Origin of the sequence: Akkermansia sp. KLE1798 (genome assembly GCF_001580195.1) — a bacterium.
In the GTDB taxonomy this organism is placed as follows: Bacteria; Verrucomicrobiota; Verrucomicrobiia; order Verrucomicrobiales; family Akkermansiaceae; genus Akkermansia; species Akkermansia biwaensis.
Genome location: NZ_KQ971078.1, coordinates 1 through 57,671 on the forward strand (window position 1 = coordinate 1; position 57,671 = coordinate 57,671).

Annotated in this window: 46 protein-coding genes (1 of these 46 running past the window's edge); 31 read left to right on the forward strand and 15 right to left on the reverse strand. The window is 57.1% G+C overall.

The window, feature by feature from the left end:
* Positions 1-460 precede the first annotated feature (460 nt).
* Entirely contained in the window at positions 461-1,273 is an 813-nt protein-coding gene (locus HMPREF3039_RS03650) for a hypothetical protein (RefSeq protein ID WP_067568884.1), read from the forward strand.
* Positions 1,274-2,132: 859 nt separating this feature from the next.
* On the opposite strand, the gene HMPREF3039_RS03655 is transcribed toward HMPREF3039_RS03650, so the two are convergent.
* The gene (locus tag HMPREF3039_RS03655; protein ID WP_231863843.1) at positions 2,133-3,281 is read right to left on the reverse strand and encodes a PDZ domain-containing protein; all 1,149 of its coding nucleotides are present in this window, start codon (positions 3,279-3,281) and stop codon (positions 2,133-2,135) included.
* Between the two features lie 20 nt (positions 3,282-3,301).
* On the reverse strand, positions 3,302-4,222 hold the full coding sequence (locus HMPREF3039_RS03660) for a S1C family serine protease (protein ID WP_161981445.1): 921 nt from the start codon (positions 4,220-4,222) through the stop codon (positions 3,302-3,304).
* 244 nt (positions 4,223-4,466) lie between these two features.
* On the opposite strand from HMPREF3039_RS03660, the gene HMPREF3039_RS03665 reads away from it, so the two are divergent.
* Positions 4,467-7,130 carry a transglycosylase domain-containing protein gene (locus HMPREF3039_RS03665; RefSeq protein ID WP_067568889.1) on the forward strand — a complete coding sequence of 888 codons (2,664 nt, stop codon included), beginning with the start codon at positions 4,467-4,469 and terminating at the stop codon, positions 7,128-7,130.
* Between the two features lie 13 nt (positions 7,131-7,143).
* Positions 7,144-8,394, forward strand: coding sequence for a DNA recombination protein RmuC (locus HMPREF3039_RS03670; protein ID WP_067951940.1), 1,251 nt, complete (start codon positions 7,144-7,146; stop codon positions 8,392-8,394).
* Positions 8,395-8,444: 50 nt separating this feature from the next.
* Here the strand turns inward: HMPREF3039_RS03670 and HMPREF3039_RS03675 are convergent, their stop codons facing one another.
* The 5 genes from HMPREF3039_RS03675 to bla all read right to left on the reverse strand — a co-directional run bounded on the left by HMPREF3039_RS03675 (position 8,445) and on the right by bla (position 13,454).
* Positions 8,445-9,155: an HAD family hydrolase gene (locus HMPREF3039_RS03675; RefSeq protein WP_067568895.1), complete on the reverse strand. Its 711-nt coding sequence runs from the start codon at positions 9,153-9,155 to the stop codon at positions 8,445-8,447.
* 4 nt (positions 9,156-9,159) lie between these two features.
* A complete protein-coding gene (gene lpxA / locus HMPREF3039_RS03680; RefSeq protein WP_067568906.1) occupies positions 9,160-9,939 on the reverse strand; it encodes an acyl-ACP--UDP-N-acetylglucosamine O-acyltransferase in 780 nt (259 codons plus the stop codon).
* A gap of 66 nt (positions 9,940-10,005) precedes the next feature.
* Positions 10,006-10,875, reverse strand: coding sequence for an RDD family protein (locus HMPREF3039_RS03685; protein ID WP_067568907.1), 870 nt, complete (start codon positions 10,873-10,875; stop codon positions 10,006-10,008).
* 13 nt (positions 10,876-10,888) lie between these two features.
* Positions 10,889-12,514 carry an FtsX-like permease family protein gene (locus tag HMPREF3039_RS03690; protein WP_082770242.1) on the reverse strand — a complete coding sequence of 542 codons (1,626 nt, stop codon included), beginning with the start codon at positions 12,512-12,514 and terminating at the stop codon, positions 10,889-10,891.
* Between the two features lie 70 nt (positions 12,515-12,584).
* Positions 12,585-13,454, reverse strand: coding sequence for a class A beta-lactamase (gene bla, locus HMPREF3039_RS03695; RefSeq protein ID WP_067951945.1), 870 nt, complete (start codon positions 13,452-13,454; stop codon positions 12,585-12,587).
* Between the two features lie 187 nt (positions 13,455-13,641).
* Between bla and HMPREF3039_RS14090 the strand changes: the two genes are divergently transcribed.
* From HMPREF3039_RS14090 to HMPREF3039_RS03725, 5 genes are all read left to right on the forward strand, one after another.
* Positions 13,642-14,145 (forward strand): DUF456 domain-containing protein, encoded by a 504-nt coding sequence (locus HMPREF3039_RS14090; protein WP_067568924.1) that lies wholly within the window; start codon positions 13,642-13,644, stop codon positions 14,143-14,145.
* 255 nt (positions 14,146-14,400) lie between these two features.
* A complete protein-coding gene (locus HMPREF3039_RS03705) occupies positions 14,401-14,781 on the forward strand; it encodes a hypothetical protein (protein WP_067568927.1) in 381 nt (126 codons plus the stop codon).
* Between the two features lie 252 nt (positions 14,782-15,033).
* Positions 15,034-15,480, forward strand: a complete 447-nt coding sequence (locus HMPREF3039_RS03710; protein WP_067568934.1) for a hypothetical protein — start codon at positions 15,034-15,036, stop codon at positions 15,478-15,480.
* A 10-nt stretch (positions 15,481-15,490) separates the two neighbouring features.
* Positions 15,491-16,285: a hypothetical protein gene (locus HMPREF3039_RS13565; RefSeq protein WP_156473597.1), complete on the forward strand. Its 795-nt coding sequence runs from the start codon at positions 15,491-15,493 to the stop codon at positions 16,283-16,285.
* 94 nt (positions 16,286-16,379) lie between these two features.
* Positions 16,380-18,014: a tetratricopeptide repeat protein gene (locus HMPREF3039_RS03725; protein WP_082770240.1), complete on the forward strand. Its 1,635-nt coding sequence runs from the start codon at positions 16,380-16,382 to the stop codon at positions 18,012-18,014.
* Between the two features lie 439 nt (positions 18,015-18,453).
* Here the strand turns inward: HMPREF3039_RS03725 and HMPREF3039_RS13570 are convergent, their stop codons facing one another.
* Positions 18,454-18,801 carry a hypothetical protein gene (locus HMPREF3039_RS13570; RefSeq protein ID WP_231863838.1) on the reverse strand — a complete coding sequence of 116 codons (348 nt, stop codon included), beginning with the start codon at positions 18,799-18,801 and terminating at the stop codon, positions 18,454-18,456.
* 1,522 nt (positions 18,802-20,323) lie between these two features.
* Here HMPREF3039_RS13570 and HMPREF3039_RS03735 point away from each other — a divergent pair.
* The 11 genes from HMPREF3039_RS03735 to HMPREF3039_RS03785 all read left to right on the forward strand — a co-directional run bounded on the left by HMPREF3039_RS03735 (position 20,324) and on the right by HMPREF3039_RS03785 (position 33,132).
* On the forward strand, positions 20,324-20,653 hold the full coding sequence (locus HMPREF3039_RS03735; protein WP_067568947.1) for a DUF3784 domain-containing protein: 330 nt from the start codon (positions 20,324-20,326) through the stop codon (positions 20,651-20,653).
* Between the two features lie 83 nt (positions 20,654-20,736).
* Positions 20,737-21,816 carry a M28 family peptidase gene (locus HMPREF3039_RS03740; RefSeq protein WP_067568949.1) on the forward strand — a complete coding sequence of 360 codons (1,080 nt, stop codon included), beginning with the start codon at positions 20,737-20,739 and terminating at the stop codon, positions 21,814-21,816.
* Positions 21,813-22,847 (forward strand): alpha/beta hydrolase, encoded by a 1,035-nt coding sequence (locus HMPREF3039_RS03745; protein ID WP_067568951.1) that lies wholly within the window; start codon positions 21,813-21,815, stop codon positions 22,845-22,847. Before HMPREF3039_RS03740 ends, HMPREF3039_RS03745 begins: the two co-directional genes overlap by 4 nt.
* Positions 22,848-22,918: 71 nt before the next feature.
* A complete protein-coding gene (ileS, locus tag HMPREF3039_RS03750; RefSeq protein ID WP_067568953.1) occupies positions 22,919-25,648 on the forward strand; it encodes an isoleucine--tRNA ligase in 2,730 nt (909 codons plus the stop codon).
* 25 nt (positions 25,649-25,673) lie between these two features.
* Positions 25,674-26,447 (forward strand): signal peptidase II, encoded by a 774-nt coding sequence (locus HMPREF3039_RS03755; protein ID WP_067568955.1) that lies wholly within the window; start codon positions 25,674-25,676, stop codon positions 26,445-26,447.
* A 7-nt stretch (positions 26,448-26,454) separates the two neighbouring features.
* Positions 26,455-27,117 carry a DUF1573 domain-containing protein gene (locus HMPREF3039_RS03760; protein WP_215436928.1) on the forward strand — a complete coding sequence of 221 codons (663 nt, stop codon included), beginning with the start codon at positions 26,455-26,457 and terminating at the stop codon, positions 27,115-27,117.
* Between the two features lie 19 nt (positions 27,118-27,136).
* Positions 27,137-27,619, forward strand: coding sequence for a rhodanese-like domain-containing protein (locus tag HMPREF3039_RS03765; protein ID WP_067568963.1), 483 nt, complete (start codon positions 27,137-27,139; stop codon positions 27,617-27,619).
* Between the two features lie 2 nt (positions 27,620-27,621).
* On the forward strand, positions 27,622-28,848 hold the full coding sequence (locus tag HMPREF3039_RS03770; RefSeq protein ID WP_067568966.1) for an aminotransferase class V-fold PLP-dependent enzyme: 1,227 nt from the start codon (positions 27,622-27,624) through the stop codon (positions 28,846-28,848).
* A gap of 31 nt (positions 28,849-28,879) precedes the next feature.
* Positions 28,880-30,619 (forward strand): esterase/lipase family protein, encoded by a 1,740-nt coding sequence (locus HMPREF3039_RS03775; RefSeq protein WP_067568969.1) that lies wholly within the window; start codon positions 28,880-28,882, stop codon positions 30,617-30,619.
* 81 nt (positions 30,620-30,700) lie between these two features.
* Positions 30,701-32,371 carry a discoidin domain-containing protein gene (locus HMPREF3039_RS03780; RefSeq protein ID WP_067568972.1) on the forward strand — a complete coding sequence of 557 codons (1,671 nt, stop codon included), beginning with the start codon at positions 30,701-30,703 and terminating at the stop codon, positions 32,369-32,371.
* Positions 32,372-32,583: 212 nt separating this feature from the next.
* Positions 32,584-33,132: a DUF4328 domain-containing protein gene (locus HMPREF3039_RS03785; protein ID WP_167506800.1), complete on the forward strand. Its 549-nt coding sequence runs from the start codon at positions 32,584-32,586 to the stop codon at positions 33,130-33,132.
* Positions 33,133-33,355: 223 nt separating this feature from the next.
* Here HMPREF3039_RS03785 and rplS read toward each other — a convergent pair whose 3' ends face one another.
* Both rplS and HMPREF3039_RS03795 read right to left on the reverse strand, forming a co-directional pair.
* Positions 33,356-33,703 (reverse strand): 50S ribosomal protein L19, encoded by a 348-nt coding sequence (gene rplS / locus HMPREF3039_RS03790; RefSeq protein WP_067568978.1) that lies wholly within the window; start codon positions 33,701-33,703, stop codon positions 33,356-33,358.
* 110 nt (positions 33,704-33,813) lie between these two features.
* The gene (locus tag HMPREF3039_RS03795) at positions 33,814-35,355 is read right to left on the reverse strand and encodes a TIGR03790 family protein (RefSeq protein ID WP_067568980.1); all 1,542 of its coding nucleotides are present in this window, start codon (positions 35,353-35,355) and stop codon (positions 33,814-33,816) included.
* Positions 35,356-35,517: 162 nt separating this feature from the next.
* Here HMPREF3039_RS03795 and mce point away from each other — a divergent pair, with 162 nt between their 5' ends.
* The 9 genes from mce to HMPREF3039_RS03840 all read left to right on the forward strand — a co-directional run bounded on the left by mce (position 35,518) and on the right by HMPREF3039_RS03840 (position 46,453).
* Positions 35,518-35,940 (forward strand): methylmalonyl-CoA epimerase, encoded by a 423-nt coding sequence (gene mce, locus HMPREF3039_RS03800; protein ID WP_067568982.1) that lies wholly within the window; start codon positions 35,518-35,520, stop codon positions 35,938-35,940.
* A gap of 36 nt (positions 35,941-35,976) precedes the next feature.
* The gene (locus tag HMPREF3039_RS03805) at positions 35,977-37,542 is read left to right on the forward strand and encodes an acyl-CoA carboxylase subunit beta (protein ID WP_067568984.1); all 1,566 of its coding nucleotides are present in this window, start codon (positions 35,977-35,979) and stop codon (positions 37,540-37,542) included.
* 21 nt (positions 37,543-37,563) lie between these two features.
* Positions 37,564-38,010, forward strand: coding sequence for an OadG family protein (locus HMPREF3039_RS03810; RefSeq protein ID WP_082770239.1), 447 nt, complete (start codon positions 37,564-37,566; stop codon positions 38,008-38,010).
* Between the two features lie 82 nt (positions 38,011-38,092).
* Entirely contained in the window at positions 38,093-38,488 is a 396-nt protein-coding gene (locus tag HMPREF3039_RS03815; protein WP_197457190.1) for an acyl-CoA carboxylase biotin carboxyl carrier protein subunit, read from the forward strand.
* A 154-nt stretch (positions 38,489-38,642) separates the two neighbouring features.
* Positions 38,643-40,232, forward strand: coding sequence for a sodium ion-translocating decarboxylase subunit beta (locus HMPREF3039_RS13275; RefSeq protein ID WP_082770238.1), 1,590 nt, complete (start codon positions 38,643-38,645; stop codon positions 40,230-40,232).
* Positions 40,233-40,268: 36 nt separating this feature from the next.
* Positions 40,269-41,048, forward strand: coding sequence for a biotin--[acetyl-CoA-carboxylase] ligase (locus HMPREF3039_RS03825; protein ID WP_067982627.1), 780 nt, complete (start codon positions 40,269-40,271; stop codon positions 41,046-41,048).
* A gap of 67 nt (positions 41,049-41,115) precedes the next feature.
* Positions 41,116-42,603, forward strand: a complete 1,488-nt coding sequence (locus HMPREF3039_RS03830; RefSeq protein WP_067568994.1) for a butyryl-CoA:acetate CoA transferase — start codon at positions 41,116-41,118, stop codon at positions 42,601-42,603.
* Between the two features lie 88 nt (positions 42,604-42,691).
* A complete protein-coding gene (locus HMPREF3039_RS03835) occupies positions 42,692-43,414 on the forward strand; it encodes a hypothetical protein (RefSeq protein ID WP_067569000.1) in 723 nt (240 codons plus the stop codon).
* Positions 43,415-43,534: 120 nt separating this feature from the next.
* Entirely contained in the window at positions 43,535-46,453 is a 2,919-nt protein-coding gene (locus HMPREF3039_RS03840) for a chondroitinase family polysaccharide lyase (protein ID WP_197483295.1), read from the forward strand.
* 30 nt (positions 46,454-46,483) lie between these two features.
* On the opposite strand, the gene rfbA is transcribed toward HMPREF3039_RS03840, so the two are convergent.
* The 3 genes from rfbA to HMPREF3039_RS03855 form a co-directional block, all read right to left on the reverse strand.
* Positions 46,484-47,347: a glucose-1-phosphate thymidylyltransferase RfbA gene (rfbA, locus tag HMPREF3039_RS03845; protein ID WP_067569004.1), complete on the reverse strand. Its 864-nt coding sequence runs from the start codon at positions 47,345-47,347 to the stop codon at positions 46,484-46,486.
* A gap of 9 nt (positions 47,348-47,356) precedes the next feature.
* Positions 47,357-48,409, reverse strand: coding sequence for a dTDP-glucose 4,6-dehydratase (rfbB, locus tag HMPREF3039_RS03850; RefSeq protein ID WP_067569155.1), 1,053 nt, complete (start codon positions 48,407-48,409; stop codon positions 47,357-47,359).
* Positions 48,410-48,539: 130 nt separating this feature from the next.
* Positions 48,540-49,484, reverse strand: a complete 945-nt coding sequence (locus tag HMPREF3039_RS03855) for a 6-phosphofructokinase (RefSeq protein WP_231863839.1) — start codon at positions 49,482-49,484, stop codon at positions 48,540-48,542.
* Between the two features lie 128 nt (positions 49,485-49,612).
* Here HMPREF3039_RS03855 and HMPREF3039_RS03860 point away from each other — a divergent pair, with 128 nt between their 5' ends.
* Positions 49,613-50,350, forward strand: a complete 738-nt coding sequence (locus HMPREF3039_RS03860; RefSeq protein ID WP_067569008.1) for a uracil-DNA glycosylase family protein — start codon at positions 49,613-49,615, stop codon at positions 50,348-50,350.
* Between the two features lie 517 nt (positions 50,351-50,867).
* Positions 50,868-52,334 carry an Asp-tRNA(Asn)/Glu-tRNA(Gln) amidotransferase subunit GatB gene (gene gatB / locus HMPREF3039_RS03865; protein WP_067569011.1) on the forward strand — a complete coding sequence of 489 codons (1,467 nt, stop codon included), beginning with the start codon at positions 50,868-50,870 and terminating at the stop codon, positions 52,332-52,334.
* A gap of 76 nt (positions 52,335-52,410) precedes the next feature.
* Here gatB and HMPREF3039_RS03870 read toward each other — a convergent pair whose 3' ends face one another.
* Positions 52,411-54,141, reverse strand: a complete 1,731-nt coding sequence (locus HMPREF3039_RS03870) for a thiamine pyrophosphate-dependent enzyme (protein ID WP_067569015.1) — start codon at positions 54,139-54,141, stop codon at positions 52,411-52,413.
* A 191-nt stretch (positions 54,142-54,332) separates the two neighbouring features.
* Between HMPREF3039_RS03870 and HMPREF3039_RS03875 the strand changes: the two genes are divergently transcribed.
* A complete protein-coding gene (locus HMPREF3039_RS03875; protein ID WP_067569017.1) occupies positions 54,333-56,864 on the forward strand; it encodes an alpha-amylase family protein in 2,532 nt (843 codons plus the stop codon).
* A 273-nt stretch (positions 56,865-57,137) separates the two neighbouring features.
* On the opposite strand, the gene HMPREF3039_RS03880 is transcribed toward HMPREF3039_RS03875, so the two are convergent.
* A protein-coding gene (locus tag HMPREF3039_RS03880; protein WP_067569019.1) for a hypothetical protein crosses the window boundary here: on the reverse strand, positions 57,138-57,671 show its 3' portion. Its footprint extends 123 nt past the window's final position; the window shows 534 of its 657 coding nt (coding positions 124-657); its start codon lies off the right edge, out of view; the stop codon is at positions 57,138-57,140.

Genomic DNA, 57,671 nt, shown 5'->3' on the forward strand with positions numbered 1-57,671 from the left:
ACAAGGCATTTGGCCGCCGGTTCAACATTGTTTCCTTCCGCTGGCTCTCTCCCGAAGAAGTATGATTTAAACATGGCTTGAGAGGCTTCCAGCCCGGGAGCTTCCTTTCTTCCCCTTTTATACCGGCCTCTGCCCTTTCAGCATTCGGCAATCATTGACAGCCGCCGCCTTCCCTCCCGCGGAAGTCGGCGGCTTTTCCAGGTCCCCCTCTCCCCGTGCTTCGGATTTTTCTTGTTACATAATGCTCCACATCCCTATTTTAAGCTTGCACGGCCTTTCCCATTCATGTACTTCACAAGGGATATAAGACCCAGTTCAGACTGGCATTTCCAACAATGCTTCATTGGTCTGCCGTCGTTTCCGCAGCATCCGTCTTCCAACCGCTCCCGTGTCGGTTAAATGCTCCGGTCAAACAACTGGTACCGGGTTCTCTTTCCACACTTCATATTTCTCCGAACATATGCGCATCCCATTCATCCTGACCGTTGCCTGCTTCCTTGCAGGCATGTCCCTCGTACATGGACAGTCCCGCCAGCCTGCGGCGCCCAGAACGCCTGAACCGGCTAGAAATTCCCCTGCGGGAGACACGGTGGACAAGTCTCTTTCCCCTGCTTCCGTCAACGGTATTCGCTTCGTGCTGAAAACCCCGATGACTCTCCCGGAAGTCATTTACATGCCCATTGACGGCAAAAGACTGGAAAAAGTGGAACTTCGCGCCGCGCTGCCAGGACGCCGCAGCGTTTATCCCCGGAGCAAGATCATTACCCTTTTCGGAGGGTTGGACCAAAAAGGCATGCCGACGAACAAGCTGGTTTCCAAACCGCTCCCTGATAATCTCGGTCCCAAAACGCTGGCCCTGGTAGGCAAGAACAGCAAGGGAGAGTTCACGCTGGATTTCATCAATGAAGCGGAACTGCCGATGAACTGCATCTACATCCAGAACCTCACCGGACGCACGTTCACCCTGGAGCTGCCCAATCCCCCTATGGGAGAAAAAAGCGCCATTGAGCTCCCCAGCATGGCGACCTACGTCTTTGGGAAGGATGTGGCAGGAGCCAGCGCGGCCCGCTCCACTCCCGCCAATTTGACGTACATGGCACGCCTTAAAGACGGAAAAGTCGTCAAGGTCAAGGAACGCGGCATGATGCTGACCACTTATCCCGGACGCAAGGTCGTCATGATCATTTCTCCGGATGCTTCCGGACGCACCGTCGTTCTTTCAGAGCTGATGATTTTCAAGGAAAAAACGGTTGCCACGTCTCCGGCACGATAACGGATACCGTCCTTCCTGCGGGAAACCTTTCAGCTTCCTTCCAGGAAAGTCCATACAGAGAGTCCTCCGGTCATTTCCGAGAGGAATGGAATTCAAGCGCCTCCATTCCATTCTTTCCCCGGCAGGGGCATGCGAACGTCCCGGAGACCGCCATTCAAGTAGCTCTTGGAATGATAAGAATTCAATATATATAATCACCTTGATAGATACGACTATTCAAGGGATTCTTATGAAGAAAGCTAAATCGGCTGATGCAAACATCTGTAAGGAATTCACCGGCATTCAGGCAGGATCAAGAACAAGCTGAAGAAACTCAGCTGCCTATCTGACAGCGTAGAAAACTTTCTTTGCATGAAATCTCTGGGAGAAAACCGGATGCCGAATGAACGGCAGTGGCACTTGATTCCCTTGCTCCGAACATTTCCGGACCGGAATTGACAGTCTTTCCGCGAATATTAGCCGGCAGTATCCGAAAGAACCGGACCATGCGGAGAAAGTGGAGTTTGAATATACGGACAGGGACGGTCTCATTCAACACAAGGTTCCTTCCCGCATGCAGGTTAACATGAAGAAACTGGAAAATGATGATGCCCCGCATATTTCCAGGAAACGGAGCGCTTCCCGTCCGTTGCTTCCACTTCTCCGGTAGCCGGTAATGTAACCCATTACCTTTATACGCCGCACAGAAAACAGAACTTTTTCAGGAAATGCCTTAAAGAACGGGAAACCACGAAGAGTTCTTTCCGAAGGGACTTTCCGCCGAGGAGATATACGACGTTCCGTTCCGAAGCCATCATGCATGAGCAACCATGGAAGGCTCCCTGGCCCCGCCCACAGGCTTTCCATTCCTCCGCCCACCTTAATACACCTTCGGCACCAGGCCCTGGCGGCTCATCTTGTCTTCCACTTTCCGGCGGTTTTCCTCCAGGCGGCGCGCGTCATAAGCATCGTCCACCGGCTGTGCTTCCGGGATATTTTCATCACGGCTTGCCTGATATTGCTGCACTTTCGGAAGCACGCCCTCCACCAGCTCCCGGCATATCCAGGAAGGGAGAATGTACGTTTCCGTCCGTCCGGCACGGCTCAGGGCCAGTCCCACGAATTTGCCGTTGACGTCAATGACCGGACACCCTGCCCGTTCCGGAAACAAAGTCATGTCCGACTGGATGACCAGCGGGAATTCGTCACGCTTCAGACTCATGCGGTTGCCCATGGAATTCATCATGTCCAGCCGTTTCTGGGGGAATTTCATCACTTTTGGCCTGGCCCCGGTAAGAAGCTGCCCCTCAACCTTCCGGTTCTGGCGCACCACTTCCACAGGAACGGTTTCCCCGGGCCGCACGCCCACCATGGCCGCGCGTATGGAATACATCCCGTCCACAGGCTTTCCATTGAGCTTCATGAGCACATCCCCGGCCTGGAGGCCGCTGCGGTGGGCGCCGCTCCCGGCTTCCACACCGCCAATCATCACGCCCTCGCCATCCCAGCGGGGATCGGAGACGATGCCCAGATAAGGCTGGTCGTCCGCTCTCAGGCTGCGCTGGGCTACGGACACCACGCCGAAGTCGCTGACATGTCCCGTGGGAGACACAGCGGCAATGATATCCCCTTCCTTGGCCTGCACATAGGAGTCCAGGTCAATGGGCGGTGCGGGCAGCCCCGGCACATCCATCATCAGCAGGTCGTGTTCCGGAAGAGCAAACAGGACCTTGGCATCATAAACTTTTCCTGAGGCGTCCACCAGCATGACCGGGCGCCTTTCCTTCTGCAAGTCGCTCAACTTGGTGAGCACTTTTCCCTTGCCTACCACGGTACCCAGCGCCACCTGGCGGTTGCCGGCCACAAGCGCCACCACGGATTTGCCGATGGGAACGGCTACCTTGTCCCATTCCCGGAAGATCTGGCGGGCCTGGGCATCCAGCACCGCCTTGTCCTCCGGAGCAATCATCTGGTCCGCGGGCAGGGGGGAAGCTATTTCCTGTCCACACACGGCACCCGCAGCCAACACTGTCAAGAGGTATCTGATCATCATCCTTGAGGTTGTTCCATTTGTTTCAGTCCGGACATCAGGTCACCACGCCTGCCGAAGGTAAGGTCGGCCTTATAGGCAGTTCCTTTCCGGAGAACGACCAAAGGCACCGTTTCTCCCGGCCTGTGACGCCCCAGCTCCCGGAGCATGTCGCGCACGGAGCGCAGGCCGCGGCTGTCCATGTACGTGATGACGTCTCCGGGCCTGATTCCCGCCTCATCCGCAGGAGAGTCCACGACCACATCTTCCACCACAACTCCGTCCACGCCCATCACATCCATCATGGCAAAGCCGAGAACGGGAGAGTCCGGATCAGCCATGGGGTGCAGTCCCAACTGGCCCCACTGGCGGCCGGAGAGCAGTTTCTCCCAATCATGGCGGAAGACGGAAACGGGAACATGGTTGTTGATTTTCAGCATCGGCCCAATGGAAGAATGGATGCCCACCAGCTTTCCGGACAGATCGAAGAGGGGGCCCCCGGAATCGCCGCCTATCAACGTGCATTCGGAGATCAGGAACCGCTGCTTTCCGTCCGTGCAGAGCCTTCCCATACGGATGGGTGCACGGCGTTCCGGGTCAAATCCCTTGGAATGCCCCAGGGCCACCACGAAGTCCCCTACGTGCAACGCGTCGGACTCTCCCAGTTCCACATGAGGATAAGTGCCTTCGCCAAGAATCTGCACCATGGCGGCGTCACGGGTAAAATTGGCTCCCAGCACGCGGCCTTTCATCACGCGCCCGTCTGAAAACACCACGCGCATCATCTCGTCGCCGCCCACCACGTGGGCCGCCGTCAGAATGAGCCCCTGGGGACTTACGATGACACCGCTGCCCGTTTCTCCTCCATCGGAAACCAGGGCTACCGTAGCGGCGGTGGCGGATTGGGCTACCTGTTGAATTTGTTTTTGCAAGTTTGCCATGGCCGGCACAGTCTCCGCGATGCCGCTCCCCGCGAATAACAGGGACAAAAGCCCCCCAACGACCAAGTAATAAAAACTCGCCATTCTACGTTTTGATATCATGAAATTATCGATAATCGGGTGGTTTGACATATCCTACTACAAGAACGTTCAATACGGACAGGATTTGTCTATGGATTTGCGACATGGCACACTATCTTTTGCTTAGACCATCCGAAATATTTATGATAAAATTTTTCTACGGATGGGTGCAGACGACAAATCACGGAAAGGAAACGCCGGCTCCTGGAGGGAACGCATCCCGGACGCCCAGCCGACTTCCCGCGCCAAGTCCGCCCGCAGAAAAAGGCAGCCGCCCCGCCCTTCCTATCCCGGCCTGCCGGGAAAAGAGCCACGGCCGGCCGTGATTCCGGGCCCCACCCGCAGAACGGCAAGCCCGCGCGATTCCTCCTCTCCGTATGGCGCGCCCTCCCCGCGGCCACGGAAAGCACCCCGTCCCGCACCCCGGGTTGAATATGACGAAGAAGAAGCCACTCCGGAAAGGAGTTCCCGGCCTTCCGGAAAGCGGCGCAAACCGGGTTTCACCATCTTCGGGGCCCTATGGTTCGTGCTGACGATGCCGTTCCGCTTCATCGGCGCCCTGACCCGCAATATCCGCTGGTTCATCAGCTGGCCCCTCCGCATCCTGTTGAGCGTTTCCTTTGTAGGCATCGTCGTCGGTGCCATTCTCGTTTTCCTGTACGGCACCATTTCCAACCGCTACGACATTTCGGAAGTGAAAAGCAACATTCCGGAACGCACGGTTATTCTCGACCGCAAAAACCGGACCATCGGCACCCTGCACGGAGAGAACCGCAGGCGCGTTCCCCTTCAGGAAGTTCCTCCCATTTTTATAGATGCACTGCTGCTCCGTGAAGACAATCGCTTTTACGACCACGGCGGCGTGGACTGGATCGGCGTGGGCCGCGCCGTCGCCCAGGTCATCAAACACAAAAGAGCCACGCAGGGCGCCTCCACCCTGACCATGCAGCTTGCCAAAATCACGTATAACCACCAGGAACGCAACCTGCACAGCAAGCTGACGGAAGTAGCCCTGGCCAAACGCATTGAGGCAACCTACAGCAAGGACGAAATTCTGGAAACCTATATCAACCGCATTTTCTGGGGCCACACCTTCTTGGGAATAGCCGCCGCGTCCCGCGGCTATTACGACAAGGAGCCCCGCGACCTCTCCCTTTCGGAATGCGCCACGCTGGCAGGCATCATCTACGGCCCGAATGATTTTTCCCCCCTCAAGCACCCGGAAGAAGCCAGAAAAGTCCGGGACATCGTGCTCGGGCTGCTGAAAGACGCCGGCAAGATCACGGAAGTGCAATACGCCGCCGCTCTCGCGGAACCCATCGTGACGCATCCGCCGCAGTCCAGGTCCGAGGAAAACTACGCCATGGACCTCGTGCGCCGGGAGCTGGACGCCATTCTGGAAGAGGAAGACATCCGCCTGGGAGGCCTCGTGGTCCATACCACGCTGGACCTGGACCTGCAGAACGCCACGCTGGACATCATCAACAAGCACATGACGGCTCTGGAAAGCCGGAAGGATTTCAAAAAGCACCTGGCCTCCCTCCAGGCCAGAAGAGAGAAGCGCGGCATCGTTAAAAACAAGCTGACCACCAAGGCGGAATATGAGGCGGCCCTGGCCGCCTACAAGGCAATTCCCGCGGAACAGAGGGAAAAGACCCAGCCCCCCATGCCCAATTACATCCAATCTGCGGCCGTGGTGATGGACAATGCCACGGGAGCGCTTCTGGCCGTTGTCGGCGGACGGGACGCGGAGGAATCCAAGCTGAACCGCGCCATCCAGTCCCGGCGGCAGACGGGCTCCCTGTTCAAGCCGTTCGTTTACGCCACTTTCTTTCAGCAGGGCAATTCCGCGGATACCCGCATTTCCGACGACCGCATCGCCTATGGGGAAATACGCGGCGCAGCCAACTGGTCCCCCCGCAACTCGGACGGCACCTACTGCGGCATGAAACCCGCCTCCTTCGGCCTCATTCTTTCCCGCAACACCATGTCCGTACGCATCGGCAACCGGGCCGGGCTGGGCAACGTCATCCAGTCCGCCGAGCTGGCCGGGTTCCATGGAAACGTCTCCAAGACTCCGGCCCTGTTCCTGGGCACCTGGGAAGCTTCCCCCCTGGACGTGGCGAGCGCCTACAGTGTGTTTGCCAACGGCGGCGTGCGCCCCACGCCATACATCATCGACCACATTACGGATTCCAAAGGACAGCCGCGCTTTGCCATTACCAAGAGCAGACGCGCCGTTTATTCCCAGCGCGCGGCCAATATCACCTCCTCCATTCTCCAGCAGGTCTGCAAGCCCGGAGGCACCGCGGGCAGAATCACCGCCCTGGGGTTCAAGGCGCCGTGCGGAGGCAAGACAGGCACTACGAACAATTACACGAACGCCTGGTTTGCAGGCTACACCTCCAACCTGACATGCAGCGTCTGGGTGGGATTTGACACCCCCACCAAAATTCTGGAAAAAGGGTACGGCGGCACGCTGGCTCTTCCCATCTGGACGGATATCATGCTGGCCTCCCAAAAGGAAGGCTATCCCTCCAACGCGATCCGCACCAGGGCAGCCTCGGAAGGCCAAGCCGTTCTCATATGCCGGGAATCCAACCAGCTGGCCCATTCCGGCTGCCAATACGCCAAAACGGCCTATTATGAAACAACGGTAGGCTACCAGGCCCCTGCCAAAATGTGTGAAAAGCATATTCCCCTTGCGGAGCCGGGCACGGAAGAAGACATTCCCTATGCAGAGCCGCTCGACAGTTCCGATGACAACATTCCGCTGGCCGAACCCGTAGATGAAACGGACGGCATTCCCTACGCCACCCCCATCTGATCCACCATCTTCCATGATTCCCCCCTTCATTCCCTGGCTTCTGGCCGCCCTGCTCCTGCTTGCCTGCCTGGCGCTTCTGGTCGCCCTGCTGCGCTACCGGGACCGTTCCGTCCGCCTGGAGGCGGAATCCCTCTCCTGGCGGGAGCGGGCGGAGGACAGGACGCAGATGCTCCGCACCGCGGAAGAAGTGCTCAGGAATTCCTTTGCCGGCATCAGTGCGGAAGTCCTCCGCAACTCGGAAAAACAATTCCTCAACCTGGCAGAAACGCGTCTCCAGAACCAGCACCAGCAGGCCAGGCATGATCTGGAATCCCGAAAGCAGGCCATTGAGTCCCTGCTCAAGCCGGTGAGCGACTCCCTCAAGCTGGTCCAGTCCCGCCTGGGAGAAATAGAAAAGGAGCGCGTGGGCGCTTATGCGGACCTGAAAACCCAGATACGCTACATCCTTTCCGGCAATGAGGCCCTGAAGAACGAAACAGCCAGACTTTCCCAGGCCCTGCACCATAACAACGCCCGCGGCCAGTGGGGAGAACTCCAGCTTCGCCGCGTGGTGGAACTGGCGGGCATGGTGGAATACTGCGATTTCACCACGCAGCAGACCCGTTCCCGGGAGGAGGACAGAATCCGCCCGGACATGGTCATCCATCTTCCGGGAGGACGCTCCATCATCATTGACGCCAAGGCGCCCATGGCGGCCTACCTCCATGCCGGAGAGACGGACAGGCAGGAGGAACGGAGCCAGTGGATGAGCCGCCACGCGGCGGACGTCAAAAAGCATTTGCAGCAATTGAGCGCCAAAAACTACTTCACCCAGTTTTCGCCGTGTCCTGAATTCGTCATCATGTTCCTGCCGGGGGAAGCTTTTTTCCAGGCCGCTCTGGAAGCGGACCCGTCCCTGATCGAATTCGGCGCGGAAAACAGGGTCATCCTGTCCACGCCCTCCACATTGATCGCACTGCTGAAAACCGTCGCCTACGGCTGGAGACAGGAACAACTGGCGGACAACGCCAAAAAGATTTCTGAAGCGGGAACGGACCTGTTCGATACCTGCGCCATCCTCACCGGACATTTTTCCTCCCTGGGCAAAAGCCTGAACCAGGCGGTCAACCAGTACAACAAGACCGTTTCCTCCTTTGAGCACCGGTTCATTCCGCGGGCCCAGAAATTGAAGAATCTGGGCGTCACGTCATCCAAGGACCTGCCTTCCAGCCTGGAAGACATCACCCTCCGGGCCAAGGCCGCAGACGTTCAGGAAGAAGAGTGAAAACGGACAAAAAGAAGCTTTGCGCAAAGCTTCTGCACCAAGCCTCCGGCCTATTCGGAAACCTCGTCCCCCTGTTTCAGAACCGGAAACGGCAGGTTTTCTTCATGTTCCAGGCAAAAGGACAGCTCCTGCACGGAACCGCACACAGGCACATGGAAAGCGTCGAGGGCGGCACGGGTGCTGTACCCCCACCCTACCAGGACCAGCCGGGTGCCGGCATTCACGGCCGTATTGCCGTCGTGGGCGGAATCTCCCACCATGCATGCCTCCTCCGGTTTCCTGTCCCATTCATGGATGATGGACAGCAGGGAATCCGGTTCCGGCTTGCGGGGAAAACGCTCGGAAAAACCCATTACAGTCCGGAAAGGCACATCCGGAAAGACGTGATGCACCAGAGGCACGGTCACCACGTGCAGCTTGTTGGACAGAACGCCGAGGGGATGGCCTTCTTCCGCCAGTTGCAGGAGCATCTCACAAATGCCCGCATAAGGAACCGTTCCGTTTTCCCAGGTATGTCGGTATTCCCGCATAAAACCCGCATGCAAGGCTTCAAAGGCGGATTCCGGAACGGGTCCGTTAAAATATCCACGCAAGGCGGCCACGCACAGCTCCCGGGCGCCCCGCCCAACCATTCCGCGAATCGCTTCTACAGAATGTTCCGGGTATCCCAGGGACTCCAGAGCCAGGTTTAATCCGCGGGCAATGCCGGGAATGGAGTCCACAAGCGTTCCGTCCAGGTCAAAGACAAAACCCGTTTTCATGGCCTCAGTGGCAGAATCCGCGTTCCGACGTCTGCGCGAATTCAATGATGCGCTGCAGGCAGGGATTTTCCCCGTAAGGAGATTGCAACAGTTCCTCGATGGCCTCATGCACCGTCAGTTTTTTGTTGACGAAAAGCTTCTTATAGCACATGCGCACGGCCCGCAGGTCTTCCTCTGAAAAACCGCGCCGCTGCATGCCTATGGAATTGACGGCGCGCGTAACGGCGGGATGGCCTTCCACAATGGTATAGGGCAGCACGTCCTGGGCCACGCGGGCCACGGCGCCCACCATGGCGTGTTCTCCAATCCGGACAAACTGGTGAACGGCGCAGCAACCCGCCAGAATGGCATAGTCCCCCACCGTTACATGCCCGGCAGCCGTGGCAAAGCCGGAGAAGATGACGTGGTTGCCAATCTGGCAATCATGGCCGGCATGGCAGGATACCAGAAACAGGTTGTTGTTCCCGATCTGCGTTCTGCCACCAATATCCGTAGCCCGGTTGATGGTGGCGTTTTCCCGGAAAACGTTGTTGTCCCCCACTTCCAGATAAGTAGGTTCGCCCCGGTACTTCAAATCCTGGCTCTTCAGGCCGATCACGGAGAACGGAAAAAATTCATTGCCGCTGCCGAAGGAGGACGGGCCGTCAATGACCACGTGGCTGTGAAGCACGCATCCGGGCCCCAGCTTCACCTGCTCCCCGACAACGCAAAAAGGGCCTATTTTGACATCATCCGCAATTTCCGCAGTAGGATGCACTACTGCCGTTGGGTGTATTTCTGGCATGGCGCCACAAGTATGAGACAATTTCAGGTGATGAAAAGACTAAATCCCGCAAAAACGGCCTTTTTGTCACATTTGGGAAGACGCCTGCACATAGGCCTCCATGTCCGGAAGCCAGGGGAGAACCAAGAAGTACATGATTTGCAAACACAGGATGATCAGGGCCACGGTCATGGCCACCTTGCGGAAGGAAAGAGGCTCGTTCAACACGTCCGTCGTCCCCAGCCTTCTGTCCCACGGAGTAAAGCCGAAACGGCGTACCCACCACCAGGAAAAGAACAGGGCCAGCATCGTCAAGGTAGGGGCGAAACACCCCAGACCCAGCACCATCACGAACAGGGCGCGTCTGAACGCCGTGGAGAAAGACAGCCGGTTTCCCAAATAGTCGCGCACGGAAACACCCAGCATGGATTTTCCAGGCGTCGTACCCAGCGTGCTCAGGAACAGGCCCTCAACAAGCGTCATCGGCAGGCAGATGTAAAGAAGGGCTTCATACGTGCCCGGCAGCAGTCCGGGCTGGAATTCCACGCCTAACAGCCTCAGCAGAGCCAGATACACCGTCATGTGCATCATCACGTCCGCCATCCTTCCCAGAAAACGGACGTAAGGATAAGGAACGACCAGAACCACCCCGGCCTCCACCTCCGGAGATTCTTCCCCGGCCTCCGCCATGGAACGTTCATCTCCGGGCTCCTCCGGGCCGGGCAGTACCCCATTCTCTTCCGGAGCGCTTTCCCGCATGGTTCGGCGTTTCTCCTCATCTTTCCGGTCAAACATTTCCTTCATCACGGGCAGTTCACGTATCTGCACCCATTCATCACACCCGGCATGCCAAGCGCGGACGGTTTCTGGGATCAGGCCCGCCTCCAGCATGGAAATGACTTCCACCTCCGGCAAAGGCCCCTTTTTTTCATGATCCTGAATCCAGTAAATATCCATGAGTCGCTTCCGGTTACATGCTGCGGAGGGAACGGGCCGGGTCCTGGCGCGCCGTGATAAGGGCGGGAATGATGGAGGCCACGACGACCATCACAAAGGCTTTCACCCCCTGCCAAGCGATCTCCGTCCAGTCAATCACTACCGGAATGTTTGCCGTTCCATGGAAAGCCACGGGGAACGGATCAAAGCCGATGCCCGCCAGGAACATCTGAATCTGCATGCGGTACTCCAGCACCAGCAGCCCCAGGCCGACGCCCAGAAGGGCCCCTATAAAACCGATGATCACACCCTGCCACAGAAACACGCGCACCACCTGGAACGGCGTGGCGCCCAAAGCCTTCATGACGGCAATCTCCCGTTTGCGCTGGATGGAGACGGTGAACATCACCGCCATAATGCAAAACGCGGATATCAGGGAAATAAACGACAGCACGAAACTCATCATCATGCGTTCCTTCTGCATCAGTTCAAACCATGAATTGAACCGGTCATGCCAGGTTTCCAGCACCCAGGAGGAAGCGGGCTTCTCCTTTTCCAGAGCCTGCATCACGGGCGCCAGCATGGTCTCCACATGGTAGGGATCATCCACGCGCAGGGCCACGGCCTGCACCACATCGTCCTCATACCCCAGCAATTCCTGGCCGATGACCAGAGGAATGAACAGATCCGGGCTGGGCGTATGCTGGGAGGCGCGGTAAATGCCGATGACTTCCAAATCCTTGGGCATGACCAGCTCCTTGATTTTGCGGAAGCATTCCATGTCCGCCTCATTGCGCCGCTCGGCGGAGAATCCGGCCAAAACAGCTTCCCATTCCTTGCCCGTACCTTCCGGAAAAGCCACCTTGCCTCCCTCCAGGGCCTCCCCTTCATTGAGCAGGCCGATCATATCCAGCAGGCCGGAGCGTTCCGTATCCCTGCGGGGGACGGCCAGCAGGCTGTTCAGAGTGGCGAACGCCTGGTCCACGGACGCCTGGAACGCCTCTTCACGTCCCTGCTCCGCTTTCAGGGATTTTCCCCACTTCTTCAGATCATCCAGCTCCGCGGCGTTTTTTTCCGCCAGCAGAGGCAGTTCCGTCTGCTGGTAGGCGTGTGAAATTTCCTGGAAATTCCGGGTGGTGTACACGCGCACGGTATCGCCCACATTCAGGCCCATGTTCTCCGCCACGATGGAAGAAATGACCGCCTTTTCCCCCATGTCCAGATCAGCGTTTCCGGAAACGATCAAATGCTTCAAATCCTCAAGCTGTGCCTCATTTTCCGTATCAATGGCGCGGAAAAAGCAGGGCCTCTGCTTCCCCTGCACGTCCACCAGCGCATAATCCTCAATCAGGGCATACGTGGACTGGACACCGGGAACGTGCCTGAGCTTGCCGCTCAGCTCCACCCAGTCCGGAATCACTTCACGGACGCCGAAATCATTCCTGTAACATACCTGCACATGGGGGGAATGCGCGAACAGGTTGCCCTGAATTTCCTTCTGAAGACCGCCCATGACGGACAACACGACAATAAGCACCATCACCCCCAGAGAGACGCCCAGTAGGCAGATCAGGGTGATGATGGAAAAGAACGTGCGCAGCGGATTCAAATACCGCAACGCCAGACTCAGACTGATGTACCGGCTCAATAGGTTCTTCATGAATAACGCGGCACACCTTGCCTGATGCGCGCGGCCTTTCCAAGCTTAAAACATGTCCCGGCCCGGGCGTTCACTTCTTAACGCCTTCGGCGGCTTTCCATTCCGTGCACAGCCAGCGGGCTACGGAAGCGATCGTCCCCTCGCAGACGGCGGGAGAATCCTTGGAATTCATCACGAAAACAGTCACGGCCATTCTCCTGCCGCCAGGCAGTACAATGATCCCGGCGTCATTGATGGCGGAAACGGCGCCGTCCGGCAACGCTCCTCCCGTTCCGGTCTTGTGCGCCACCACGTATTCCTTCGGCAGCAGGCCCTTCAACCGCTCCGCCCCTGTGGCGCAGGAAGCCATCATATCCCACAGGAAAAGCTGTGTATCCTTTTTCAATATCTTCCCCTCGTCAAACCTCCGGAACAGGGAGGTCATGGCGGAGGGACGGGCGGAATTGGAATACTGCCATTCATTATTCCGGTGCGTGTCCGCCTCCGTGTATTTAACATTCATGTTCTCCACCCCCCATTTCTTCAAATCCTTTTGAACGGCTTTGGGGCCGCCTATCAGGGAAAACAGGATGTCACAGGCGTTATTGTCGCTTTCCTGTACGGAAAAACGCAACAATTCCTTCAGCGGAAACTCGCCGCCCTGCGGAAAGCGGTCCCTCAAAGGGCTCCATGTTTTTTCCGGCAACTGGTCCCTGGTCACTTGCACCTTCTGATCCAGGTCCAGAACTCCCTGGTCCACCCGTTTCAGCACGGACAGGGCCAGCGGGAATTTATAAACGCTCTGCATGGGGTAAAAAGCTTCGTCCCCCACAGAGACGGATTCGCCCGTGTCCAGCATGACGGCGGAAACGCCCACATGCGCTTTCAGCGGACGGACAATTTCCCGGATGGAGGCGGAATCCCCTTCCGGGACCTCGGCGGAAAAGGAAACTGTTGCCATAAGCAGGGCACAGGAGCACAAGACTCCGTTCCGTAAAAAAGAACCGGGAAAAGCCATAGGCAGGCATTGCATACTCAGACTACGGAAACTGCAACAGCAATCCATCAGACGGCCGGCGTTTTTCCGTCATGCCGCAAGCCGGGCAGAATCCTTGCCACATCTCCCGCTTCCTGCTAAGAACGAAAACATGCCCCCGGTACTTTCTGAAACCCTCATCTGGTGCGTCACCCTGCTCCTGTTCGGCATGGGACTGATCGGCACGCTCATTCCTATGCTGCCCGGCATCATCATCATTGCGGCCGGTTGCATCTGGCAGGGAGTGATGGGCAGCCAGACCCTGGCGTGGTGGGAGTGGACCGTGCTGGCGCTCCTGGTGGCTGGTGGACTCGTCATTGACAAGCTTTCCGGCGGCATGGGAGCCAAAAAATTCGGCAGCACTTCGGCAGGAATCTGGGGCGCCATCATCGGAGCCATTGTGGGCTCCATTCTGTTCACCCCCATCGTTGGCCTTCTGGTGATGCCGTTCCTGGGAGCCCTCCTGGCCGAACTTATTTTCGCCCGCAAGGACATCGCCGCCGCATTCAAGGCCGGGTCCGGCGCCGCCCTGGGAATGCTTACGGGACTTCTGCTTGAATTCACCTGCGGCCTGCTGATCATCGCCTGGTTCTGTTCCTGCTATTTCCTGTTTTGAACCAGGCGGACAGCTCCCATCCTTGCCACTGCCATTAAAAACGTTAACGAAGTCGAATGGATAAATTGCCATACTATTTATTGTCAATGCAATAAATCAGTGAAAAACAGCAGGCCCTCTCTTCAACCCGAAGATAAAGTTCTCTTATCCGGAATAACGCTTCAGTCGCCTCTTGTTAAAAAATAACATTCCTGGGATAATATACGATTTTTAAAATTAAGTGAAAAATTCGAGATAATATATAAAACAACATCTATGAAATACATATTATTAATTATATCAATTGCATTTTTTTCAAAGACTCATGCTCACGATAAAAACCTAATATTACAAGAAATCACGTCAATCCCTCCGAACTTCATTTATGAAGAAAGCAAGGAATCATTTAATAAAAGACTCAATCAAGGTAAATTCTGGGTAGATAAAAAAAACAAAATATCGTATTTATTCATAAATGGAGACGGCGAATTCGGGAAACGATTATTCATTTTGAATGCCAATCTCGATTTGTATATTCTTCATCTGAGCAACAATGATGAAGAGGGAAAGATTTATACACTATACAAATACAACCGTTCTGAGAAAACCCTTATTTTTGTTGGAGAATTCAATCAATCTTTATTTGAAAACAAATAATTTTTATAGCAGAAATTATCAATGAAATAAAACTTAAATATGCTTATATTTTCACGTAAGCCCTCTCCAATGAAAAATATAATATTTCATAGAGAAGCACATCACTCGGATACAATGATAAAAAATGAAACTCAAATTGATTTCCTGCTGTTGGAAGCTACAAAGAATGGAGAAAAAGAACAGCGGTAGTCTGTAAAGAGAAATATACTCTGGAATTCGAAGATAAATTTTATAACTACTGCCCTGGAGACGATGAAAAAAGGCACAAAAATAATATACAAACTCTTTTCTGTTTTCTATATTGTCTTGATAGCAGCATGTGACTCTGAACAAGATTCATGGAATATCCCTGAAGTCAACAAACATACGGGGATTTCTTTCCCTGCCGCTACGATAATTCTCTCTGCAACTGACGGCGGAGGAAAAGAGCGCGACGTAAAATATGATGCCTATACCTGGACTTTGTTTTCACCTGTTTCAGTCAATATGCCTTCCATGATAAAGCATGATGGAGACCCTCCCCTGGAAGATACGGTGAAATACATTGAAAACAGTATGTACAAAAAGAAAACTAAAATTTCGAATCCACAATACGCATTCTACAGCAACTGGGAAACAAACGGTTATTGTTTTTATGCTACAGTAGTTCGTTCGCAACAGGGAGATTACATGGTTATTAACCGTGTCCGCAAACAATAAAAATATTACCATGAAACGTATCCTTCTCGCAACTGTCTGTTTTTCATGGGGATTAACCTCATGTACTCATCATTCTCTTCCATCCCAAAAAGAAGATAGCGTGGAATTTACTAAAAATCAGAGAAATGATCATCAGGCTGGGATTGCGAATTCTAATTACAAGGAATATCGCAACAGGTTATTGAAACAACTCAAAAATCAGGAAAAACTCACCAACCGTACAGCACGCAATATAATCGTCAATGGAGTCCCGGTTGTCCAATGGGAACCAATAGCGAAAAGTCCGGATGAAATAAATCTTCGGAAAATGATAGAGGAAATGCCGGAATTCTGTAAAAGGCAATTGGCCGCGTCCCTGGTGCATTCTCAAAATTGGAGAGACTTTATTATTTCTGGAAGAATGCTTCGTTCCATGAACAAATACAAAGATGTTTCGGTGTTGCTCGATCAATTAATTTTCTCAGAAATCAGGAAAAAAGACTGCCCCTGTCGTGAATCAAAAAATCTTCTTGAATTCTATGCAAATTCAGAAAATATTTCTCCATTGTGGATCTTTGAATTCACAATGGATTGGCACATTAAAGGACATCCCGATGATGAATCCGGCTGGAATTTTTTAAAAGCATTCATGCTTTATGAAGAAGATGAAACTCCGTTTTTCTCCCGGATATGCAGTTTTGTACTGGAAAAGAATTTAGACAGATATCCGGAAGGGAAAACGCTTGTAGAATATTACCGGTTAGGAATCCTCGAATACCAGAAAAAACTCCCGCTTATCATAAAATCAAAAGAAAACAGATCTTAAAAATAGCAGCGGGGAGCGTCCCTTCCCCCCTATCTCCCCCTATCTCCCCCTATCTCCCCCTATCATGGCAATCATTAATTAATTTTACATAAAAATGATACGTATTATTTTTACTACATGTGGATGTCTGTCATGCCTATTCGGTATGGGCTATGGGGAAGGAAACAAACTACCTTTCCCCGTTCCTCCTTCCCCTGAAATTCAGGAAACCGAAAAGCAACCGGAAATAACCATTCTGGAGCAGGCGGCTGAAAAGGGAGATACGCAGGCTCAATGCCGTCTCGTAGTTATGTATGCACGCGGAGAAGGAATCCCGCAAGATGGAGGAAAAGCCTTTATATGGGCAACCCGTGCAGCCCAATCGGGCAGTCCGGAAGGAATGATGTTGCTTGCCAATTGCTACTACCGGGGAACCGGGGTAGCTCAAGACAACGCTCAAACGAAAAAATGGCTTTTGAAGGCGGCTGAAAAAGGGCATCCGGAAGCACAATTCAATTTGGGAGTCTGGTCAGAACAGGGGATGGAAATGGAAAAGGATTTTCAGGCGGCAGCGGCATGGTACCGGAAAGCGGCTGAACAAGGACTGCCTCAAGCGCAAAACAACTTAGGGATGTGCTATTTGCAGGGCAAGGGAATGGAAAAGGACGAACTTCAGGGAGTCATGTGGATCTTCAAGGCGGCACGGCAGGGTTTTTCCCCGGCACAGGAAACATTGCTCCACATACCCGGAGCAGGAAATTCTGCAACACAAACAGCTCTTGAAGAGATCAAGAAAATTCTCCGGAACGATATCCGGCAAAACAAAAACGTTGCGGAAAATGAAAAACTGCTCCGGCTTATCCGGAAAGCCGAGTCGGAAAACCAGGAACAACTCACTGAATCGGGTGCCTTGGAACAGGCGGCCGAACAAGGAGATGCGGCAGCACAATGTAAGCTTGCCAGCATGTACGCCGGCAAAGATGGCCGGAAAGCCTTTTTGTGGGCCTCCCGGGCAGCCCATCAGGGAAGTCCCCGGGGAATGGCTTTGCTGGGTGAATGCTACTACCGAAGTATTGGAACCGTGCAGGATATACCCAAGGCAAAAGAATGGCTATCCAAAGGAGCAGAACGGAAAGACCCATCCGCTCAATATAACCTGGGTTTTTTATATTCCCGGGGAGATGGAGTGGAGAAAAACGCGGAGCAAGCATTCATGTGGTACCGGAAATCCGCACAACAAGGATTCCCGGCGGCCCAGGACATGTTGGGAATATGCTACTTGGAAGGGCTGGGAGTGGAGAAAAACGAGAAGGAAGCCATAACCTGGCTTCAGAAAGGGGCACAACAAGAACATCCCGGGGCCCAGTACAATCTGGGCGTTTTACATGAATGCGGAAAGGGTACGGCCAGGGACCCGCAACAAGCAGTCGTCTGGTACCGGAAAGCGGCACAACAAGGGTTCCCAAAAGCACAGTTCAATTTAGGGATATGTTACTTGAATGGAACCGGATTGGAAAAGGACGAGCGCCAGGGAATGATATGGATAGTCAAAGCGGCACAACAAGGAATTTCCGAAGCCCGGGAAGTCTTGCGCAGAACCCCAGGAGAAGGAACACAGAAAGAGAAAGACGCTCTGGAAAAGGTGAAGGCAATTCTCCGAAATGACATTCAAGACGGTAAAAATGTTGAGGAAAATAAAGAGCTGCTCCGAATAATTGAAATGAAAAACCGGGAAAAATCCGATTCCTGATCAAGTGACGCCTGTGGCAGGTTGATTCGGGACATTTCCCTGGAGGCAGATGGAAAACTGCTTTCAGGAAAATGACGGCTCCTTCAAACGTCCTTGCAAATACTGCCTGATATCAAACGCGCACGCCATTCAACACCGCTGTCTTGATCTTGAAGATAAACTCGTTTCCTTCATTAAAAAAGGAGGGTAAATCACTGCTGGCTGTGGTCATAGTTATATGAGACACCACTTTGAGAAAAAGACTCCGTCCACAGACAACAGTTCATCATGCCTGCTACCTGTGCCGAGGCCACATGCAGACCGCCAAACTGGACATATTGCATCCCTCCTTTGTGTTGATAAAAACTATCCACGGAATACGGAAGAGTGGACACCTCCGCGCCTCACAATCATGAGCTGTTGTAGGAAGAACGGAATAAAAGCGGAGAACATCTCTGCTTCATGCATGATGGCATGAAGAACGTCTCTTCCATCTTTGAAGGTCAACAAATACGGAGGGCGTTCCATGAGTATAAGAGTTCACGAATGGCGAACGGATCTGATTTACTCCAATTACCGATATATCATCCCCTCGCCCGGCAAATAAGATTAATCCTGTTCCGATTGCTGGACAAGATGGATGGAATTTGTATGCTTCATAGATGAATTCCCCGATTCCTGAAAAAGATGCAGCGGGAAAATAATCTTCTTCATGGAAAGGGACATGAAGAACCTTGTTGTCATAAAAAGCATGTTTCATGGTTAATTTATAAAATATGGACTTAAGAATAGGAAAATTATGTTTCATTTATATGGTTGTTGGCACCATATTAATCTTTTTTCCAGTAATGGAAACACAACCAGAAGCATATGATGAGGAAGACATGAATTTATCCCTTCTCTATATTATTCCTCTCATATTGGGATTTTTCATTATTTGCGTCGAAAATTTCCTATACAAAAATATTGTAAAACGGAAAAGGATTATTAGAAAAACGTCTATTTTCATGATTTTCCTTATATCAATTATTACAGTTTTTAATTTATTCCAATATAATGGCAATATGTATTATTGGCTTCTGGCGCCTGCCGGTCAAATGATGATGTATTGTCATATTTTAATTAGGGTAAAATCACGGCTATCAAGAGAATGAAACCTATGGCAATCAACACACGAATAACATTGAATACAACCACAAAGATTTGGATATTCTCATTCAGGAAATGTATCAATGCATCCGGAACCAATCGGTAATAAACTTAAATATCAAAAAACTATAGAGTGCCTTATCGAAAAATCACACCCATTAACAGAACGCCAGCAATCGATTGTTTGCGTCAACTGGACAGGCTTCCGTCAGTATCTGAAAAGGAAAATATGTTGAGGGGAATCCTTCTTCCAAAAATTAAAAATCGTGATGAACTGCTTGCTGCCCTATCGGAGACCAACCATATTCCATCCTCTGCAGGTCGGTACCTTTATCATTGCATCTGTACAAACAAGGAATCAGTAAGAATTCCATTATAGAATTGATTCAAGACCTACCGCAGGAAACAAAAATAAATATGCTTAATCATCTCCTCTCCAACATCTGAACCAGTGCTCTGGAAAAGGCGAAAGAAATATTTTCCTCTGGAGAAATATCACTGGCATAAACGTCATATGGAACAAAAATACATAAAAACAGCGGAATTAAATATCGGTGCCATCTATTTTTAGTCCCGTTCCTTTTCTTTCCTCCGGGCAAAAAAATTCCGTGCCTTCTGAAAAATCTTCCTTGAAATATATTCGCCATGAATCAAGCGTCATCATTAAAAGGATAATCACTTGAACAGGATTGAAGAGAAAACCATTCTGTCCCCTTTTCCCATTCTTTACTTAAAAGAGACATGGCCCACATCAATAATATCCGTTCTTCCTGGGAACACACAGATGAAAAAACCGGCCATCCTGGAGCATAAGCTATTTCTCAAAAGAAAGGGAAAATGCCATTACTCTCCCTGCTGAATGCCATAGGATATGACTTCCGGAAACTTGCCCAAGTATCTTTGATTCATCCGAATCCTGCTACCGGGATGGAATATGGTAGAATCATCACGATTTAAACTTCTTGTTTTTGAAATTCAAATGTTTCAAAGTCGACTGATGGAGGGACCTGAGGCTGATCATGCCGGAAAAGGGATTACTCAGTTGACGAATTATCACCAAATCAATCATCTATTTTTTACATTTTTTCCGAACATCTTCCCTTCAAAATTGATCTACCGCTTTACTTTCCGCAGTAATATCCCTATCGCCACGGATTCCCATCAGCATTCTTTTCATTTATATGACCGCCCAGCTTTCCCCTCTTCTGGTACCCATTTTGATCATGGGAGTTTTCATCTTCCTCGGAATCATTCTTTCCATGGGAAAATGCTCCTTCCTGATCGCCGGCTACAATACATTGAGCCGGGAGAAAAAAGAACGGTACGATGAACGCGCTCTGTGCCGCTTCACCGGCAGGCTGATGTTTTTCCTGGCCTTCTGCATGCTGCTCAGCATCATCAGCACCATTCTGGAAAGCCCCGTACTTCTTTCCATTGCCGTATTCCTCTTTGTAGCGAGTATCACATTCGCCATCATTTACGCCAACACCGGGAACAGGTTCAGAAAATAACGCCCCAGCCTCCGGGCGGCGGAACATGTTCATTGACAGCGGCTGCGCGCAGGGCTAGCATGGGTTCAACTGCTTCCGCCCCTATGAAACGGCCCATTTTTCTGTCTCTGTGCCTTCTTCCGGTCCTGGTAATCATTGCCCTTCTCTTGTCCATTCCCTGCTGCACCAGGCTCTTCCAGCCCTGCGGTTCCGGCAATATTCCGGACACGGAACAAACGGAAGAGCATTTGAGAATGCATGTGTTCCACCTGGCGGACACCATCGGGGAGCGCAACGCCTACAAGGAAGGAACCATGGAACGCTCCGCCCAATACATTGAACAGGCCCTCTCCGGAATGGGTTATGACGTCACACGACAGGCCGTTCACATTCCCCGGTCCGAGAAATACGGAGCCGTGCGCGACAAGACCGTGTACAACATCATCGCCACGAAAAAAGGCAGCTCCCCCAATGCGAAAACACTCATCATCGGCGCGCATTACGATACCAAGGTGGGCATGGACAACTGGCACGACCACGGCCCCGCAAGACCTTCCCGCACGGGCACGCCCGGAGCCAATGACAATGCTTCCGGAGTAGCTGCCCTGCTGGAAGTGGCCCGGATTCTGGCCGTCTCCGACACTCTTCACGACGTCTGCCTGGCAGCTTATGCCAACGAGGAACCGCCCTTTTACCAAACCCCCGCCATGGGCAGCGTGGTACACGCCAAATCCATCGCCGCCCGGCCGGGAAAAGACAAGGTCATCGGCATGATCGCCCTGGAAACGCTGGGCTGTTATTCTCCGCGGGTGAACAAGAAACGCAAGTCGGCCGTGGTCGCCGGACTGGCCGGACTGCCGGACCGTTGCGACTACGTGGCCTTCCTGTCCACCAATACGGGGAAAAACTTCGCCCGTTCCTGTGCCGACGAATTCTCCACCCTGAGCCGGTTCCCGGTCCGTTCCGCCGCTTTCCCCTATTACACCAGGGGAGTTTCCTGGTCCGACGACTGGGGCTACATGAAGGAGGGCATTCCCTCCTTCGCCGCTACGGACACGGCCTTTCTCCGCTGCGACGACTACCATGAAACCAGCGACACGGCCGAGAAACTGGACTATCCCCAGTTCGCGGAAGTCGTCCAGGGACTCTCCAGACTCATCATTTCCACTGCCAGCAAACCATGAACATCCCATCCCTTTTTTGCGCCGTCACCCTTATCCTCGTTACCGCCTCATCCGGTGCGGAATCCTTTTCCGCCGCAATCAAAAAACTGCCTGCGGAAACCGGTGCGTCCTCCTTTGCCACCGGCTGGATTCCGCTGGGACTCAAGGCGGCGGACATGCAGGAAAAACAGGTTGCTCCGGGTCATATTACGGACGTGGGAGAAGCGCAACTTCAATTCCATTTCCCCGCCGGGTGGCGCCCGCAGGACAAACGCCCGGCCCTGTGCATCTTCCCGGGTGGCGGTTACATCCTCATGGCCATTGACAAGGAAGGCGTGCACATCGCCCGGTGGGCGGCGGCGCACGGCATGGTTGGGGTGGTTGTCAAGTACCGCGTTTCCCAGGGAAACAACGATCTAGACAGGTTTCCCGGCCCTCTTCTGGACGCCCGGCAGGCCCTGCGCCTGACACGCAAACATGCTGGGGAACTCGGCGTAGATCCCGGAAAAATCGGCGTCATGGGCTTTTCCGCAGGCGGCCATCTGGCCTCCATGGCCGCTACACTGTGGAACAAGGCGCTCCCGGAAGAAGCGGACAATCCCCTCAACTCCGTCTCCTCGCGTCCGGACTTCGCCATGCTGATTTATCCCGTCGTCACGATGGACCCCAAAGAGACCCATCAGGGCACGCGCAGGAAAATAATGGGCGCCAAGCCCGATCCGGCCTTGGAGGAGTTGTGCTCCGCCGAACGGCAGGTCACGCCAAACACACCGCCCGTTTTCCTCGTCCACGCCCAGGACGACGGCGTAGCTTCCGCCAACAGCAAATTCATGGAAAAGGCCTGCCGGGACAAAGGCGTTTCCGTGACCCTGCGCCTTTATTCCAGGGGAGGGCACGGCTACGGCATGGAGAAGCGCGGCAATCCGACTGACCAGTGGCCGGAAGACGCCGAAAAATGGCTTTCCGAACGGGAAATCCTGCCTGCCGCCGCCCAGCGCCGCGGAACGGAGAATGCCGCAGCGGCGGATTCATCCGGAAAGCGGGAGGAATGAACGGCATAGGCCCGGACCGTGCCACAGCGCAGGGTTGACCGGAAACGGACCAGGTGATACTTTTTCCGGGCATGAGTGCGCCCGAAAAAAATTACAAAGACACCATCCTGTTGCCGGAAACCGGCTTCCCGATGAGGGGAGACTTGACGAAAAACGAACCCGTACGCCTGAAAAAGTGGGAAGACACCGGGCTGTACGAACGAATTTTGTCCCGCAGGATAGAACAGGGCGCACCTCGGTTCCTCCTTCATGACGGCCCCCCCTTCGCCAATGGCGACGTGCACATGGGAACGGCCCTGAACAAGATTCTCAAGGACCTGGTCCTCAAGTCCAAAACCATGGCCGGCTATGCCGCCCCGTACGTTCCCGGCTGGGACTGCCACGGCCTCCCCATCGAATTCAAGGTGGTTCAGAAGGCCCGCGACCTGGACGCGGCGGAAATCCGCCGCCGTTGCGTGGAATTTGCCAGGGGCTTCATCGACATTCAACGGACTTCCTTCCGCCGCCTGGGCGTTTTCGGCGACTGGGAGCACCCCTACCTGACGATGGACCCGGCCTATGAAGCCAACATTCTGCGCGTCTTCGCCAAACTGGTGGAAGACGGAGCCGTGTACCAGAGCCGCAAACCCGTCCAGTGGTCCTACGGGGCCTACACCGCGCTGGCGGAAGCGGAAATCGACTACAAGGAAAAGGTCAGCTCTTCCGTGTTCGTCCGCTTCCCCCTGCTGGACAATCCCCTGGGGCTGAAAGCCTCCATGGTCATCTGGACCACCACGCCCTGGACGCTGCCCGCCAACGTCGGCATCGCCCTTCATCCGCGCTTCACGTATGTGGCCGGAAAATTCATGAAGGACGGCCAGACGGAAACCCTCGTCATCGTGAAAGAGCTTCTGGACGCGTTCGCGCAGAAGACAGGCTGGGCCCTGGCGGAAACCATCCGTGAATTCCAGGGAGCGGAACTGGAAAACTGTGAAGCGCAACATCCCTTCCTTTCCCGCACATCCAGAATCATTCTGGCGGACTTCGTCACGACGGATACCGGCACCGGTGCCGTCCACATTGCTCCCGGCCACGGTGCGGACGACTACAACGTAGGCCGCCAGTACGGACTGCCCGTCCTTTCCCCGGTGGACGACGACGGCAAATACACGGAAGAAGTGGGTGTTCCCGCCCTGACAGGGAAACATGTATTTGACGCCAACAAGGACATCATCGCCATGCTGGAAAAGGACAACAACCTCTTCGGCGTGGAGGAATACCGCCACCAGTACCCGCACTGCTGGCGTTCCAAGACCCCCATCATCTTCCGCGCGGTGGAACAATTCTTCATCTCCATGGACAAATTGCGCCCGCAGGCGCTGGAACAGATTGACAAGGTGCAGTGGCTGCCCGCCTGGGGCCGCAACCGCATTTACGGTACGGTGGAAGCCCGGCCGGACTGGTGCATCTCCCGCCAGCGCACCTGGGGCGTCCCGCTCCCCGTCTTTTTTGACGAGGACGGCAAGGCCGTTCTGGACGCCGCGCTGGTGCGCAAAATCGCGGACATGGTGGAAGCCCACGGCTCCAACATCTGGTTTGAACTTTCCGACGAAGCCCTGTGCGAGCGCCTGGGCCTTCCCAAAACCTGGAAAAAGGGCAAGGATACGCTGGACGTCTGGATTGACTCCGGCAGCTCCCACATGGCCGTCATGGATTCCCGCCCCGGCCTGGACGCCCCGGCGGACCTGTACCTGGAAGCTACGGACCAGCACCGCGGCTGGTTCCAAAGTTCCCTGATGCTTTCCGTCGCCTGGCGCGGCACAGCCCCGTACAAGGCCGTGATGACCCATGGATTCGTGGTAGACAAGGATACCGGGAAAAAGACTTCCAAATCCGACGCGAAAAGCGGCAAGCCCATCGACGCCGCCTATTATTACGACAAATACGGCGCGGACATCGTGCGCCTGTGGGCCGCTTCCGTGGACTGGCAGAATGAAGTCCCCTTTGGGGAAGACCTCTTCAAGCAGGTCACGGAACCCTACCGCCGCCTGCGCAACACCCTGCGCATCCTGCTGGGCAACATCAACGGGTTCGACTTTGCCACGCAGGCCGTCTCTCCGGAACACATGCCCATCCTGGACCGCTGGATTCTGGAACGCCTCAACGCCGTCATCCGTGAAACGCTCAAGGCGTATGAAGCCTATGACTTCCGCAAAGCCTTCAGCGTCATCAACCAATTCTGCACGAGCGACCTGTCCGCGCTGTATGTGGACACCACGAAGGACCGCCTCTACTGCGACTCCGTCACTTCCGTGCGCCGCCGCGCCACACTGACGGCCATGACCATCATCTTCAAGGCTCTGTGCCGCCTGCTGGCCCCCATCCTGGCCTTTACGACGGACGAAGCCTGGGAATATGCCGGTTATGAAGGCAGCGTGCATGAGCAGGACTTCCCCGCCCCCATGCCGGAATACGATACGCAGGAAGCCTCCTCCGTCGTCTCCCGCCTGCTGGAAATCAAATCCGTCATCCAGGTGGCGATCGAAGAGCAGGTAAAGGCCAAAACCTTCTCCAAAAATAATGAAGCGGACATCCGGCTTACCGTCCCCTCCAACGAAAGCGAGGACGTGGTGGCCCTGCTGGAGGACCGTGCCTTCTGCACGGAATTCTTCATCATTGCGGACCTGAGCGTCCAGACCGGGCCGGAACTGGCCGCTACTGCCCTCAGAACGGAACACGCCATGTGCCCGAGATGCCGCCGGTACGAACCTGAAGAAGAAGGTGCAGACGTCTGCGAACGCTGCTCGGAAGTACTTTCCTGAACCGTAAACAATTCTTCCCTGACTCATGGACAACCAGACGGAAACGGATTCCGCCCCCCGCACAAAGAAAAGCCTCGGCTGGCTCTGGTGGAGCCTGCTGGGCGTGGGGCTGTACATTTTGGACCAGGTCAGCAAGCTGTGGATCATCCACCGCTTTCCGCTGAACTATGTGAACGAGCATGCCCACAAGTATGCTTACGACCCCGATTTTTCGGGATTCCAGCACATTCATGCCGACGGCATCATCGATTTCTTCTCCAAAGGACGCATACCGGTTGAAGACATGGCAAGGTATACCGATCTGAACCAGAATACGGCGGATGCATTGAACCGCCTCCGGGATCTGGAACCCATCACCTTCCTTGACGGGATGGTGAACATCACCAGGGTGCACAATACGGGAGTGGCCTTCGGCCTGGGGAACGGAACGGCCTGGTCCAGCTACGTCTTTCTGGGCATCCCCGTGCTGGCGATCATCGCCCTCATCGTCCTATACCGGAAAAACTTTTTCCATACGGTATGGCTCAAGCTTGCCTACGTACTCCTGCTGGCGGGCGTGGCCGGCAATCTGACGGACCGCCTCGTGCAGGGCTTCCTGCTTCCCTACGAACAGCCGCACGGCTTCTTCACCAAGTTGCTGAACGGCTACGTGGTGGACTTCATCGACGTCACCCTTCCCGTAATCAACTACCGCTGGCCAGCCTTCAACGTGGCGGATTCCTGCATCTTCGTGGCGGCGATCATCTTCTTCATCGCCAGCATCTTCTCTTCCCGCAGCAAAGAGGAAACTCCATCCTGAAATGATCATGACCGTGCGGACTTTCATCCTGTCAGGCCTGCTGTTGTGCGGAAGCGCCGCTTCCGGCAAGGATGAACTGTCCTTCAAGGAAACGGTCGTCCCTGTCAAGGTGGCCCCGGCCCAGGACAGCATCACGGCGGCGTTCCCCTTCACCAACACTTCCGGCGTTCCCGTCACCATCAGCAAAATCAGCGTCTCCTGTGACTGCACCACCGCCGGAGTCAGGGACAACAAGCTGACCTACGCTCCAGGGGAATCCGGAACCGTGACAGCCGTGATGAAAACCGGCAATTTTTCCGGTACGGTGGACAAAGACATGACCGTACACGCCAACGGCTCCGCCTACAAGCTGGTCATCCGAGCACAGATTCCGGACATCATCCGCATGGAGCCCCGCAAGCTGGAATGGACGAAGGGGGCTCCCGCTACCCCCAAAACCATCCACATCACCATCTCCAAGGAACTGCCCGTCAACCTGACAACGGTGGACCTGACGGGGGACGCTTTTGACTACGAGCCTGTCACCGTTCAAAAAGGGAAGGAATACAAAATCATCGTCACCCCAAAATCCACGGACAAGCCGGCTTTCAACACCATCTGGGTCCGGACGGATTCCACCGTTCCACGCTACAAGCGGCAGATGGGGTTTCTGACCATCAAGGAAGACTGACCCCCCTTCATACCCCGCCATGAGAGACGCCCTTTCCACTGCCTTGAAACTCCTGCTGGTCATACTGCTGCTGGCCGTAGGGATAGCCGTGCTGGATCTGCGCGTCATCCAGCCGCTGCGCACGCCTCCCTGCAACCCGGAATTGCTGGAGGAAGGGCATGTCTGTCTTTCCCAGGTCCTGAAGGACTGGCCGGAAAAAATCGTCTGGATAGACGCCAGAAATCAGGACGACTTCGAACGCCACACCATCACGCAGGCCCCCGTCTATCCCGTGCGTCCGGCTGACGACAATTACCAGGAACTGCTTGCCGGTGCCATGGAGGCCCTGATGACGGCGGAGGACAAGGGGTACTGCATCGTCATCTTCTGCAGCAGGGACTGCAATTCCAGCACAGCCGTAGCCAATGAACTGAAAAAGCCGGAATACGGCATCCGGGCGCCCGTCTTCATTCTGGAAGGCGGCTGGGACGAACTGCGCAAAGAACCTTCACTTGTACAATAACCATGCTTGATACAGCAACCATCCGCGCCCAGTTTCCGATTCTGGAAACCCAAGTGCACGGTAAACCGCTCATTTATTTGGACAACGCGGCCACCACTCAAAAGCCGCTGGCCGTCCTGGACGCCTCCCGGCGCTATTATGAAACGCAGAACGCCAACGTCCACCGCGGCTCCCACTACCTGAGCCAGCTGGCCACGGAAGCGCACGAACAGGCGCGGGAAACAGCCGCCAGATTCATCAACGCTCCGGAAACGGCGGAACTCCTGTTCACTTCCGGCTGCACCATGGGCATCAACCTGGCGGCGGACACGATTGCCAAATCCGGGATGATCAGGCCCGGGGATGAAATCATCCTGTCCGCGGCGGAACACCATTCCAACATCGTCCCGTGGCAGATGCTCTGCGAACGCACGGGCGCGGTCCTCCGCGTCATTCCCCTGACGCCGGGCCAGACGCTGGACATGGAAGCCTATCAAAACCTGCTTTCCCCCCGTACCCGCATTGTGGCCATCGGGCATGTCTCCAACACACTGGGAACAGTCAACCCCGTTCGGGAAATCACGGCGCTGGCCAGACAAAACAGGCCGGACACCATCGTCCTGGTGGACGGTGCGCAGGCCGTCTCCCACATGAAAGTTGACGTTCAGGAACTGGGCTGCGACTTTTACGCCTTCTCCGGCCACAAGCTGTACGCCCCCACGGGTATCGGCGCCCTGTGGGGAAAAAGGGAACTGCTGGAACAGCTCCCGCCGTGGATGGGCGGAGGGGAAATGATCAAGGAAGTCACCTTTGAAAAAACCGTTTACAACGACATTCCTTTCAAATACGAGGCAGGTACCCCCAACATTGAAGGGGCCGTCGCCATGGCCGCCGCCATGGACTATGTCTCCGGACTGGGGTTGCACAACATCGCCGCGCATGAACAAAAGCTCACGGACATGGCCGTGGAAGGGCTCAAGGCCATGCCGCGGCTGACCGTGCTGGCCCCGGATGTGCCGCACAGCGCCGTCGTATCCGTACTGGCGGAGGGCATTCACCACTACGACCTGGGAACCCTTCTGGACCAGATGGGAATCGCCGTCCGCACCGGGCACCACTGCTGCCAGCCCCTCATGTGCGCATTGGGAACCACGGGAACCACCCGCGCCTCATTCGCCCTGTACAACACGGAAGAGGAAGTGAAAACCTTCCTCCGCTCCATGAACAGGGCGCTGGAAATGCTTTCCTGATCCCTTCTTCTCCCCTTCTCTCCATCCCGCCATGAATACGGCCCCTCTCGTCATCCTTCTCGGCCTCATGCTGGGACTCTCCGGCTGTTCCGTGCACAGCCAGCTGCAGAAAGCCCCCTACACCCATTATCAGGACGATGCGCTGGCTATTCAGGAGGCCCGGGAGGCATGGCTCGTTCTTTCATCGCCTAGGCGCAGCCGGGAATGGCCGGAAGCCAGAAAAAAATACAACGCCTGCATCCGCAAACTGGCCTCCCATCTCAAGCAGGCCAATCGCAACGGCGGCATGGACGAAGCCATGCTCCAAAGTCTCCCCTTCGTTATTGAAAAATCTCCCTACGCCAGGGACAGCAACCCCTGGCATTACGAGGCCATCTTCATGTCCGACGAGGTGGACTCCACCTACCGCTTGCGGGAAACCGTCACCGTGGAAGGAATGGGAATTCCTCTGGCGGGGCTGGCTCCCGAAGGGGTCTCCCGCCCCCACGCGAACATGCTCAGGGACAACGGCAACGTACATACGCTGACGGCCATTCTGGACTTTGACCGCATGGTGGACGGGAAACCCACCCTCCGCACCCTCCCGCGCCTGATGAACGAACACATCTTCATCGGCCGCCACAAGGTGCGCCAACCCCTGGCAGCCAACTTCTCCGTCCCGATCGCCCTTTTCTGGAAACTCTCTGACGCGGACGGCACGGAATTGCTGGGAGCCTTCCGCCCCAAAAAAGCCATCAGCACCATGGGGCTTTATTTCTCCGAGCCCTACGACCCGAAAAAAATTCCCGTCCTCTTCACCCACGGTCTGATGTCCGGCCCCGCCACCTTCGCCAACCTGACCAACCGGCTTCTGGTGGACCCCGTCATCCGGGAAAACTACCAGTTCTGGTTCTTCGGCTATCCTTCCGGACTGGCCTGGACTATCCCGGCCGGCAGGCAGCGGGCGGCCCTGACGGAGCTCATGCAGGAATACAACCCCGGCGGAACTTCCAGGGAAATGAACAACATCGTCATGGTGGGGCATTCCATGGGCGGCCTCATCACCCGCTTCAACACATCCACCAAGCCGTGGATCCTTATGAAAGGATTGTTTGAGCTCCCCCCGGAAACCTTTGAAAGCATGACTGCGGCCAACTGGAAGGAAGCGCTCACTCCGCTGAATTGCGACGACCACACGCTGGAACAGCTCCATAACAACTTCATCTTCACCCCGGCCAGGGGAGTCACCCGCATGGTGTACATGGCCACCCCCCACCGCGGCTCCACCTTTGCGGACAACTGGATAGGACGGCTGGGCCAGCGCCTGATCGACCTCCCCTCGGACGTACTTGAGGAAGCCACCCGCATCGCCACCCTCAGCAGGGGCATGTTCCTGCTCAATCCCCTGCAACTGAAGGACGAACTCACCAGCATCCGCCAGCTTTCCCCGCACTCCTCCCTGGTCAAACACATGTCCGAGCTGCGCTGCGCTCCGTCCGTCCCGGTCCATTCCATCATCGGGGACAGGGGGAAAAACAACACGCCCTATTCATCCGACGGCATCGTCAAATACAGCTCCTCCCACCTGGATTGGAGCGTCAGCGAAAAAATCGTCCCGTCCGGACACAGCGTCCAGGACGATCCCGCCGCCGCGGTGGAATTGCGGAGAATCCTGCGGGAACACCTGGTCAACGTCAAAGGGAAAAAAGTGCTGGAAGAAACGGAAGCCAACGCCGCCGTTCCCGTCTGGCAGACCAACCCAGCCCGGCCCGTCATCCTGAAAAGACCGTAACGGCCATAAATGCCTGCTTATGGAGTTGCCTCCCCGGGTATTTTTAAGGTAGAATATTTGCCAATACAATTCCCCTCTTCCATGCCTGCCGACGACTCCCTTTCCCTGGACCAGATTTCCCATCTCTTTCCCCAGTTGGAAAACATCCAGCTTATTGGAACAAAAGGCCCCCAGCAAATCTTTTCCGCCACGCTCAAATCCAACTTTGCCCCCGTTATCCTGCGGCTGGTTTCTACGGAGGAAGCGGACGTCTTCGGCTGGACGCCCGAATTCGTCATCCGTTCCCGCGCCATCGTGGAACAGTCCCACCAGGGTCTTCTCCGCGTTTACGAAGTGGGACAGGCCGGCCCTTTCACCTTCATTATCTCCGCCCATTCACCATATCCGCGCCTGGCGGACATGGAAAAAATTCCGCAAATCAAGCCCCAGGCGGCGCTCACCATCGTCCGCAACCTGGCGGAAGGCCTGCTGACTCTGCACCGGAAGGGAATCTTTCATGGAGGCATCACACCCAAGCAAATCACCGTACGTCCCGACGGCGGAGACGCACTGCTGCTTCCCATCAACATTTACCCCGCCCAGCCTCCTGTGGACATGGGGGACTTCGCCTCCCCGGAATGGGTCACCGGAGCGGAACCCGCATTCACGCCGGGCATGGATATCTACGCCCTGGGACTGACGCTCTACATCCTGCTCACCCGCACCACTCCCCTGGAGGCGCAATTCGCCATGCCTTCCTCCCTGATCCGGTGCAGTGATGAAGTGGATGCCGTGGTCTCCCGCGCCATCAATCCGTCCCCCAGGGAGCGCTACCGGGACATGGGGGAATTCATCACTGACCTGGACAAGGCCATTGCCCGCCCCGCGGGAGGAATCTCCGTAGCCCCGGCAACGCCGTCCGTACAGCCCGCGATGGTCTTGAACGGGCCGCGGAAAGGGCAGTCAAATGTTTATTATTACCTCATTCCGGCCCTGATCGTGGGCATCGTGCTGACGTACACCTGCATCCTTTACAAGAAGGACGTGGCGAAAATGCGCAGCGACTACAACGAACAGGTGCAAAAGGCAAACGAGGCGAAAGCCGACGTCGTGCGGAAAGCCAACAAGGCGGCCAAGGAAGCGCGCCACCATGCGCCCGCAGTCCCTGCTGTTCCCTCCCCGGCAGCCTCCGTTCCGCAACCTCCAGTTCCGGCGCCCCAGCCGGCTGCCTCTGAAAAACCAGCTCCCCACGTCCCCGCCGAACCCGGTGAAATCAATTGGAGCGTGCAGCCCGGCGTGAAAGTCCGCCAAAGTTCCACCCGCAACATGCTGGCGGCCTACGGGCCCGAAAAAGCTGTTGACGGGAACACCAGTTCCGAGCTTTCCGACGTTTCCATCAGTGCCACCGGCGTCGTGGAAGGAAAAAATGCCTGGTTCGGCATCGACTTTGGGGCGGAAACCAACCGTCCCGTGGAAAAAATCGTCATTTATACGCCCGCCAACCTGACCCTGCTGGGAACCATGGAGGAATTCAAGGTGATGCTGTACGACAACGAAAAAAACGTGCTTGCGGAAAAAACCTTCACCACCACGCCTTCGGAAAAATCCACCAACATCAGCACATGGAAGCTGGACTCTGCGGTCAAGGCGCGCGCACTGCGCATTGAATCCACCAGCCCCGCCCGGCCGCTGGCCCTGACGGAAGTAGAAGTATTCGGACCGGAAGAAAAAGCTGAACCGGAAACCGCTCCGGCCCCGGAAGAAGTAGAATAACCTCCATGAACCCTTCCTCCCCCGGACCTCATCCACTTCTTTTCCGGGCGGGAAGATGGCTGCCTTTCCTGCAGGGAACGCTTTCCCTGTTCCTGATCGTCGGAACGTGTTTCATCATCTTTGTTCAGCTCCCCTAGATCCAGGAAGCCGTCCGGAAAATGATCGGACAAACAGTGTCCGAACTGATAACGCTTCATAAGCTTCCCTCCGGCATGGAAATTACATATCCCGGCTCGGAAATCGGAGTCATCATGTTCCCGGTTTCCCTGGCCTGCTTCGCCTGCTGGCTCCTGCTCATCTACCGCCTGGCATGGGATGCCCGGCGCACCGCAGGAAACCTCATGCAGCCCAGCCCTGCCAAATGCGTTCTTTCCTTCATTCTTCCCGTCGGCAACCTGTGGATGCCCGTGAAAGCCCTGCTGAACATCAACAGCATTCTGTCCCCGACAAGCCGGACTCCCGGAAAAGTGCTCATCTGGACAGCCTGGACCCTCAGCGTGCCCGTCACGCTCCTGACACTCCTTTATACCTTGATCCACCCATTCATCACGTTCATGGAGACATTCGGAGGGTGGCAGGAAGAGGCGGATTCCTTCCCCATGGAACCGGTCGTTCAAGACATCCAGTCCCTCTTCAGCACCATGTTGGGGCCTGTTCTGTTTTATAACGGCATCGTATTCATGCTAAGCCTGCTGGCTTCCAACCTGATGATCTATTATCTGGACGCCCGCAGTCGCCGGATGCAGCCGCCCTGCAACTGAATAAATCATCCATAGCCCGTGCCGGGTACAGAGGGGAAAGCCCCCCTCCCTTCCCTTCATATCTCTCTCCCTTGAAGAATACCACGCGGCATCCCCTATTCCCCCTATTCCCCCTATTCCCCCTATTCCCCCCAGGAACCACAACAGAACAAACGGAAAAAACGCAAAAAGCCCGGTCCGTCTCACGACGAACCGGGCCAGCAAAATATAACAGTCCTTCCAATTACCGGGTGGCAGACTTGACGATCATGGCGTCCTTGCCGATGCGGCCGCGCAGATAGTGAAGCTTGGCACGGCGGACCTTGCCGCGGTTTACCACTTCAATCTTGGCGATGCGGGGGGTGTGCAGGGGGAACACGCGTTCCACGCCTTCGCCATAGGAAATCTTACGGACGGTAAACGCCTCATTGATGCCGGAACCGCGCTTGGCGATCACGATGCCCTGGAAAATCTGGATACGTTCCTTGCCGCCTTCAATAACACGAGTGTGAACCTTGATGGTATCACCTACGTTAAATGGGGTCACATCCGCCTTGAGTTGCTCTTGCTCGATTTTGTTGATAATGTTCATCTTGTGTTATCTGTTGCTGGTGAATATCAGTAAAAGGAAAACTTACGGGACGCAGAATATGGTCCATAATCCCCTAAAAGGCAATCCAAATTTGACATGCGGGCGCAATTTTATTTTTTAACGGGGGCGGGCGGCGGGGGAGTCACCCTCCTGCGCCATTCCTCAAGCGCGGGCAGAAAGTCCGCGGAAGGCATCCGGGCCTGGACGCTGTCCATCTGGAGCAGGCACCCCTTGTTCCCTCCCCGGGCACGGTCCACCAGCAGGGACTCCAGCAGAAGGCGGGAATGGTCCCGGGCATCGGGTACGGAATTTAGCGCGGTGGAAACCATGTTCCCGGCCTGAACATATTCCTTCCTGTACAGGTATTCCAGGGCCAGCGCTTCATAAAGAAAGGAGGACGGGGCCTTCCGCGCGGATTCCAGCAGGCGCTCCGCCCGCTCCCGCCAGCGGTCCCCGAACTGGAGCCGGGAAGCCCACCATCCCTGGAAATAGCGGTCCTCTTCCGAAGGCTGCACATCCATGCTTTTCATACGGGCGTAGGGACGGTACAGAGGGTCCCCGAATACTACACCCTGCCAGGAAACCACGGACATGCTCATCCAGGAAGCTTCCGCCACGGTATAACCGTCCAGCAGACGGTCCACAAACACGTCAAAGCGGTGGCTCGCCCCCAGGAAAGGCTCATACACATTCCCCACCGTCACGTCGGCCCCTTTCTCCAGCAGGGCGGAGCTCCATCCCCTGCCCGGCGTCCTGAACTCGGACGCGCTGAACGAATGAAGATGCATGGCCACCGCCCCTGGCCGGAAGCGGAAGGAAGGATCGGCAAACGGACCGTTCGCATCCGGCGCGTACCATCCGCAATACAGGGCCACGTCCCGGCTCAGCGGAAATTTGGCGGGCAGCGTCTGGGGCCAGTCGTCCAGATACACGGGAATCCCGGCCTCCCGGACGCGCCTGAACACGGCGTCCATCCATTTGTCCCCCTCCGCATGGGGACCGCCCCGGTCCACCACGGCCCACCCCCACAGCCCCTTCTTTTCCACGGCCGCAGGTTCCGTCACCAGACGCATGCAGGTGGCCGCCGTCAGGCCGTCCATGCGGCACACCAGGAACGTAGGCAGCCCGGAGCCCACAAAATCCTCCCTTTTATTGAAATAGGGATTTGCCAGCCAGGATTGCCTTTCATAGCCGTCAAACGCCAGCAGGGCCAGTTCGGAATCCACGGAAGCCCGGTCCGTCTTCATTTGGTTGATATCCTTTCCGGGCGGCGGCACGGGCTGTTCGTGCCGTATCTTCATCGGCAGGTCGGACATCAGGAGAAGCACGAAAATCTTCCGGTCCATCATGGGGGAAGAAGAAATGCCGGAAGGCACCCACCACTTCTGCTCCCGCGCGGCCTTCAGCAGCGGAAACCGGATCAGGTCGTCAAACTCCTTTCTGGATATCTCGTTCGCGCGCGGACAATCCAGAGCAATGAGGTTCCGTTCCGGCACGCCGCGCACCCGCGCGTACTCCACGGCCATGCGGCGGCTCAGGGTTGACTTCCCATTGTAAACCACAGCCACGTGCGACGGCTGGAGCTCATAGGCCGCAGCGGCGGAAAACCACGCCGCCAGAAACAGCAATACGGCTAATCCCCTCTTGAACATGCCCCTATCCTACCTGATCGGCGGAAGCAATCAAGCAGGTGAAACGGCCCGGATGCGATTTCGCCATTTTTCCGCTTTTCGCTTCACTTCTAAAAAAAATCCGCTTTAATGGCTCGTGATGCATTGCAGGCTGATGCCCGCATTCATAACCACCATACGCATATGATTCAGCAAATTGACCATATCGGCATCGCCGTCAAGAGTCTTGACGCTACCGTTCCCTACTATCGTGACGCACTTGGCCTCGGAGAACCCCACATCGAGGAAGTTCCCACACAAAAGGTGCGCGTCGCCATGTTCGACGTTGCCGGAGTCCACATTGAACTGCTTGAACCCACCTCTCCGGAAAGCGCCATTGCCAAGGCCATCGAGAAAAAGGGCGAAGGCATCCACCACATCGCTTTCAAGACCAACGACATCGCCGGGAACATCTCCCAGGCCAAGGATGCCGGCCTCATCGTGCTGAATGATCCGCCCGTGCCCGGCGCCCACAATACCCAGGTCACCTTCCTGCATCCCAAGTGCACCTTCGGCGTGCTCACCGAATTCTGCCAGCATCCCGGCGGCTGCGGCTGCGGACACTAAACATATTTCCTGAATATACCACATAACACTATACAAATGGCTATTGATCCCAAATTGATTGACGATCTCAACAGCCGCCGCAAGAAGGTAATCCTCAGCGGCGGCCAGGAAAAGATCGACAAGAGGCATGAAAAGGGCGAAATGACCGCCCGCGACCGCATGGGGTACCTTTTTGAAGAAGGCACCTTCTCTGAAATAGGCATGCACGTGCGCCACAACTGCCACAACTTCGGCATGGAAAAGAAGGAAATCCCCGGCGACGGCGTCGTCTCCGGCTTCGGCCTGGTGAACGGACGCCCCGTCGCCTGCGCCGCTTCCGACTTCCTTGCCCAGGGCGGTTCCCTCGGCTACATGCACGCCATGAAAATCGCAGACGCGCAGAAATACTCCCTGAAAGCCGGCATCCCGATGGTGACGGTGAACGACTCCGGCGGCGCGCGCCTGCAGGAAGGCGTGGCGGCCCTGTCCGGCTACGCGCAGGTATTCTATAACAACGTGCTGGCCTCCGGCGTGGTGCCGCAGATCTCCATGATCCTGGGCCCCTGCGCGGGCGGCGCGGCCTACTCCCCGGCCCTGACGGACTTCATCATCATGCGCAACTCCGGCAACGCCGGCATGTACATCACCGGACCCAAGGTGATCGAACAGGTGACGTATGAAAAGTGCACGATGGACGACATCGGCTCCGCGGCCATCCACGCTTCCGTTTCCGGGAACGTCCACTTCGTCGCGGACAGCGACGCCCACGCGCTGGACATCCTGAAGCGCCTCCTGTCCTTCCTGCCCGCCAACAACACGGAAGAACCTCCCCACAAGCTGGACACCCCGCTGGACCTGAGCATGGACGGCGGCATGAACGACCTGATCCCCGGCGACAACCGCACGCCCCTGGACGTGCAGCCCATCATCAGCCGCCTGGTGGACAACGGAGACTTCCTGGAAGTGCAGAAGGACTTCGCCAAAAACATTGTCGTCGGCTTCGGCCGCATCTGCGGCGTGGTGGTAGGCATCATCGCCAACCAGCCCAACGTGAAAGCCGGCTGCCTGGACATTGACTCCTCCGACAAGGCCGCCCGCTTCATCCGTTTCTGCAACGCGTTCAACACCCCCCTGGTCAACCTGGTGGACGTGCCCGGCTTCCTGCCTGGCAAAAACCAGGAACGCGGCGGCATCATCCGCCACGGCGCCAAGCTCATCTTCGCCTATTCCCAGTCCACGGTGCCCAAGGTCACCCTGATCATGCGTAAGGCCTACGGCGGCGCGTACATCGCCATGTGCTGCAAGGACCTCGGCGCTGACGCCGTCTTCGCATGGCCCGGCGCGGAAATCGCCGTGATGGGTGCGGAAGGCGCCGTTCCGGTGCTTTATGGCCGCGAGCTCAAGGCCGTGGAAGACCCTGCGGAAAAGGCCAAGCGCCAGGGAGAGCTTCTGGAAGAATACCGCGAAGCCTTCTACAATCCCTACGTAGCCGCCGGCATGGGCCAGATCACGGAAGTCATCAACCCGGAAGAAACCCGCGCCAAGATTGCCTTCGCCCTGCGTACCCTGCTGAACAAGAAGGAAGTGCGCCCGGCCAAGAAGCACGGCAACATGCCGCTTTAACATCCATCTTCACGGATTCATATGCTACTTACAACACTCGCCTTCGCACAGGGCATGGCCAACGTCATGAACAATCTGAACTACCAGATTGTAGGCATCATGGTAGTCATGCTGTGCCTGGGTGGCCTGGCCGTCATTCTGACTGTCAGCGGTTCCATAGCCGCCGCCATTCAGAACAGGGCCAAAGCCAAGGCCGCTATCCCCGCCGCCGTGCCTGCCGCCGCTGCCGCGGCCGCAGGCAAGCAGGGCATGACTCCGGAAATGCTCGCCCTCCTCTCCGCAGCCGTGGACTCCGCCATGACGGAGCTCACGCCGGAAATGGTGGCCGTCATCTCCGCAGCCGTGGATGCGGGCCTGGACGGCATGAGCCACCGCATCGTGGAAATCAAGCAATCCCCGGGTTCCGGCTATGCGGCCGCGGGCAGGGCGGAAATCTTCGCCTCCCACCGCATCCGGCCCTCCCGCTGATCAATCCATTATTCACCTTACACCACAGTCCCGCCTGCAGGCGGACAGCATCTAACTTAACATTCCATACCAATACATTATTATGAAGAAACTTCGCATCACCGTTGACGGCAAGGTATTTGACGTATCCGTAGAACTCCTGGACCAGGTCTCCTCCACGACGGCGGCTCCCGTTCCCGCAGCAGCTCCCGCCCCGGCCCCCGCGGCTTCCGCTCCCGTTGCGGCCCCTGCTCCGGCTCCCGCACCCGCTCCTGCCGCCGCCGGCGCTGGAGACATCCCCAGCCCGCTTGCCGGCAAGGTCGTCTCCCTGGATGTAGCCCCCGGTACCGCCGTCAAGGCCGGCGACCAGATCATGACCCTGGAAGCCATGAAGATGAACACCATCATCTACGCTCCCTCCGCCGGCACGATTACCTCCTTCTGCGTGAACGCAGGCGACACGGTGCAGGAAGGGCAGCCCCTGGCCAAAATCGGTTAACTCCGGCCGTAATCGTCCGGAACCGCCAGCGGTTCCGGAACCTGATTCAGACTACAACCTGTTATAACGAATATTCCATATGGGTCTTTTAGATTCATTAATCACCTTTTTACAGGGGATGGGCATCTTCTCCCTATCATGGCAAATGGTAGGAATGTGGGGGATTGCCGTTCTGCTCCTGTATCTGGGTGTGGCCAAGCAATACGAACCGCTTCTGATGGTTCCGATTGCCTTCGGCGCCCTCATCGCCAACATTCCGGACAACGGAATGCTCATCTCCCAGATGAACCAGCAGGTCATCTCCTCCAATGAAAAGGGACAGGTTACGGCCACGTCCCTGAACAACGTGGGATACCTGCGCGTTCATGTAGCTCCGCTCCAGGAGGCGCCCGTCAAGGTGCCGGACAACCTCACCACGCCTGAAGCGCGCGCCCAGTATCTGGAACGCATGCACCAGCCCATGCAGGTTTACCCCGGCAAGCAGCTGACCGTCTCCCAGATCAAAACCGTGCGCGAATCCCAGGAAAGAGCCAAGGCGGATGCCGCGGCACTGGGTGACGACAGCCTGGTAGTTGATCCCAATCTGAAGGACTTCTCCAATGTCAGCGAGGACAACGGCAATGATCCCGTTTTCCTGCTCACGCGGGGAGCCGGCACCATCGTCGTCCGCCAGCAGGGAATGGACTACTTTGACACCAGCGGCAGCCGGATTCCGGTGGACCTGAAAACCGACAGGCTGGAACCCCTGGTGGTTTCCGCCGCGGGCAAATACGTGGCTGTAGGCCAGCAAACCCGGGAATTCATGATCACCTCCATCCACGGCGGCCTGTATGACTGGATCGGCCTGGGCATCAAGGCGGAAATCTTCCCGCCCATCATCTTCCTGGGCGTGGGCGCCCTGACGGACTTCGGCCCGCTGCTGGCCGCTCCGCGCACCCTTCTTCTGGGTGCTGCGGCCCAGGTCGGCGTGGCGGCCACCTTCTTCATGGCCTTGTTCATGCGCTTCTCTCCGGAAGAAGCCGCTTCCATCGGCATCATCGGCGGTGCGGACGGCCCCACCTCCATCTTCCTGACCATGAAGCTGGCTCCGCACCTCCTCGGCGCCGTGGCCGTGGCCGCGTACACGTACATGGCCCTGGTTCCGCTGATACAGCCGCCCATCATGGCGCTGCTGACCACCAAGAAGGAACGCGTCATCCGCATGAAATCCCTGCGCCAGGTCAGCAAGGGAGAAAAACTCTTCTTCGCCGTGCTGGTCACCATCGTTACCATCCTGCTGATTCCGGACGCCGCTCCGCTCATCGGCATGCTGATGCTGGGCAACTTCATGCGCGAATGCAAGGTTACGGAACGCCTGGTGCAGGCCTCCCAGAATGAAATCATCAACATCGTCACCATCTTCCTGGGCACCTCCGTGGGCCTGACGATGCAGGGAGACCGCTTCCTGCAGCCGGAAACGCTGCTGATCATCCTTCTGGGCATCGTAGCCTTCGGTGTAGCGACTGCCGGCGGCGTCATCGCCGCCAAGCTGATGAACCTCATCTGGCGCAAGAACCCGGTCAACCCCCTGATCGGTTCCGCGGGCGTCTCCGCCGTTCCCATGGCGGCGCGCGTCTCCCACAACGTGGGCCAGAAATACGATCCCTCCAACTACCTTCTCATGCACGCCATGGGACCGAACGTTGCGGGCGTCATCGGCACCGCCGTCATCGCGGGCTACTACATCGCCACCCTGGCGAGATAACCTGAACAAACATTATCCCAGGCCTCGGCCCATCCCATGAACTCCACACCCCCATGCCCCACTCCTGCAGAGGAGGAAGGACCATGCGGCGACTGGACCTATCATGAATGGGCCGAGGCTTTTTCCACCAACGACTTGGCCCGCACGCTCCCCCCGCGGCATATCGCCGTCTGCCGGGTGCAGACCGGAGGCCGGGGCAGATTCAACCGCCAATGGATAGGGGAGGAAGGCGGCCTGTGGGCCTCCTTCACCGTTCCCCTGGACACGCCGCATGAAGCTTCCTCGGAAATCTGCTGGGGGCATCTGCCCCTCGTCGCAGGGGTTGCGCTGCTGAACATGCTGCGGGACATGGGCATACGGAACGCCCGCCTGCGCTGGCCGAACGATTTGCTGGTGGGCCGCTCCAAGCTGGCGGGCATCCTGGTGGAACGTCCCTCGGACCATATGGCCGTCATCGGCATCGGCTTCAACGTCTTCAATGACGTGGCCGGAATCGCCGGCATGGTGCAGGACCCGCCCGCACGTCTCTCGGACCTGCTGCCGGACTGTCCTTCCGTTCACGGCGTCATGGCCGCTCTGGCCTCCCATCTGGACCGGGTTTTCACCGCATTTTCACGCGGAGGCATCTCCGCCCTGCGGGATTCCCTGGCCCTGGCCTGGGCGGAACCCCGGCCCGTGACCGTCTTCACGGATGACGAAACCGTCCAGGGAATATTTACAGGGATTGACGATCAGGGCAATCCTGTGTTATCCCTTCCGGCCGGCCGCGCCAGAACCATTCCGGCACACCTGGTCAACAGGCTCAAGGAAGAATGAGCCTATCCCTCCCTTTCCCATAAATACGGAGGATTCTTTCATTTTCATTCAACAAAAATCAACTGACATGAGTTACAAGGAATTGACACCAGAAGAAGCAGCAGCTCTCATTGAACATGGTGAAAATATCGGCTTCAGCGGCTTTACCGCCGCCGGAGTACCCAAGGCGGTCCCCCGCGCCATCGCCGCCAGGGCAACCGCGGAACATGAAGCGGGCCGCCCCTTCAAGGTAAACATCTTTACGGGAGCCTCCACCAGCGCCTCCGCGGACGGCGCCTTGGCGGAAGCGGACGCCGTGGACTGCCGCACGCCCTACCAGTCCTCCCCCGCCCTGCGCAAAAACATCAACAGCGGCCGCACCCGCTACAACGACATGCACCTGTCCCACACGGCCATGTACATGCGCTACGGCCACATTCCCGCCGTAAAAACCGCCATCATTGAAGTGGCGGACATCACTCCGGAAGGGGAAATCACGCTGACCACCGGCGCGGGCAACACCCCCACCTACTGCGAGCTCGCGGAACGCATCATCGTGGAGGTGAACGCCTACCATCCGAAGGAACTCAAGGGCATGCACGACCTGATGATGCCGCTGGATCCGCCCAACCGCCAGCCCATCCCCCTCACCAAGCCTTCCGAACGCGTCGGTTCCCTGACCTGGAAAATCGACCCCTCCAAGGTCGTCGGCATCGTCCGCACCAATGAACCGGACGGCATCGGCGCCTTCAAGCCCGGAGACCCCATCACGGACAAAATCGGGGAAAACGTCGCCAAATTCCTGGAAGAAGAACTGGAAGCCGGGCGTATTCCCGCCTCCTTCCTGCCTATCCAGTCCGGCGTAGGCAACATTGCCAACGCCGTCCTGGGCGCCCTGGGCCGCAACAAGAAAATTCCGAACTTCCAGATGTACACGGAAGTGATTCAGGACTCCGTCATCACGCTGATGAAGGAAGGGCGCTGCACCTTCGCTGGCGGCTGCTCCCTGACCGTCTCCGACGCCATGCTGGCGGAAATGTACAAGGATCTGGACTTCTACAAATCCAAGGTGATTCTGCGCCCGCAGGAAATCTCCAACAACGCTGAAATCGTGCGCCGCCTGGGCCTCATCTGCATCAACACGGCCATTGAAGTGGACCTCTTCGGCCAGGTGAACTCCACGCACTTCTTCGGCAAGCAGATGATGAACGGCATCGGCGGTTCCGGGGACTTCGCCCGCAACGGCTACCTCACCATCTTCACCTGCCCCTCCACGGCCAAGGGCGGAGCCATCTCCTCCATCGTGCCGATGGTTTCCCACCACGACCACACGGAACACGACGTGGACATCATCGTCACGGAATACGGCGTGGCCGACCTGCGCGGCAAATGCCCCCGCGACCGCGCGGAGGAAATCATCACCAAGTGCGTCCATCCGGACTATCAGGAAAAACTGCGCCAGTACATCGCGCTCACGCCCCAGGGCCATACGCCCCACTGCCTGGCCAAAGCCTTTGAAATGCACACCAAGTTCCAGGAAACCGGCGACATGAGAAACGCCGACTTTTCCGCCTGATCCGCATTGACCATTCGCGTCTCCGCGTTAAACTTGCAGGGTCGCTTCCTCGCCGGAAGCGGCCCTTTTTCATGACTCCGCCGCTGCCATGCCGAACGACTCCCCTTCCCCCCGCCCCGAAGACTGGATGATTTATCCGGGCGTCAGGCAGGCCGTCCGCATCTGCGCGCTTGCGTTCTGTGCCGGAATCGTCCTGACCGTCCTGCACCATCTGCTGATGCCCGTACTCTTTCATCTCCCGGGCAGCGCGGCATGGAGCGTGCCCGCGGCGCTCCTGGCGGAAATTGCCGCCATCATTTCCCTGTCCGTGCTTGTTACGTGGGGCGCCTGCGCCCTGCTGGCGTCGCGCGGCAGCTATGTTACCCGCACACTGAGTTTCCTGATGGTTTTCCCCGCCCTGTATGCAGCCCTCCTTCTTCTCTCCGCCAGCCCTGCCGCCGTCAGGCTCATGGCGGCAGACACGGTTCTGGAAACAACATTCCTGCTGGCAGCCGCCACCGCCTTTTTTTCCCTGCCGTACATAAAAGGCTATCCGGCCGCCTGGAGGAAGCGTTTCCTGGTCTGGGCCGTTCTCGCGGCATGCTATGCCCTCCAAGGCGCTGTGATCGTTCTGGCCATGTCACTCTGGATGAACCTGGCGGCCAAGCCGACGCAGTTCCTGCCGGAAATACTCATGGCGCTCTCCTGCGCGCTGGAACTGGCCCTGTGCCTCTTTTCCGTCCTTCTGGCGTGGGCATTGTTCCGTCGCGTGCCCCGGATCGTCTCCATGCCTGAAAAAAACGATCCCCGCTTTCCTGACGAAAAAAATTAAATGACCGGGACGCCTATTAAAAAGACTGCTGGAAAAGATATTTCAGGACTTTGTCCGCACCTGCCATAACGGCCGCCGGTAACAGAGAAACAAATTCCCATACCGGAACGTACCATGAATATGAACGGCATCCCCGCCATCCTTTTCGCGGCTCTCTGTTTCTTCCCCTTTTCACTCCCTGCCCGGGCCACAGTGAACGGCTCGGATTTTGAACGGGATGCCACAGGCTGGGAACCTTCTCCTGGCAGTTCCATTGCCCGGACTTCCAGGCATTACAAGGACGGTGTCCATTCACTTGAATGGAAATGGACGCATCCCGGCTCCACGCTGGCCTATGCTTTTGCCCCCAGAAAAATCCGGCGGGAAAAGAACCTCGCCACACACTTCGGCTTCTGGCTGTACAATCCGGTCCCCGCAAAGGAACGTCTCCATCTTGAATTCTACAAGGGCGGCGTCCTCCTTGCCTCTTGCTGGTACAACTTGAACTATACCGGCTGGAGGGTCCTTGGAGCCGGTCCGGAACACCTCGGCATACCTCCGGGCACGGAATTCGACAGGGCCGTCTTCCGGACGGAATCCCCTTCCGGCAGCCTCTGGCTGGATGTCGTCAATCCCGCCATTCTTTCCCCTCCCGTCCAGCCGGATGACCAGCAACCCTGGGCAGCGGATGCGGAGCTTCTCAAATTGCCGCCGGACCGGACCCATTACAGCAGCCATGACGTCAGCCTCAACCGTCCTTTCCTGCCCCCTCTCGTTCCATCAGAAAAAATCGGCCCTTCGTCCCGCTCAGCCATGCGGACGCTGGAAAAACACTATTTTGAGCATTCAGGGGGACAGGGCGGCCTCCCCTACCGGGACTTTTCCGCACTCAGGGAACAATTTTCCTCTCTGGAAATCAGGGAAAAGGAAGGATGCGTCACAGGCAGGCCGATTGCCCTTACCGACAACGGCTTCCATCCCGTTCCGGGCTCCATTGATTTCAAAAAGACATATCTTCCCCTTTTCCGCCAGCTCGCCGCCGCCATACGCAGAGAGCAGGGAAACCTTAAAAAAGAGGCGGAAACCATGTATATCCTCATGTGCCGCCACTTCCTCGACCAAGGGTATCAGGAAGGGAACAACAACTTCGGCTGGATAGGCAACGGATACGACTACCGCCATTATTCCCCCGCCGTGTTCTCCCACCGCAGCCTTCTGGAACGCGCCGGCATTCTTGACCAGATGGCCAAAAGCACGGCGTGGTTCAACATGGGCCATGCCATGCTGAGCAGCACGCCCTACAGCTCCTGTGACGAGTTTTACAACTACTCTTCCCACCTTCCGGCAGCCATCCTGATGATTCCGGACGAAGCCGAACGATACCAGCGGCTGCGCGCCTATAAAAATTATCTGGACCGCACGATCGGGGAAAACGACTACCCTTTCGGCAGGGACGGAACCGCCCATCACCACACCGGCCACCATTTGAGCTACGGAGGCTACACGCCGCCTGCCCTCCTGCACACACAAATTCTGCCCTTCCGCCATACGGAATTCCGCATTTCCCCTCAAACACAGGAAAAACTGCGCACCTACGCGCATGCGTGCGCCTTTCAAATCATGCACAACCGTCTTGCCCCCAATCTCTACCTGCGCAGCGGGGCGCCAATTTCTCTGAGTGTGGCGTCCACGGCGCTGCAACTCGCCCAAATGGGTTCCCCCGACGGCAAAAAAACCATCGACCGGGAAATGGCGGCGCTCTACCTGGCTGCTCTGGATGGAGAAGACAGCCCGGAAGTTGCCCGATACCGGGCCGAAGGCATCAGTCCTGCCCGGGTGGAGGGGCATATGAGCCTCAACCTGGCCGCCACGGGAATCCACCGGCGGGCGGACTGGCAGGCAGCAGCCGTCGGCATGCTGAAACATCGCCGGGGGCTGGAAATATACGGCTGGACGGAGAGCAACAACTACGGGCGTTACAGCCGCAACGGCACCATTTTCCTGACGATCGGGAAGGAGACCGGCTGGCGGCGCTCCGGCTGGAACTGGAACCACTGGCCCGGCGGAACCAACCCTGTCCGGGAGAGCCACGAACTTTTTGAAGGCTACGCCCTTTTCAACAACGGCAACGACATGGGCGGCGGCGTGTCCCTTGAAAAGAACGGCATCTGGGGAAACGACTTCTACTGCCTGGACATATCTTTCAAAAAAAGCGCCTTCTTCTTCGACAACCTTATCACGGTCGTCACCACGGACATCACTCCCCTCCAGGAAACGGAGAACGGCATCGTGACCACCCTTTTTCAACAGGCCCGGGAGGCGGGGACCAACGCGCCGCTGGTCAATGGACGTGAAACCAGCCGCGCAGACCTGGACGGAACCGTACCCACCGCCCTGCGCGATGTTCTGGGCAACCATTACCACGTCCATTCCGGACCGCCCCTCCGGTTCCGGTTCCAGGAGCAGGAGTGGACCTACTTCAACAGGCAGGACCTCCGGAATCCTCAGGACAATCCCTGCCTGGACATTAGAAGGAAGCAATTCAGGGAAACTCCCTTCTCCGCCAATGCCGCCTGTTACAAGCCCACGCGTGGCGTCTTCGCTCTTGCGTGGCTGGATCACGGAAAATCTCCTGCCCGGGCTGCCTGCAGTTATACCATCTGCGTCTCCCCTACACCGGAACAGGCCGCAGACTTTGCCAAATCCATCGCCTCCTCCACGCCGCCCGTCTCCATCCTCAGGCAAGACTCAACGGTCCATGCCGTCCACCACCGGAGAACAGGCACCACGGGATATGTCGTCTTTTCCCCGTGTACGGATCTGCCTGCTCCCCTCCGGAGCATGGACAGGCCCGGCTTCCTTCTTGTCCGGGACATGGGGGACCGCTACAAAGTGGCCCTCGCTACCGGAGATCCCGGCCAAAACAAAGACTACCACTTTGAATTCCGGGACGGGACGCGCGCCGTCCTGTCTCCGGGCTATCCTCTCTCCACAACCGTGGAAATCCCCAAAGGGGAAAATGCCGTGCCTCCGCCGCTTCCGAAACCTGAAACGCACTAATCAAAAAGGGAAGGCATCCTTTTTCTTCTCTCAAGGAAGCAAATCCAGCAGATACTGGCCGTAGCTGTTGTTGCGCATGGTTTCCGCCTGTTTCTGCAGAACTTCCGCGGAAATCCAGCCGTTGTTGAAGGCGATTTCTTCCAGACACGCCACCTTGAACCCCTGGTGGTGTTCCAGCGTGCGGACGAACATGGACGCCTCCAGCAGCGTATCATGCGTTCCGGTATCCAGCCAGGTATAGCCGCGGGCCAGTTTTTCCACGCGTAGCAGCCCCTGCTTCAGGTACTCCTGGTTCACGGACGTGATTTCCAGTTCCCCGCGGGCGGATTTGGGAATCTGCCCGGCGATGTCCACCACCTGGTTGTCGTAAAAATACAGCCCCGTCACGGCCATGTCCGACTTGGGATTGGCGGGCTTTTCCTCAATGGAGACCGCCTTTCCCTCCTTGTCAAACTCCACCACGCCGAAACGCTGCGGATCATGCACCTGGTAGCCGAAAACGGTTGCCCCGCTTTCCAGGGCGGCGGCCCTTCTCAACTTCTCCGTCAGGCCGCGGCCGTAAAAAATATTGTCCCCCAGCACCAGGGCCACCGAATCTCCGCCGATGAACTCCTTCCCAATGGTAAACGCCTGGGCCAGCCCTTCCGGTCTGGGTTGGACCTTGAAATCGAAAGTCACGCCGAACCTGCTTCCGTCACCCAGCAGCTCGCGGTATAGCGGCAAGGCCTCCGGGGAGGAAATGATGAGAATCTCCCGTATTCCGGCCAGCATCAGCACGGAAATGGGATAATACACCATCGGCTTGTCGTAAATGGGCAGCAGCTGCTTGCTGACGGAAAGCGTCACGGGATGCAGGCGGGTGCCGCTCCCTCCGGCCAGAACAATACCTTTCATATCAATCTCCTATCCATTAATTCCCAAACGCTCCAAACGGTAGTCCCCGGAAAGGATGCGCCGCCACCACTCTTCATGGGTCAAATACCATTCGATGGTCTTCCTGAATCCGGAGGAATGGTCCTGCTTGGGCTCCCAGCCCAGCTCCCGGCGTATCTTGGAAGCGTCGATCGCGTAGCGCAGGTCATGCCCCGGCCTGTCCCGGACAAACGTAATCTGGTCCCGGTAGCTTCCGCCGTCCGCGCGCGGCCGCAATTCGTCCAGATGGGAGCACAGCAGCTCCACCAGTTCCAGATTCGTTTTTTCGTTATTGCCGCCTATATTGTACGTTTCCCCGGGTTTCCCGGAAGAAACGACGGTAAACAGCGCTTCGCAATGGTCCAGCACATACAGCCAGTCCCGGACGTTCTCCCCCTTGCCGTACACGGGGATGGGCTCCCCGGCCAGGGCCTTCAGGATCACCACGGGAATCAGCTTCTCGGGAAACTGGTAGGGGCCGTAATTATTGGAGCAGTTCGTGACCAGTACGGGCAGGCCGTACGTATCGTGCCAGGCGCGCACCAAATGGTCGCTGCCCGCCTTGCTGGCGGAATACGGGGAATGGGGGCTGTACGGCGTGGCTTCCGTAAACAGGCCGTCCCGGCCCAAAGTACCGTACACTTCGTCGGTGGAAATGTGATGGAAGCGGAAACGCTGCTTCCTTTCCCCCTCCAGAGAGCGGTAGCAATCCAGGGCGGCCTGGAGCATGGAAAAAGTTCCCATCACGTTCGTGGTAATGAAATCTCCCGGATCGTCAATGGAGCGGTCCACATGGGATTCCGCCGCCAGGTGCATCACCCAATCCGGGGAATACTCCTTCATGGTGCGCCGCATCAGTTCGGCATCCCGCACGTCCGCATGCAGAAAACGGTACGCGGGCAGGTCCGCCACGTCATCCAGGGAATGAATGTTGCCCGCATAAGTCAGGGCGTCAATGTTCAGGACTTCACAGCCGCGCTCCAGCAGCAGCCTGACCAGATTGGAGCCGATGAATCCGGCTCCGCCCGTAACGATAACTCTCATCATACTGTTTTCAGGAAAATTTCCGCTTTTATGATACTAGGACGGATGCGGCTTTTCAAAACAAATCCGCCCATGCTTCCGGAAAGAAGCGCATGGGCGGAAAAAAAGATGCGTCCGGCCGCGGAACGAATCAGCAGCTCAGTTCGCGGCAAAGGTTGATGATGTCCGGATTGACGGAATACTGCTGGCCGGCCACGGCGTCCAGGGAGGCATAGCCGTACTGTCCGTCGTGGTACACCATGATCTGGTTGATGTCCCCCTTGTGCAGGGCTTCCACGGCGCGCGTGGCAAAGCGGGTGCCCATCAGGCGGTCGCGGGCGGAGGGAGAGCCGCCGCGCTGTACATGGCCCAGAACGGTCAGGCGGGTATCCATGCCGGCGCGTTCCGTCAACCAGCGGGTGAGGTATTGGGCTACGCGGGTGCCTTCCGCCACCACGGCGATGATGCAGCTCCCTTCCTCGTTGATGGCGGGCTGGAGGCGCTTGTAAATGGACTCCAGATCGTAGGGAATTTCGGGGACGATGCAAATATCCGCCGCGCTGCACAGGGCGGTGGTCATCGCCAGGTAGCCGCAATCTCGGCCCATGGTCTCAATCACGAACGCACGGTGATGGGAGCGGGCGGTATCGCGCACGGAATCGATGCAGTCCAGAATGACGTTCTGGGCCGTATCCACGCCCAGGCAGTAGTCCGTCCCAGCGATGTCGTTGTCGATCGTGGCCGGAATGCCGGCGAAGGGCACTTCAAAATCGTTGAAAAAGTCGTTCAGGGCACGGAAAGAGCCGTCGCCGCCCATAATGATGAGCTTGTTGATGTCGCGCGCCTTCAGATGTTCATAGGCCTGCTTGCGGAATTCGTAGTCGAAAAAGCGCTTGGAGCGGGAAGAGCGGAGGAGAGTTCCGCCACGGTAAATCATGTCGCTGGTCAGTTCTCGGGTAGCCTCCTTGATCTTTCCATCGATCAGCCCTTCCAGACCGTCATAGACAACGTAGGGATTCATTCCAAGCTGGCGGGCATGATCCACGGCAGACTTGATCGCCGGATTCATGCCGGCGGCGTCACCGCCCGATGTCATAATGGCTATTCCACTCATAAGTAATAAGGTTAACTTGTCCGGGGGGAAATGTTACCGTGCCGGACAAATAATGCAAGCGCGGAGTTTTTGCTGGCGCAATAAACGAAAAGGCCCCATGATAAGGAGGCATGAACGCCACCGCATCCGCCATTCTGAACGCCACGGCCGACCTCCGGGACGGAACAGCCCGGCTCCGGTTCGGGGAGCCCGTACACTTCACCTACAATCCGCTTTCCTACGCATGGGCTCCGCACGAACAATACGTCCTGAAATACGGAAACGGTGAAAAAAGGCATCTTTTCCTGGGCATGAATCCCGGCCCCTTCGGCATGGCCCAGACGGGCGTGCCCTTCGGAGAAGTGGACGCCGTCGTCAACTGGATGCACATCCGCGAAGAAGTGGGCAGGCCGGAACACACCCACCCCAAACGCCCCGTGGAGGGGTTTGACTGCCCGCGTTCGGAAGTGAGCGGCCGCCGCCTGTGGGGGCTGTTTGCGGAAACCTTCGGCACGGCGGAAAACTTCTTCCGCCACAACTACGTGGCCAACTACTGCCCCCTGGTCTGGATGAGCGCCACAGGCGCCAACATCACTCCGGACAAGCTGCCCGCGGAACAGCGCGCCGCCGTGGACGCCGTGTGCATGCGGCATCTGGTAGCCCTCATCACCATCCTGAATCCGCATACCCTCGTGGGCGTGGGGGCATACGCCACGCAAAAGCTCCGGGCTGCCGCCGCGCTCCTGCCGGACAAATCGTTCACCATCGGCACCCTGCTCCATCCGAGCCCCGCCAGCCCCGTCGCCAACAAGCTCTGGCCGGAACGCCCCATCCAGCAGCTCAAGGAACTGGGCATTTTACAGGACTGAACGTCCAGAACGAAGAAAGAGGCGCCCCGGAAAGCGCCGAAAGAAACAAAAGCCGGAAACTGGACGCCCGAGTGGCAGCCGGTCCCCATGCCCGGGCGGCGAGAAAAGGAAGGTGCCCTTTCCGGGCAAATCTGAAAAGCGGCTCCGGCATCCGGGCCGATGGGGGAGACGGCATGCGCCCGCGGCAAAAAGAAGGTTCCTTCCCAAATTTAAGGGTTAAGGACATGGAAAGGATGCCCTGCCCTTTCCTGCACCGGATTTGCTCAAATACGCTTCTTTCCCGGCGGAAAAAATGAATGCCGTCAGATACCGGCAAGGAAAAAAACTCAAACGGTCGTTCCCGGAAGCCGCAACAACGGTTCCCGGACAATTCCCGGTCCATTCGCCCGGCGTTTTGTCGTCCACTTTATCCCTGACTCCGCGCCCTCCCGCCTGCGCCCGGCGGAAAGGGCTTTTTACTGGACAGGCCGGAGGCGGTCCCGTACAGTTTCCGCGATACTCAAGCGTTCCGAATTTTATGGCAATTTCAGATTACATCGTGACCATTGGCCTGGAAGTCCACTGCCAGATCAAGACAAAGAGCAAAATGTTCTGCTCCTGCGAGACCGGCTTTGGCTTTGAACCCAATACGCGCGTCTGCCCCACCTGCCTGGGATTGCCCGGTGCCCTGCCCGTCCTGAACGAATTCGCGATTGAACGCACCCTGTTGACCGGGCTGATGCTGGGCTGCTCCAGCCCGAAAATATCCCAGTGGGACCGCAAAAACTATTTCTACCCGGACATGGCGAAGAACTACCAGACCTCCCAGCTTGACCTGCCCCTGTGCCTGGGCGGCGAAGTGCCTCTGTACCCGTGGTCCTACCCCAACGACGTGATCAAGGCCGGAGTGCCCCCGTTCCGCACGGTCAAGCTTACGCGCATCCATCTGGAGGAAGACGCCGCCAAAATCACCCACCACGCCACCTATTCCCTGATCGACTACAACCGCGCCGGGTCCGCGCTGATGGAAATCGTCTCCGACCCGGACATCGACACTCCGGAAGAAGCCTACGCCTACCTCAAATCCCTTCAGCAAATCCTGAACTACGGCGACATTTCCGACGCCGACATGGAAAAGGGCCAGATGCGTTGCGACGTGAACATCTCCCTGCGGCCAAAAGGCCAGAAGGAGCTGGGCGCCAAGGTGGAAATGAAAAACCTCAACTCCATGTCCGCGGTGCGCCGCGCCCTGCATTACGAAATCCGGCGCCAGGCGGAAGAACTGGACATGGGCATTCCCCAGGTGCAGTCCACGCGCCGCTGGGACGACGAACGGGGGGAAAGCTCCGTGATGCGCACGAAGGAAGACGCGCACGACTACCGCTACTTCCCCTGCCCTGACCTGGTGCCCGTGCGCACGGCCCCGCTTCTGGACAAGGTGCGCGGCATGATTCCGGAACTCCCGCAGGAGCGGCAGAAACGCTTCATGGAAGAATACGGCCTGAGCGAATACGACGCCAACGTGCTGGTAGGAGACCTGGAGCTGGCCCGCTTCTTTGAAGAAGCCGCGCAGGGAGCCTCCAGCGGCAAGAAAGTGGCCAACTGGGTAATCAACAACATTTCCTCCGTCCTGAACGAAAAAGGCATGCGCCCGTCCGAATGTCCGGTGAAGCCGGAAGCCATCCGCGGGCTGATCGCCATCATTGACGACGGCACGGTCTCCAACAACCAGGCCCGGGAAGTCTTCAACAAAATGTGGGAGGAGCCGGACCTCTCCGCGGCGGAAGCCGCCAAACTGCTCGGCTTTGAAAAGGCGGACTCCTCCTTCCTGGACGGCATCGTGGCGGAAGTCATCGCCGCCAACCCGGACAAGGTTCAGGAAATCCTGGGCGGCAACGACAAGCTCCTCAACTGGCTCACCGGCCAGGTCATGAAAGCTGCCCGAGGCAAGGCCAACCCGAAAATGGTGACGGAAGCGCTGAAAAAAGCCCTTTCAATGGAGTGACCCAGGACAAAGGATTAAAGACAGGAAAGACAACTTCATCTTTAATCTCCGGCATCTGCCCATTGTCCGCAGCACATCACGGCTTGAACAGCTTCCTGTTACCCGCCAGCGTATTCCAGACCTGCTTGATCTCTCCGGTGAAGGTCTGCTTCATCATGGAAAGGGAGAAATCCGCGGCCTGTCCCACGCTGATATAGGGCGGCAGGGCCAGGGCATCCCGGTCCACATGGGCGTCCAGAAGCGCCGGCCCCGGATAATTCAGGAACGTCTGCACCATCTGGTCCACCTGGCTGGACTTGTCCAGCAGGAACCCCTTGATGCCCATGGCGTCCGCCACGGCGGAAAAAGACGGGTTGTCCAGGTCGATCTGCCACGGAATCAGGCCCGCGGCCTGCATTTCCAGCTGGATGAAATCCAGGCAGCCATTGTTATACACCACGATTTTGACCGGCAGCTTGTACTGTGCGATCGTGATGAGATCCCCCAGCAGCATGGACAGGCCGCCGTCCCCGCAGAGGGCAATCACCTGGCGGTCCGGATATTCCTTCTGCGCGCCCATGGCCATCGGCATGGCGTTGGCCATGGAACCGTGGTTGAAGGAGGCAATCATGCTCCGGCCCATCGTCGCGCAAAGGAAGCGGGCGCTCCAGATGCACGGGGTGCCCGTATCCACCGTAAACACGGCGTCGGAAGCGGCATACTTGTTCAGGGCGGTGGTGAGCTGCTCCGGACGGATGGGAGACTCCTTGTCGTTGCCTTCCATGTACGCGTTCATGTCCTTTACGTCCTTGGCGTGGCGCTTCAGGGAGGCCTCCAGATGCTCGGAATCCGTTTTCTCCTGAACCATGTTCAACAGCGCTTCCGCCGTAACGGATACGTCCCCGCAAATGCCCAGGTCCAGGCGGGAGCGGCGTCCCAGCACTTCCCCGCGCCTGTCGATCTGCACGATCTTCGGCTTGGTGGGAATAAAATTGAAATAGGGAAAATCCGTCCCCCACAGCACGATCATGTCGCTTTCGTGCATGGCCTTGTAGGCGTCTCCCCAGCCGAGGAGCCCCGTCATCCCGATGCCCAGGGGATTGTCATGCTCAAAATAATCCTTCCCGCGCCACGTGTAGGCGATCGGGGCCTTCAGGCGGTGGGCGAGCCGGACAACCTTGTCCTGCGCCCCGGCGCATCCGGCGCCGCAGAAAAAGGTGATGCGGCGGTGCTCGTCAAACATCCGCGCCAGAAGGGAAAGAGACTCGTGTTCCGGAACGACGTGCTCACGGGTGTAGGAAGGGAGATGCACCAGGTCCTCCATTTCCGCAGGAGCGTCCGCGATGTCTCCGGGCAGGACGACGACGCCCACGTCGCGCCTGGCCCACGCATGCTGGATGGCGGACATCAGGATGCGGGGAGCCTGGGACCCTTCGGAAATCAGTTCCGCATAAGAACTGCATTCCCTGAAAAGCTGTTCCGGATGCGTGGCCTGGAAATATTCCAGGCCTATCTGGCTCTGCGGAATGTCGGAGGCGATGGCCAGCACGGGAGCGTGGCTCCTGTGGGCGTCAAACAGGCCGTTGATCAAATGGAGGTTGCCGGGGCCGCTGCTGCCGCAGCAGACGGCCAGGTTCCCGCTCAACTGGGCTTCCGCGCTCGCGGCAAAGGCGGCCGCCTCTTCATGGCGCACATGGATCCATTCAATGGTCTTTTTCTTCCGCAGCGCATCCGTGATAGGGTTCAGGCTGTCCCCTACAATGCCGTAAATGCGCTTGACGCCTGCCCTTTCCAAGATTTCAACGATCTGATCAGCTACCCTGTACATGCAGATTAGACCCAGGGCGGAGGACAAAAAAGCAATGCTTTCGTGTCATGCCGTGGCAAAAAGTCCCGTTTTCCCCCGTATCCGGAAAGCATTGAAAAACATCCGGAAGCCGGCCAGCTATTCGGAGCGTTTTTCCTTGAAGAAACAGCGTCAGACTTTACGATTTCCTGCAATTCCATTCATTCTGCTCCATGAAATTCCTCAACAGAATTCTTCTACTGGCCGCCGTACCAGCCATGTTGTCCGCAGCCACGGCGGCTGTCGTCTTCCCGGGACCGCCTCCCGGAGCCGCCGGAGCAGTACAGTCCGGCTCCGCCTATACTCTTTCCAACAGCATCCTGACAGCCAAATTCCTGGATAAAAACGGCAGCATTTCCTTTGGCGGTCTCACGTCTAAACTGGGCCCCGTCGCCAAGGCGGGGGGAGAACTGTTCATCGTCAACCTGGCAGACGGACGGAGCATCAAATCTTCCGAATTGAAGGCGTCCAACGTCAAAATTGCCAACCTGCCGCCCGATCCCAAGGCGTTCAGACTCGCGGAACGCTACCCGGGCAAAGCCCTGACGGCCACCTTTCAGGCGCTGAACGGCACGCTGCGCATTTCCTGGCGCGCCGTACTGCGGGACAATTCCCACTACCTGCGCCAGGAACTGCGGCTGGTGAGCACCCAGCCCGTTCAGATGAAAAACATCGTGGCCATGCAGTATGACCTCATCGGCGGAAAAGCCGGGGAACCGCGCATTTCCGGAAACGCCAGGGGAGCGCTCGTCGTCAATGACCTGGCATTCGCCGCGCTGGAAACTCCCATGGGCATCAATACCGCCGGAAACGCGGAAAATGCCGGGGACGGCGGCACGGACTGGAAAGCGGATAAATGGGTGAAAAACTCCTGGACGGGCAATTTCAACATCCCCCGGGAACTGAAAAAACAGTACGGGGACCATCTTGCCGCCGCGGAAGGACCCGTCTCCATCAACGGCAAGGGCAATCTCACGATTACGTTCCGGTACACAGGGGGCGACGGGGGAAACAACAAGCTGAACCTCGCCGGAGTACAGCTCCTGTCCGCGCAGGGAGCCGTCCTTGATTCCGATTTCCATCCCGGCGTTACGGGAGACTCCAGCGCCAACAATACCTACAAGGTCAAGGTTCCCGCCAGGGGCGGCTACATGTTGCGCTACTGGGCGGAAACAAAGACGGAGCCGATCGCCAGCAAGGGGGAAATCACTTTCTCCCTGCCCGTAACCACCGCGGAGAAGGAAGACGCCCTGCCGGCGGACTCCCGAATAGCGCAAGGCGTCTGGAGCCGCAAGACAACCCTCCAGCCCAGGGAAATCTGGAACGTATCCTCCGTTATCGGTCTCTTCGCCCCCGGGCAGCAGCGCAGGTCCTTCCTCGCGTACATGGAACGGGAGCGCGCCATGCCCTACCGCCCCTTCATCCATTACAACTCCTGGTATGAGCTGAACATCAACCGCAACAACGATTCCGACCCCGCCAAACGCATGACGGAAGAGCAATGCCTGGCCGTGCTGAAAGACTGGCAGGAACAATTTTTCCAGAAGAGCGGCACGGCCATTGACGCCTTCGTCTGGGATGACGGCTGGGACGAATTCAACAGCCTGTGGGACTTCCACAAGATGTTCCCCCAGGGCTTCAGGCGCGTTAATGCCGCCGCCGCCAAACAGAAGGCGGGCATCGGCGCATGGCTGGGCCCGGTGGGCGGCTACGGAGCCTCCAAGGGCAAGCGCCTCGCCCACTGGAACGTCAAGCATCCGGACAACAAAATCGGCAACTTCCAGCTTTCCAACAAGGAATACTTCGACGCCTTCGTGGGCCGCTGCTCCCAGATGGTGAAGGACTACAACATGAAATACTTCAAATTCGACGGCATCAGCACCCATTTCCACGCCAAAGGCCCCGGAAACGAGGAAGACGCGGAAGGCATCATCCGCGTGGTGGAGGCGCTTCGCAAAAAGAAGGGCGACCTGTACATCAACTGTACCGTAGGCACCTGGGCCTCCCCCTTCTGGTTCCGTTACGCGGACTCCGTCTGGAGGCAGGAAAACGACTTCGGCACCATCGGCGTGGGCGACAACCGCGACAAATGGATCACCTACCGCGACCGCCTGGTGCATGAGGTATTCGTCCAGGGCTCTCCGCTCATGCCCATCAACTCCATGATGACGCACGGACTGATAGTCACCAGGCACGGTCCTCCAGACTGCATGCCCAAGGAACCGGAAAACGTGAAAAAGGAACTCCGCTGCGCCGTGGCGTGCGGAACCTCTCTCCAGGAGCTCTATCTGGACCGTGACCTGATGAACGCCCATGGCGGCGTGCTGTGGGACGAACTTGCCAAAGGCATCAAGTGGATACGCCGCAATGCGGACGTGCTGGACGACGTGCACTGGGTGGGCGGCAACCCGTGGGACAAGGAAAGCAGGGAAGGCTCCGTTTACGGCTGGGCCGCCTGGAACAAGGACAAGGCCACACTGGCCCTCCGCAACTCTTCCGACCGGGAAAAAAGCCTGACCGCCACTCTCCGCAGCATCCTGGACATTCCCGCCAACGTCAAAGGCGGCATTACCTTCAAGGACTCCTTTGACGACCAGCGCCCCCTGGACGGCTTCACCGGAAAGACTGTGGACATTGACAAGGAACTCACCTTCACGCTGAAACCCTTCGAGGTATTCGTCTATGAAGGAGGAAAAGTCAAATAGCCTCCGAATATCCGGAACCGCAGAACAACTGCCAGCTCATTTCTGTCCGCGACGCCGCAAAGACTTTTTCAGCCCTCAAGGCAGGGAAACCGGATATTCATGGACCGTACCAAGTGTGCGGCTCAGAGCCCGCAGGACAGGCGAAACAAACCGAACCCCATTCACGGGCACGGAAGCCGCCATTCTCCGCAACTCTTACGAATATTAAACGGGGAATGTCATCTTAACAAGAGGCTCCTCCCAACCGGTGCCCCTTTCATCCACGGCCGCCCTTCACCGCCCTACCTTCTCGAACGTCACCGCCTCCATGGGATTGGACGGATTGACGGGCATCACCAGGCATTGCGCATTCTCGCCGCCCAGATAAAGGGTATAGCCGTTCCCGGGAGGGCAGGAAATGGATACGGCATAATACCCTCCGTTCTGCGTCAGGGACCAGGTGCCCCGGTAGGTGGAGACAAGATCTTCCTCCAGCACGGACAAGTCGTCCCTGTTCTCCGCTTGTGATATCCACCATCCCCAGGACTCCCGGCGGGGGAAGGAGGAAACCTCGCAGCTTCCGTCTTCATGAAGCTGGATAGTGGATGAACTGACCTGGAAAAAACGGTTCAGCTCCGCCGGGCGGGAAAACCACCGCTCGCGGGGGGTGGACTCCACGGCATACACGCCCGCCAGGGATTTGGCCTCCGGCTGCGCCACGCACAAAAAACTATCCCTGTCCATCAGCTTGCAGCAGACAATCCCCACTACGGCCAGGGGGAACAGGAGCGCCAGGAAAAAAGCCCACAGCACCATCCGCCGCCTCCA

Coding starts and splice junctions, on each gene's coding strand:
- ileS (WP_067568953.1), top strand. CDS start 22,919: ATGAGTGCGCCCGAAAAAAATTACAAAGACACCATCCTGTTGCCGGAA.
- HMPREF3039_RS03690 (WP_082770242.1), bottom strand. CDS start 12,514: ATGAAGAACCTATTGAGCCGGTACATCAGTCTGAGTCTGGCGTTGCGG.
- HMPREF3039_RS03795 (WP_067568980.1), bottom strand. CDS start 35,355: ATGTTCAAGAGGGGATTAGCCGTATTGCTGTTTCTGGCGGCGTGGTTT.
- rfbA (WP_067569004.1), bottom strand. CDS start 47,347: ATGAAAGGTATTGTTCTGGCCGGAGGGAGCGGCACCCGCCTGCATCCC.
- HMPREF3039_RS03665 (WP_067568889.1), top strand. CDS start 4,467: ATGGGTGCAGACGACAAATCACGGAAAGGAAACGCCGGCTCCTGGAGG.
- HMPREF3039_RS03835 (WP_067569000.1), top strand. CDS start 42,692: ATGCCGAACGACTCCCCTTCCCCCCGCCCCGAAGACTGGATGATTTAT.
- HMPREF3039_RS03725 (WP_082770240.1), top strand. CDS start 16,380: ATGATACGTATTATTTTTACTACATGTGGATGTCTGTCATGCCTATTC.
- HMPREF3039_RS03685 (WP_067568907.1), bottom strand. CDS start 10,875: ATGGATATTTACTGGATTCAGGATCATGAAAAAAAGGGGCCTTTGCCG.
- HMPREF3039_RS03860 (WP_067569008.1), top strand. CDS start 49,613: ATGAACGCCACCGCATCCGCCATTCTGAACGCCACGGCCGACCTCCGG.
- HMPREF3039_RS03780 (WP_067568972.1), top strand. CDS start 30,701: ATGCCTGCCGACGACTCCCTTTCCCTGGACCAGATTTCCCATCTCTTT.
- HMPREF3039_RS03825 (WP_067982627.1), top strand. CDS start 40,269: ATGAACTCCACACCCCCATGCCCCACTCCTGCAGAGGAGGAAGGACCA.
- HMPREF3039_RS03815 (WP_197457190.1), top strand. CDS start 38,093: ATGAAGAAACTTCGCATCACCGTTGACGGCAAGGTATTTGACGTATCC.
- HMPREF3039_RS03765 (WP_067568963.1), top strand. CDS start 27,137: ATGAGAGACGCCCTTTCCACTGCCTTGAAACTCCTGCTGGTCATACTG.
- HMPREF3039_RS03830 (WP_067568994.1), top strand. CDS start 41,116: ATGAGTTACAAGGAATTGACACCAGAAGAAGCAGCAGCTCTCATTGAA.
- HMPREF3039_RS03670 (WP_067951940.1), top strand. CDS start 7,144: ATGATTCCCCCCTTCATTCCCTGGCTTCTGGCCGCCCTGCTCCTGCTT.
- HMPREF3039_RS13570 (WP_231863838.1), bottom strand. CDS start 18,801: ATGAAACATAATTTTCCTATTCTTAAGTCCATATTTTATAAATTAACC.
- HMPREF3039_RS13565 (WP_156473597.1), top strand. CDS start 15,491: ATGAAACGTATCCTTCTCGCAACTGTCTGTTTTTCATGGGGATTAACC.
- HMPREF3039_RS13275 (WP_082770238.1), top strand. CDS start 38,643: ATGTGGGGGATTGCCGTTCTGCTCCTGTATCTGGGTGTGGCCAAGCAA.
- HMPREF3039_RS03675 (WP_067568895.1), bottom strand. CDS start 9,155: ATGAAAACGGGTTTTGTCTTTGACCTGGACGGAACGCTTGTGGACTCC.
- HMPREF3039_RS03875 (WP_067569017.1), top strand. CDS start 54,333: ATGAAATTCCTCAACAGAATTCTTCTACTGGCCGCCGTACCAGCCATG.
- HMPREF3039_RS03775 (WP_067568969.1), top strand. CDS start 28,880: ATGAATACGGCCCCTCTCGTCATCCTTCTCGGCCTCATGCTGGGACTC.
- HMPREF3039_RS03745 (WP_067568951.1), top strand. CDS start 21,813: ATGAACATCCCATCCCTTTTTTGCGCCGTCACCCTTATCCTCGTTACC.
- HMPREF3039_RS03760 (WP_215436928.1), top strand. CDS start 26,455: ATGACCGTGCGGACTTTCATCCTGTCAGGCCTGCTGTTGTGCGGAAGC.
- HMPREF3039_RS03755 (WP_067568955.1), top strand. CDS start 25,674: ATGGACAACCAGACGGAAACGGATTCCGCCCCCCGCACAAAGAAAAGC.
- gatB (WP_067569011.1), top strand. CDS start 50,868: ATGGCAATTTCAGATTACATCGTGACCATTGGCCTGGAAGTCCACTGC.
- mce (WP_067568982.1), top strand. CDS start 35,518: ATGATTCAGCAAATTGACCATATCGGCATCGCCGTCAAGAGTCTTGAC.
- rfbB (WP_067569155.1), bottom strand. CDS start 48,409: ATGAGAGTTATCGTTACGGGCGGAGCCGGATTCATCGGCTCCAATCTG.
- HMPREF3039_RS03735 (WP_067568947.1), top strand. CDS start 20,324: ATGACCGCCCAGCTTTCCCCTCTTCTGGTACCCATTTTGATCATGGGA.
- HMPREF3039_RS03650 (WP_067568884.1), top strand. CDS start 461: ATGCGCATCCCATTCATCCTGACCGTTGCCTGCTTCCTTGCAGGCATG.
- HMPREF3039_RS03770 (WP_067568966.1), top strand. CDS start 27,622: ATGCTTGATACAGCAACCATCCGCGCCCAGTTTCCGATTCTGGAAACC.
- lpxA (WP_067568906.1), bottom strand. CDS start 9,939: ATGCCAGAAATACACCCAACGGCAGTAGTGCATCCTACTGCGGAAATT.
- HMPREF3039_RS03660 (WP_161981445.1), bottom strand. CDS start 4,222: ATGGCAAACTTGCAAAAACAAATTCAACAGGTAGCCCAATCCGCCACC.
- HMPREF3039_RS14090 (WP_067568924.1), top strand. CDS start 13,642: ATGCCCCCGGTACTTTCTGAAACCCTCATCTGGTGCGTCACCCTGCTC.
- HMPREF3039_RS03810 (WP_082770239.1), top strand. CDS start 37,564: ATGCTACTTACAACACTCGCCTTCGCACAGGGCATGGCCAACGTCATG.
- HMPREF3039_RS03705 (WP_067568927.1), top strand. CDS start 14,401: ATGAAATACATATTATTAATTATATCAATTGCATTTTTTTCAAAGACT.
- HMPREF3039_RS03740 (WP_067568949.1), top strand. CDS start 20,737: ATGAAACGGCCCATTTTTCTGTCTCTGTGCCTTCTTCCGGTCCTGGTA.
- HMPREF3039_RS03805 (WP_067568984.1), top strand. CDS start 35,977: ATGGCTATTGATCCCAAATTGATTGACGATCTCAACAGCCGCCGCAAG.
- HMPREF3039_RS03840 (WP_197483295.1), top strand. CDS start 43,535: ATGAACGGCATCCCCGCCATCCTTTTCGCGGCTCTCTGTTTCTTCCCC.
- HMPREF3039_RS03855 (WP_231863839.1), bottom strand. CDS start 49,484: ATGACATCGGGCGGTGACGCCGCCGGCATGAATCCGGCGATCAAGTCT.
- bla (WP_067951945.1), bottom strand. CDS start 13,454: ATGGCAACAGTTTCCTTTTCCGCCGAGGTCCCGGAAGGGGATTCCGCC.
- rplS (WP_067568978.1), bottom strand. CDS start 33,703: ATGAACATTATCAACAAAATCGAGCAAGAGCAACTCAAGGCGGATGTG.
- HMPREF3039_RS03785 (WP_167506800.1), top strand. CDS start 32,584: ATGGAAATTACATATCCCGGCTCGGAAATCGGAGTCATCATGTTCCCG.
- HMPREF3039_RS03870 (WP_067569015.1), bottom strand. CDS start 54,141: ATGTACAGGGTAGCTGATCAGATCGTTGAAATCTTGGAAAGGGCAGGC.
- HMPREF3039_RS03710 (WP_067568934.1), top strand. CDS start 15,034: ATGAAAAAAGGCACAAAAATAATATACAAACTCTTTTCTGTTTTCTAT.